63 protein-coding genes (1 of these 63 only partly in view) are annotated in these 53,733 nt (G+C 66.8%); 41 read left to right on the plus strand and 22 right to left on the minus strand.

What is annotated here, in order from left to right:
* A partial coding sequence (locus J0J01_RS29770) for a CPBP family intramembrane glutamic endopeptidase (RefSeq protein WP_296387259.1) occupies positions 1-676 on the minus strand: 676 nt, incomplete at its 3' end.
* Positions 673-1,311 (minus strand): type II CAAX endopeptidase family protein, encoded by a 639-nt coding sequence (locus J0J01_RS29775; RefSeq protein WP_296387260.1) that lies wholly within the window; start codon positions 1,309-1,311, stop codon positions 673-675. The genes J0J01_RS29775 and J0J01_RS29770, both read right to left, overlap by 4 nt.
* Before the next feature lie 173 nt (positions 1,312-1,484).
* Here J0J01_RS29775 and ffh point away from each other — a divergent pair, with 173 nt between their 5' ends.
* The 12 genes from ffh to leuB all read left to right on the plus strand — a co-directional run bounded on the left by ffh (position 1,485) and on the right by leuB (position 10,376).
* Complete coding sequence (gene ffh / locus J0J01_RS29780; protein ID WP_296387261.1) at positions 1,485-2,894, plus strand: signal recognition particle protein; 1,410 nt, start codon at positions 1,485-1,487, stop codon at positions 2,892-2,894.
* Between the two features lie 29 nt (positions 2,895-2,923).
* Positions 2,924-3,289 carry a 30S ribosomal protein S16 gene (gene rpsP / locus J0J01_RS29785; protein WP_296387262.1) on the plus strand — a complete coding sequence of 122 codons (366 nt, stop codon included), beginning with the start codon at positions 2,924-2,926 and terminating at the stop codon, positions 3,287-3,289.
* Positions 3,289-3,813, plus strand: a complete 525-nt coding sequence (gene rimM, locus J0J01_RS29790; RefSeq protein ID WP_296387263.1) for a ribosome maturation factor RimM — start codon at positions 3,289-3,291, stop codon at positions 3,811-3,813. The genes rpsP and rimM overlap by 1 nt, the downstream gene beginning before the upstream one ends.
* A gap of 1 nt (position 3,814) precedes the next feature.
* Positions 3,815-4,531: a tRNA (guanosine(37)-N1)-methyltransferase TrmD gene (trmD, locus tag J0J01_RS29795; protein ID WP_296387264.1), complete on the plus strand. Its 717-nt coding sequence runs from the start codon at positions 3,815-3,817 to the stop codon at positions 4,529-4,531.
* A 16-nt stretch (positions 4,532-4,547) separates the two neighbouring features.
* Entirely contained in the window at positions 4,548-5,015 is a 468-nt protein-coding gene (rplS, locus tag J0J01_RS29800) for a 50S ribosomal protein L19 (RefSeq protein ID WP_296387265.1), read from the plus strand.
* Between the two features lie 7 nt (positions 5,016-5,022).
* Positions 5,023-6,468 carry a 3-isopropylmalate dehydratase large subunit gene (gene leuC, locus J0J01_RS29805; protein ID WP_296387266.1) on the plus strand — a complete coding sequence of 482 codons (1,446 nt, stop codon included), beginning with the start codon at positions 5,023-5,025 and terminating at the stop codon, positions 6,466-6,468.
* Positions 6,469-6,560: 92 nt separating this feature from the next.
* A complete protein-coding gene (locus J0J01_RS29810) occupies positions 6,561-7,142 on the plus strand; it encodes an RDD family protein (RefSeq protein ID WP_296387267.1) in 582 nt (193 codons plus the stop codon).
* Positions 7,143-7,153: 11 nt separating this feature from the next.
* On the plus strand, positions 7,154-7,636 hold the full coding sequence (locus tag J0J01_RS29815; protein WP_296387268.1) for an RDD family protein: 483 nt from the start codon (positions 7,154-7,156) through the stop codon (positions 7,634-7,636).
* A gap of 7 nt (positions 7,637-7,643) precedes the next feature.
* Positions 7,644-7,973, plus strand: a complete 330-nt coding sequence (locus tag J0J01_RS29820) for a TM2 domain-containing protein (RefSeq protein WP_296387269.1) — start codon at positions 7,644-7,646, stop codon at positions 7,971-7,973.
* 80 nt (positions 7,974-8,053) lie between these two features.
* A complete protein-coding gene (locus J0J01_RS29825; RefSeq protein ID WP_296387270.1) occupies positions 8,054-8,386 on the plus strand; it encodes a GYD domain-containing protein in 333 nt (110 codons plus the stop codon).
* A gap of 123 nt (positions 8,387-8,509) precedes the next feature.
* Entirely contained in the window at positions 8,510-9,124 is a 615-nt protein-coding gene (gene leuD, locus J0J01_RS29830; RefSeq protein WP_296387271.1) for a 3-isopropylmalate dehydratase small subunit, read from the plus strand.
* Positions 9,125-9,254: 130 nt separating this feature from the next.
* Positions 9,255-10,376 (plus strand): 3-isopropylmalate dehydrogenase, encoded by a 1,122-nt coding sequence (leuB, locus tag J0J01_RS29835; protein WP_296387272.1) that lies wholly within the window; start codon positions 9,255-9,257, stop codon positions 10,374-10,376.
* Positions 10,377-10,385: 9 nt separating this feature from the next.
* On the opposite strand, the gene J0J01_RS29840 is transcribed toward leuB, so the two are convergent.
* On the minus strand, positions 10,386-11,144 hold the full coding sequence (locus J0J01_RS29840) for an anti-sigma factor (RefSeq protein WP_296387273.1): 759 nt from the start codon (positions 11,142-11,144) through the stop codon (positions 10,386-10,388).
* On the minus strand, positions 11,125-11,682 hold the full coding sequence (locus J0J01_RS29845; RefSeq protein ID WP_296387274.1) for a sigma-70 family RNA polymerase sigma factor: 558 nt from the start codon (positions 11,680-11,682) through the stop codon (positions 11,125-11,127). The genes J0J01_RS29840 and J0J01_RS29845 overlap by 20 nt, the downstream gene beginning before the upstream one ends.
* Before the next feature lie 94 nt (positions 11,683-11,776).
* Between J0J01_RS29845 and J0J01_RS29850 the strand changes: the two genes are divergently transcribed.
* On the plus strand, positions 11,777-12,649 hold the full coding sequence (locus J0J01_RS29850; RefSeq protein ID WP_296387275.1) for a metallophosphoesterase: 873 nt from the start codon (positions 11,777-11,779) through the stop codon (positions 12,647-12,649).
* Between the two features lie 2 nt (positions 12,650-12,651).
* Positions 12,652-13,008, plus strand: a complete 357-nt coding sequence (locus tag J0J01_RS29855) for a cupredoxin domain-containing protein (RefSeq protein ID WP_296387276.1) — start codon at positions 12,652-12,654, stop codon at positions 13,006-13,008.
* Positions 13,009-13,101: 93 nt separating this feature from the next.
* On the opposite strand, the gene J0J01_RS29860 is transcribed toward J0J01_RS29855, so the two are convergent.
* Positions 13,102-14,760, minus strand: coding sequence for a helicase HerA-like domain-containing protein (locus tag J0J01_RS29860; protein ID WP_296387277.1), 1,659 nt, complete (start codon positions 14,758-14,760; stop codon positions 13,102-13,104).
* Between the two features lie 29 nt (positions 14,761-14,789).
* On the opposite strand from J0J01_RS29860, the gene J0J01_RS29865 reads away from it, so the two are divergent.
* Positions 14,790-15,665: a TIM barrel protein gene (locus J0J01_RS29865; protein WP_296387278.1), complete on the plus strand. Its 876-nt coding sequence runs from the start codon at positions 14,790-14,792 to the stop codon at positions 15,663-15,665.
* Positions 15,666-15,674: 9 nt separating this feature from the next.
* On the plus strand, positions 15,675-16,547 hold the full coding sequence (locus J0J01_RS29870) for a PhzF family phenazine biosynthesis protein (RefSeq protein ID WP_296387279.1): 873 nt from the start codon (positions 15,675-15,677) through the stop codon (positions 16,545-16,547).
* Here the strand turns inward: J0J01_RS29870 and J0J01_RS29875 are convergent.
* The 3 genes from J0J01_RS29875 to J0J01_RS29885 are packed head-to-tail and all read right to left on the minus strand — an operon-like array spanning position 16,544 to position 19,102.
* Entirely contained in the window at positions 16,544-17,467 is a 924-nt protein-coding gene (locus J0J01_RS29875; protein WP_296387280.1) for a glutathione S-transferase family protein, read from the minus strand. The genes J0J01_RS29870 and J0J01_RS29875 overlap by 4 nt on opposite strands.
* Before the next feature lie 55 nt (positions 17,468-17,522).
* Positions 17,523-18,185: a ribulose-phosphate 3-epimerase gene (gene rpe / locus J0J01_RS29880; RefSeq protein ID WP_296387281.1), complete on the minus strand. Its 663-nt coding sequence runs from the start codon at positions 18,183-18,185 to the stop codon at positions 17,523-17,525.
* A gap of 11 nt (positions 18,186-18,196) precedes the next feature.
* Positions 18,197-19,102 (minus strand): prephenate dehydratase, encoded by a 906-nt coding sequence (locus J0J01_RS29885; RefSeq protein ID WP_296387282.1) that lies wholly within the window; start codon positions 19,100-19,102, stop codon positions 18,197-18,199.
* Between the two features lie 168 nt (positions 19,103-19,270).
* Between J0J01_RS29885 and J0J01_RS29890 the strand changes: the two genes are divergently transcribed.
* The 3 genes from J0J01_RS29890 to J0J01_RS29900 all read left to right on the plus strand — a co-directional run bounded on the left by J0J01_RS29890 (position 19,271) and on the right by J0J01_RS29900 (position 21,693).
* Positions 19,271-19,804, plus strand: coding sequence for a cytochrome c family protein (locus tag J0J01_RS29890; RefSeq protein ID WP_296387283.1), 534 nt, complete (start codon positions 19,271-19,273; stop codon positions 19,802-19,804).
* Between the two features lie 90 nt (positions 19,805-19,894).
* Positions 19,895-20,665, plus strand: coding sequence for a histidinol-phosphatase (gene hisN, locus J0J01_RS29895; protein ID WP_296387284.1), 771 nt, complete (start codon positions 19,895-19,897; stop codon positions 20,663-20,665).
* Between the two features lie 272 nt (positions 20,666-20,937).
* A complete protein-coding gene (locus J0J01_RS29900; RefSeq protein WP_296387285.1) occupies positions 20,938-21,693 on the plus strand; it encodes a hypothetical protein in 756 nt (251 codons plus the stop codon).
* A gap of 81 nt (positions 21,694-21,774) precedes the next feature.
* On the opposite strand, the gene J0J01_RS29905 is transcribed toward J0J01_RS29900, so the two are convergent.
* The 7 genes from J0J01_RS29905 to J0J01_RS29935 all read right to left on the minus strand — a co-directional run bounded on the left by J0J01_RS29905 (position 21,775) and on the right by J0J01_RS29935 (position 27,901).
* On the minus strand, positions 21,775-22,632 hold the full coding sequence (locus tag J0J01_RS29905; RefSeq protein WP_296387286.1) for a DUF3883 domain-containing protein: 858 nt from the start codon (positions 22,630-22,632) through the stop codon (positions 21,775-21,777).
* A gap of 2 nt (positions 22,633-22,634) precedes the next feature.
* Positions 22,635-24,455, minus strand: a complete 1,821-nt coding sequence (locus tag J0J01_RS29910) for a DEAD/DEAH box helicase (RefSeq protein ID WP_296387287.1) — start codon at positions 24,453-24,455, stop codon at positions 22,635-22,637.
* Complete coding sequence (locus J0J01_RS29915; protein WP_296387288.1) at positions 24,442-25,539, minus strand: hypothetical protein; 1,098 nt, start codon at positions 25,537-25,539, stop codon at positions 24,442-24,444. Before J0J01_RS29915 ends, J0J01_RS29910 begins: the two co-directional genes overlap by 14 nt.
* Positions 25,540-25,780: 241 nt before the next feature.
* A complete protein-coding gene (locus J0J01_RS29920; protein WP_296387289.1) occupies positions 25,781-26,236 on the minus strand; it encodes a BglII/BstYI family type II restriction endonuclease in 456 nt (151 codons plus the stop codon).
* Complete coding sequence (locus J0J01_RS29925; RefSeq protein ID WP_296387290.1) at positions 26,233-27,174, minus strand: site-specific DNA-methyltransferase; 942 nt, start codon at positions 27,172-27,174, stop codon at positions 26,233-26,235. Before J0J01_RS29925 ends, J0J01_RS29920 begins: the two co-directional genes overlap by 4 nt.
* A gap of 179 nt (positions 27,175-27,353) precedes the next feature.
* Positions 27,354-27,707 (minus strand): GNAT family N-acetyltransferase, encoded by a 354-nt coding sequence (locus J0J01_RS29930; RefSeq protein ID WP_296387326.1) that lies wholly within the window; start codon positions 27,705-27,707, stop codon positions 27,354-27,356.
* Positions 27,704-27,901 carry a hypothetical protein gene (locus tag J0J01_RS29935; RefSeq protein WP_296387291.1) on the minus strand — a complete coding sequence of 66 codons (198 nt, stop codon included), beginning with the start codon at positions 27,899-27,901 and terminating at the stop codon, positions 27,704-27,706. The genes J0J01_RS29930 and J0J01_RS29935 overlap by 4 nt, the downstream gene beginning before the upstream one ends.
* Before the next feature lie 156 nt (positions 27,902-28,057).
* On the opposite strand from J0J01_RS29935, the gene J0J01_RS29940 reads away from it, so the two are divergent.
* The 21 genes from J0J01_RS29940 (at position 28,058) to phnN (ending at position 45,155) form a co-directional block, all read left to right on the plus strand.
* Positions 28,058-29,071 carry a hypothetical protein gene (locus tag J0J01_RS29940; protein WP_296387292.1) on the plus strand — a complete coding sequence of 338 codons (1,014 nt, stop codon included), beginning with the start codon at positions 28,058-28,060 and terminating at the stop codon, positions 29,069-29,071.
* A gap of 157 nt (positions 29,072-29,228) precedes the next feature.
* Positions 29,229-29,636, plus strand: a complete 408-nt coding sequence (locus tag J0J01_RS29945) for a hypothetical protein (protein WP_296387293.1) — start codon at positions 29,229-29,231, stop codon at positions 29,634-29,636.
* Positions 29,637-29,724: 88 nt separating this feature from the next.
* Positions 29,725-30,198: a periplasmic heavy metal sensor gene (locus tag J0J01_RS29950; RefSeq protein WP_296387294.1), complete on the plus strand. Its 474-nt coding sequence runs from the start codon at positions 29,725-29,727 to the stop codon at positions 30,196-30,198.
* Between the two features lie 97 nt (positions 30,199-30,295).
* Entirely contained in the window at positions 30,296-30,985 is a 690-nt protein-coding gene (locus J0J01_RS29955) for a response regulator (protein ID WP_296387295.1), read from the plus strand.
* Between the two features lie 15 nt (positions 30,986-31,000).
* Positions 31,001-32,260, plus strand: a complete 1,260-nt coding sequence (locus J0J01_RS29960) for a HAMP domain-containing sensor histidine kinase (RefSeq protein ID WP_296387296.1) — start codon at positions 31,001-31,003, stop codon at positions 32,258-32,260.
* Complete coding sequence (locus tag J0J01_RS29965; RefSeq protein ID WP_296387297.1) at positions 32,260-32,589, plus strand: low molecular weight protein tyrosine phosphatase family protein; 330 nt, start codon at positions 32,260-32,262, stop codon at positions 32,587-32,589. Before J0J01_RS29960 ends, J0J01_RS29965 begins: the two co-directional genes overlap by 1 nt.
* A 49-nt stretch (positions 32,590-32,638) precedes the next feature.
* The gene (locus J0J01_RS29970; protein WP_296387298.1) at positions 32,639-33,916 is read left to right on the plus strand and encodes an acyl-CoA dehydrogenase family protein; all 1,278 of its coding nucleotides are present in this window, start codon (positions 32,639-32,641) and stop codon (positions 33,914-33,916) included.
* A gap of 217 nt (positions 33,917-34,133) precedes the next feature.
* A complete protein-coding gene (locus tag J0J01_RS29975; protein WP_296387299.1) occupies positions 34,134-35,033 on the plus strand; it encodes a DMT family transporter in 900 nt (299 codons plus the stop codon).
* Between the two features lie 102 nt (positions 35,034-35,135).
* Complete coding sequence (hisB, locus tag J0J01_RS29980) at positions 35,136-35,699, plus strand: imidazoleglycerol-phosphate dehydratase HisB (RefSeq protein ID WP_296387327.1); 564 nt, start codon at positions 35,136-35,138, stop codon at positions 35,697-35,699.
* A gap of 5 nt (positions 35,700-35,704) precedes the next feature.
* Positions 35,705-36,346: an imidazole glycerol phosphate synthase subunit HisH gene (gene hisH / locus J0J01_RS29985; protein WP_296387300.1), complete on the plus strand. Its 642-nt coding sequence runs from the start codon at positions 35,705-35,707 to the stop codon at positions 36,344-36,346.
* Between the two features lie 18 nt (positions 36,347-36,364).
* Complete coding sequence (locus J0J01_RS29990) at positions 36,365-37,174, plus strand: glycoside hydrolase family 25 protein (protein WP_296387301.1); 810 nt, start codon at positions 36,365-36,367, stop codon at positions 37,172-37,174.
* Positions 37,174-38,307, plus strand: coding sequence for an aromatic ring-hydroxylating dioxygenase subunit alpha (locus J0J01_RS29995; protein ID WP_296387302.1), 1,134 nt, complete (start codon positions 37,174-37,176; stop codon positions 38,305-38,307). Before J0J01_RS29990 ends, J0J01_RS29995 begins: the two co-directional genes overlap by 1 nt.
* A gap of 35 nt (positions 38,308-38,342) precedes the next feature.
* Positions 38,343-38,774, plus strand: a complete 432-nt coding sequence (locus J0J01_RS30000) for a DUF1772 domain-containing protein (RefSeq protein WP_296387303.1) — start codon at positions 38,343-38,345, stop codon at positions 38,772-38,774.
* A gap of 69 nt (positions 38,775-38,843) precedes the next feature.
* The gene (gene phnG, locus J0J01_RS30005) at positions 38,844-39,311 is read left to right on the plus strand and encodes a phosphonate C-P lyase system protein PhnG (protein ID WP_296387304.1); all 468 of its coding nucleotides are present in this window, start codon (positions 38,844-38,846) and stop codon (positions 39,309-39,311) included.
* Positions 39,308-39,892 carry a phosphonate C-P lyase system protein PhnH gene (gene phnH / locus J0J01_RS30010; RefSeq protein WP_296387305.1) on the plus strand — a complete coding sequence of 195 codons (585 nt, stop codon included), beginning with the start codon at positions 39,308-39,310 and terminating at the stop codon, positions 39,890-39,892. The genes phnG and phnH overlap by 4 nt, the downstream gene beginning before the upstream one ends.
* A gap of 3 nt (positions 39,893-39,895) precedes the next feature.
* On the plus strand, positions 39,896-40,984 hold the full coding sequence (locus tag J0J01_RS30015) for a carbon-phosphorus lyase complex subunit PhnI (RefSeq protein WP_296387306.1): 1,089 nt from the start codon (positions 39,896-39,898) through the stop codon (positions 40,982-40,984).
* A 3-nt stretch (positions 40,985-40,987) separates the two neighbouring features.
* Positions 40,988-41,818 carry an alpha-D-ribose 1-methylphosphonate 5-phosphate C-P-lyase PhnJ gene (locus J0J01_RS30020; protein WP_296387307.1) on the plus strand — a complete coding sequence of 277 codons (831 nt, stop codon included), beginning with the start codon at positions 40,988-40,990 and terminating at the stop codon, positions 41,816-41,818.
* A complete protein-coding gene (gene phnK / locus J0J01_RS30025) occupies positions 41,815-42,588 on the plus strand; it encodes a phosphonate C-P lyase system protein PhnK (protein ID WP_296387308.1) in 774 nt (257 codons plus the stop codon). The genes J0J01_RS30020 and phnK overlap by 4 nt, the downstream gene beginning before the upstream one ends.
* A gap of 2 nt (positions 42,589-42,590) precedes the next feature.
* Entirely contained in the window at positions 42,591-43,313 is a 723-nt protein-coding gene (gene phnL, locus J0J01_RS30030; protein WP_296387309.1) for a phosphonate C-P lyase system protein PhnL, read from the plus strand.
* Positions 43,310-44,449: an alpha-D-ribose 1-methylphosphonate 5-triphosphate diphosphatase gene (locus tag J0J01_RS30035; protein ID WP_296387310.1), complete on the plus strand. Its 1,140-nt coding sequence runs from the start codon at positions 43,310-43,312 to the stop codon at positions 44,447-44,449. Before phnL ends, J0J01_RS30035 begins: the two co-directional genes overlap by 4 nt.
* Positions 44,450-44,564: 115 nt before the next feature.
* Positions 44,565-45,155, plus strand: coding sequence for a phosphonate metabolism protein/1,5-bisphosphokinase (PRPP-forming) PhnN (gene phnN / locus J0J01_RS30040; RefSeq protein ID WP_296387311.1), 591 nt, complete (start codon positions 44,565-44,567; stop codon positions 45,153-45,155).
* Here phnN and J0J01_RS30045 read toward each other — a convergent pair.
* From J0J01_RS30045 to phnC, 5 genes are read right to left on the minus strand one after another with little or no spacing between them, the layout of a single operon-like run.
* Positions 45,085-45,819, minus strand: a complete 735-nt coding sequence (locus tag J0J01_RS30045) for a DUF1045 domain-containing protein (protein ID WP_296387312.1) — start codon at positions 45,817-45,819, stop codon at positions 45,085-45,087. The two genes, phnN and J0J01_RS30045, sit on opposite strands and share 71 nt — an antisense overlap.
* Entirely contained in the window at positions 45,816-46,673 is an 858-nt protein-coding gene (gene phnE / locus J0J01_RS30050) for a phosphonate ABC transporter, permease protein PhnE (RefSeq protein WP_296387313.1), read from the minus strand. The genes J0J01_RS30045 and phnE (J0J01_RS30050) overlap by 4 nt, the downstream gene beginning before the upstream one ends.
* Positions 46,673-47,557, minus strand: a complete 885-nt coding sequence (phnE, locus tag J0J01_RS30055; RefSeq protein WP_296387314.1) for a phosphonate ABC transporter, permease protein PhnE — start codon at positions 47,555-47,557, stop codon at positions 46,673-46,675. Before phnE (J0J01_RS30055) ends, phnE (J0J01_RS30050) begins: the two co-directional genes overlap by 1 nt.
* Positions 47,558-47,593: 36 nt before the next feature.
* The gene (phnD, locus tag J0J01_RS30060; protein WP_296387315.1) at positions 47,594-48,508 is read right to left on the minus strand and encodes a phosphonate ABC transporter substrate-binding protein; all 915 of its coding nucleotides are present in this window, start codon (positions 48,506-48,508) and stop codon (positions 47,594-47,596) included.
* A gap of 25 nt (positions 48,509-48,533) precedes the next feature.
* Positions 48,534-49,337 carry a phosphonate ABC transporter ATP-binding protein gene (gene phnC / locus J0J01_RS30065; protein WP_296387316.1) on the minus strand — a complete coding sequence of 268 codons (804 nt, stop codon included), beginning with the start codon at positions 49,335-49,337 and terminating at the stop codon, positions 48,534-48,536.
* Between the two features lie 228 nt (positions 49,338-49,565).
* On the opposite strand from phnC, the gene J0J01_RS30070 reads away from it, so the two are divergent.
* Positions 49,566-50,543, plus strand: a complete 978-nt coding sequence (locus J0J01_RS30070; protein WP_296387317.1) for a tripartite tricarboxylate transporter substrate binding protein — start codon at positions 49,566-49,568, stop codon at positions 50,541-50,543.
* Between the two features lie 48 nt (positions 50,544-50,591).
* Here the strand turns inward: J0J01_RS30070 and J0J01_RS30075 are convergent, their stop codons facing one another.
* Entirely contained in the window at positions 50,592-50,894 is a 303-nt protein-coding gene (locus tag J0J01_RS30075) for a GIY-YIG nuclease family protein (protein ID WP_296387318.1), read from the minus strand.
* A 59-nt stretch (positions 50,895-50,953) separates the two neighbouring features.
* Positions 50,954-53,733: the 3' portion of a DNA translocase FtsK gene (locus tag J0J01_RS30080; protein ID WP_296387319.1), read on the minus strand. 46 nt of this gene lie beyond the right edge of the window; the window shows 2,780 of its 2,826 coding nt (coding positions 47-2,826); the start codon falls outside the window, past its right edge; it ends in the stop codon at positions 50,954-50,956.

A 53,733-nucleotide genomic window follows, 5' to 3' on the forward strand; every position in this document is an offset into this window, starting at 1 on the left:
GCGATTGCCCTCCGCACCGCCATCCCGCGGCCAACGGCGCACGGCCAAAACCAGCTTCCGACAGACGCCTTCGGCACGCCTGCTCAACCTCCGCATACCGCTCTCGCGCCGCCTGCCAATCTACCTCTCGGTGAGAAATGCAGGCTAGCGGGAAGGCGACAGCGATATAGGCCAGCTCCTGATGGGCTAACGCGAACAGGATGCTGGTGCCGATCATGGCGACGCGCGGCCCCCAGCGGCCTTCGAACCAGGCATAGAGCAGACCGCGGAACACCACTTCCTCGGCCAGCGGAGAGAGAACGCCGATCACCACGAGGCTCGCGGCGGCCTGGTGCGGCTCTCGGACCATCTCGGTCACGTCCTTCAGCAAGGCGGACTCCTGCACCAGCAAGCCCAAGGAAAAACCCAGCGCCAAGGTGCCCGCCACCCCGGCCAGCACGAAGCGCAGGCTCGTCGGTCGGAAGCCCAGCCGTCCGAAGACGTCCTCATGTGAGGCCATTGCCAACGCGACCGCGACCAGCATGGCGACGTAGAAGGCGGCCGAGTTCTCCGACGACGTGGTAGGAGGCACGAGGTACGCAATCCCCCAGTAAACCGGGATCACGGCCACTACGAAGATCGCGAGCGACCACCAGCGCACCGGCGGGCTCGGGTCTGCTCCCTCGGCGCCGCTCATAGGCCGGGCAGGTAGACCGCCGCCAGCAGGGCGAAGCCGTTGTTCAGGATGTGCGCGAACAGCGACGGCAGCAGCGAATCGGTGCGGCGCCGCAGCCAGCCGAACAGCAGGCCGAGCGGCAGCACCAGGATGACGTGCGCCGGCTCGACGTGGGCGGCGGCGAAGACGAGCGAGCTGATCAGCCACGCGGCCAAGCTGTTCCAGCGGCCGGCGATCCAGCCGTAGAGCAGGCCACGGAACACCAGCTCCTCGACCAGCGGCGCCAGCACGGCCAACAGCAGCAGGCTGATCGCGAGCTGCTTGGGCTCGCGCACGATCTCGATCACCTGCTTCATGCCCTGCGGCTCGAGGCCGAACTGGCTGACCCCGATCGACAGAGCGAGCGTGCCCAGCACACCGAACACCGGGTACTTCCAGTTGGCCGGCCGCAGGCCCAGCGCGGGAATCGCCGCCCAGCCGAGCGGCGCCACCGCCACGATCACGGCCAAGAAGCCGATCACGAAGAAGGCGCCAAGGACGGTCATCATCTCCCGATCGGGCAGGAAGGGGACCACGCCGAAGCCGATCGCCGGCAAAGCCGCCAGGAAAATGGCCAGGGACCACCACGGCACCGGCCGGTAGTCTTTGTAAATCAATGGGTTAACGTCCGTCGGCAAGCCTTTTGACTCCTCGGCCGGCAGGCCTTATACCCCGGCCGCTCAATCGGTCGTGCCGATTTATAAGTTCCCCCCTGTGGGGAGCTCCGTTGATCCGCGAAGGTTCGCGCATCGGCGCGATATCTGTTTGGGCGGAGTTTAGTGGCGGAACGATGTTCGAAGGTCTGAGCAAACGTCTCGGCGATGTGTTCGACCGGCTGCGGGGGCGCGGAGCGCTGACCGAGGCCGACGTCGACGCGGCCCTGCGCGAGGTGCGCACCGCGCTGCTCGAAGCCGACGTCGCCCTGCCTGTCGTCCGCCAGTTCGTCGACGAGGTCCGTCCCAAGGCGATCGGCGCCGACGTCATCCGCTCGGTCACGCCGGGCCAGATGGTGGTCAAGATCGTCAACGATCACCTGGTCGAGATGCTGGGCGGCACCGTCGCCGACCTCGACCTCAACGCCATCCCGCCGGTCGTGATCCTGATGGTCGGCCTTCAGGGCTCGGGCAAGACCACGACCTCGGCCAAGATCGGCTATCGCCTCGCCCAGGGCCCGCAGGGCATGGCCGCCGAGATGTTCGGCACCGAGGGCACCTTCGCGGGCAGGCGCAAGGTCATGATGGCCTCGCTCGATACCCGCCGCCCGGCCGCGCAGCAGCAGCTCAAGGTGCTGGGCGAGCAGACCGGCGTGCCGACCCTTCCCATCGTGCCGCTCGAGATGCCGCTCGCCATCACCCGGCGGGCGATGGAGACGGCGCGGCGCGAGGGCTTCGACGTCCTCATCCTCGACACCGCGGGCCGTCTGTCGATCGACGAAGAGCTGATGACGGAGGTCAGGCAGATCTCCGACCTGGCCAAGCCCAAGGAAACCCTGCTCGTCGCCGACGCCATGACCGGCCAGGACGCGGTCAACACGGCCAAGGCGTTCAACGAGCGCCTCGCGGTCACCGGCATCGTGCTGACCCGAGTCGACGGCGACTCTCGCGGCGGCGCCGCGCTGTCGATGCGCGCCGTCACCGGCCGCCCGGTCAAGCTGATCGGCGTCGGCGAGAAGTTCGATGCGCTGGAACCGTTCCATCCCGACCGCATCGCGTCGCGCATCCTCGGCATGGGCGACATCGTCTCGCTGGTCGAGCGCGCCGCCGAGACGATCGAGAAGGAAGACGCCGAGAAGCTCGCGGCCAAGGTCCGCAAGGGCCAGTTCGACATGGACGACCTGCTGAGCCAGCTCCGGCAGCTCAAGAAGATGGGCGGCATGCAGGGCCTGCTCGGCATGCTGCCGGGCGCCATGCAGGCCAAGGCCGCGATGTCCAAGGCCAAGATCGACGAGAAGCAGCTCAAGCGTCAGGAGGCGGTGATCCTCGCCATGACGCCCAGGGAGCGGCGCAACCCCGACATCATCCACGCCTCGCGCAAGAAGCGCATCGCGGCCGGGTCGGGCGTCGCCGTGCAGGACGTCAACAAGCTGCTCAAGCAGCACGCCGACATGCTCAAGATGATGAAGCGAGTGAACAAGCTCGGAGAGAAAGGATTCATGCGCAGCCTCGGAGGCATGCAGCCCCCGCCCGGTTTCCCGCGCTGAAGTTTGCTGAAGATATCGAAGGAGACAGAATGCTAGCCATCCGCATGAGCCGTCACGGGACGAAGAAGCGCCCGTTCTTCCACATCGTGGTCGCCGATTCGCGCAGCCCGCGCGACGGCCGCTTCATCGAGAAGCTCGGCACCTACAACCCGCTGCTGCCGCGCGAGCACGAGAAGCGCATCACCATGGACAAGGAGCGCATCGCGCACTGGCTCAAGGTCGGCGCCCAGCCGTCGGATCGCGTCGCCAAGTTCTTCGCCCAGGCCGAGCTGATGAAGCCGCGCGAGCGGCGCGAGCAGACCAAGAAGAGCCAGCCCAAGGCCAAGGCGCAGGAGCGCATGAAGGCGGCGGCAGCCGCCGCCGAGAAGCCGGCCGAGGAGGCCGCGGCGAGCTGATGGGGTCGGACCGCGTCCTGCTCGGCGTCGTCGCGGCGCCGCACGGAGTGCGCGGTCTGGTGCGCATCAAGAGCTTCACCGAGGAGCCGATGGCGGTCGCCGCATATGGCCCGCTGTCGGACGAGACGGGGAAGAAGGAGTACCGGGTCGAGGCCCTCAGCGCCGCACGCGGCGCGGTTCTGGCCCGGATCGAGGGCGTAGCCGATCGCACGGCGGCCGAGGCATTGCGCGGTTTGCGGCTCTACGTGGAGCGCAAGCGATTGCCGGAGGCGGGCGAGCGGCAGTGGTACGAGGCCGACCTGATCGGCCTCGAGGCGGTCGGCACGGACGGCCGGGATTGGGGGAAGGTCACGGCCTTCCACGATTTCGGCGCCGGGTCGGTGATGGAGGTGTCGGGTGGCGTGATGCTGCCTTTCACCGACGAGGCAGTGCCCGAGATCGACGTCGAGGGCGGCAAGGTTGTGGTCTCACCGCCGGCGGGCTTGCTCGCCGGGGGCGCGGCCGAGAAGGAGGACGAGAGCTGACGTGTGGCGCGTGACGGCGCTGACGCTCTTCCCGGAGATGTTTCCGGGCCCGCTGGGCGAGAGCCTGGCCGGCAAGGCATTGAAGGAAGGCGTATGGGCGCTGGAGGCGGTCGATATCCGGCGGTTCGCCAAGGATCGCCATGGCACGGTGGACGATGCTCCCTTCGGGGGCGGCGCCGGCATGGTGATGAAGCCCGACATCCTGTCGGACGCGATCGCCGCGGTGGCGCTGCCAGAAGTGCCCAAGCTGTTGATGTCGCCGCGCGGCAAGCCGTTCAGTCAGGCTTACGCGCGCGAGTTGGCCAGGGGACCGGGGGTGATCCTGGTCTGCGGCCGGTTCGAGGGCATCGACGAGCGGGTGATCGAGGCGCAGGCGTTGGAAGAGGTTTCGGTCGGCGATTTCGTGCTCTCGGGCGGCGAGATCGCGGCCATGGCGGTGATGGACAGTTGCGTACGGCTGCTGCCCGGCGTGATGGGCGCGGCCCGGTCGGGCGACGAGGAGAGTTTCGAGGACGGATTGCTGGAGTACCCGCACTACACGCGGCCGGCGTCGTGGACCGGACCGGACGGGATCGAGCGGCGCGTGCCGGAGATCCTGGTCTCGGGCCACCACGGCAAGGTCGCCGAATGGCGGACGAAACAGCGGCAAGAGATCACGCGGGCGCGGCGGCCGGATTTGTGGGCACGCCGAACCGCGAAGAGAGACGAAGAGAAGTGACGAAAGGACAAGGGCGATGAACATTCTCGACACGCTGGGCCAGGCCCAGATGGACAAGGTCACGGCCGAACGGCCGGTGCCGCGTTTCGAACCGGGCGACACGCTGCGCGTGCACGTCAAGGTGCAGGAAGGCAACCGCGAGCGCATCCAGGTCTATGAAGGCCAGTGCATCGCGCGCAAGAACGCCGGCGTGAACTCCTCGTTCACCGTGCGCAAGATCTCGTTCGACGAGGGCGTCGAGCGCGTGTTCCCGCTCTACAGCCCGAACATCTGGGAGATCGAGGTCGTCCGTAAGGGCATCGTGCGCCGCGCCAAGCTCTATTACCTGCGCGACCTGCGCGGCAAGGCGAGCCGCATCGCCGAGGACGTCGAGGCCCAGCGCGAGCTGATCGCCGAGCAGACGCCGCGCCGCGAGAAGCTCAAGAAGGAAAAGCCCAAGGAAGAGAAGAATGTGCGGGCCGCCAAGGGCGGCGGAAAGAAGTAGGCGCACCATGGCGTTCCGCAAGAAGTCGGCCACGCCGCCGCCCCCGCCACCTCCGCCGCGGACCCTGTTCGAGAAGATCTGGGACAACCACGTCGTCCATCGCCAGGACGACGGCACCTGCGTCCTCTACATCGACCGTCACCTCGTCCACGAGGTGACCAGCCCGCAGGCCTTCGAGGGCCTGCGGATGGCCAACCGTCCGGTGCGTCGCACCGACGCCACCATCGCCGTCGCCGACCACAACACGCCGACCACGCCGATCGAGCAGGGCGGCATGGACGAGGAATCGCGCATCCAGGTCGAGACGCTCGAGAAGAACGTCGCCGACTTCCACGTGCCGTACTTCGACATGAACGATGCCCGCCGCGGCATCGTGCACGTGATCGGCCCCGAGCAGGGCCTGACCTTACCGGGCATGACCATCGTGTGCGGCGACAGCCACACCTCGACGCACGGCGCGATGGGCGCGCTGGCCTTCGGCATCGGCACCTCGGAGGTCGAGCACGTGCTCGCCACCCAGACGCTGATCCAGAAGCCGGCGAAGAACATGCGCGTGTCGGTCGACGGCAGCCTGCCGCTCGGCATCACCGGCAAGGACGTGATCCTCGCCATCATCGCCAAGCTCGGCACCGCCGGCGGCACCGGCTACGTGATCGAGTATGCCGGCCGGGCGATCCGCGAGCTGACGATGGAAGGCCGCATGACGGTCTGCAACATGTCGATCGAGGCGGGCGCCCGCGCCGGCCTGATCGCGCCGGACGAGACGACCTTCAAGTATCTCTACGGCCGTCCCTACGCCCCCAAGGGCGGCGCCTGGGACCTGGCGCTCGCGCAGTGGCGTCGCCTGCCGTCCGACAAGGGCGCGACCTTCGACACCCAGATCGACCTCAACGCTTCGGACATCCCGCCGATGGTGACCTGGGGCACCAGCCCGCAGGACGCGCTGCCGATCACCGACGTCATTCCCGATCCGGCCAATGCGCCTGACGAGAACAAGCGCGAGGCGTGGACCCGGTCGCTGGCCTATATGGGCCTGACGCCGGGCACCAAGCTCGTCGACGTGCCGATCGACCGGGTGTTCATCGGCTCGTGCACCAACGGCCGCATCGAGGACCTGCGCGCTGCCGCCGAGATCGCCCGGGGCCGCAAGGTCGCCGCCGGCGTGTCGGCGATGGTCGTACCGGGCTCGGGCCTGGTGAAGGCCGAGGCCGAGAAGGAGGGTCTCGACAAGATCTTCCTCGAGGCCGGCTTCGAATGGCGCATCCAGGGCTGCTCGATGTGCCTCGCCATGAACGCCGACCGGCTGGAGCCGGGCCAGCGCTGCGCCTCGACCTCGAACCGCAACTTCGAAGGCCGGCAGGGCCGCGGTGGGCGCACCCACCTGCTCAGCCCGGCGATGGCGGCGGCGGCCGCGATCAAGGGCACCCTGGCGGATGTTCGCGATTATCAATAGGCGCGACTACCGATAGCCGGGGCACAACGGACAGTGGTAATCTTCGCGGGCGGTGCAGCAATGCACCGCCCGCTTTCTTTCGGGAGGACGCCATGCCCTCGGTGCCCAATTCGGGCCCTGCCGCACCGCCGCCGCCGGTCTGGGACGCGACGCCGAGCGGCACGGTCCCGGCGCGATATGCCGGCTTCTGGCTGCGCGCGGTGGCAGCGCTCATCGACGGCATCGCCTTGATCATCGTCTGGGAGATCCTGTCGTTCTTCATTCCGAGGCCGACCGACCTGACGCCGCCCGCGCCGGACAGCGGCCTGGAGGTCCAGCTCGCCTACTTCCGGGCGCTCCTGGACAGTCCGGCGCCGACTCTGTCCGCGCTCGTCACCGCCGTCGTCTCCTGGGCGTACTTCGCGTTCCAGGAGACCTCGAAGGCCCAGGCGACGCTCGGCAAGCGCGTGCTCGGCATCCGGGTGTCCACTCAGGACGGCGGCCGGCTCAGCCTGGGGGCGGCCACGCTGCGCACCTGGCCGATGTATCTCCACAACATCGCCTGGCTCGTGTCCGGGTGGCTGAACTTCGTCGTCCTGTTCCTGGCTTTCATCGCCTGCATCGCCGTCGCCTTCTCCAGCCGCAAGCAGGGGCTGCACGACAAGATGGCAGGCGCCCTTCTCACCCGGAATTAATCGAGGAGCCCATGGCCGCCGTACTCCCTTCCCCGTCCCGTCCTGCTCCGCCGCCACCGCCGGTCTGGCACGCAGACCGCGCCCCGGCGACCGGCTACGGCGGCCTCGCGATCCGGGCCGTTGCCGGGATGATCGACGGCATCGCGGTCGGCGCCGTCGCGGCCGCCGCGATCGTGCTGCTCGGCTCGAAACTGGCGATCCCCTTCCGGTTCGGGCCCGAATTCGCGCTCGCGAGCGTGCTCGTCGGCTGGCTCTACTTCGGCCTGCTGGAAAGCTCCGACTACGGGGCGACGCTCGGCAAGTGGATCCTGGGCCTCCGGGTGGTCGACGACCAGGGCGGCCGCATCTCCTTCCTGCGGGCGAGCGGGCGGTTCTTCGCGAAGTTCATTTCCGCCCTCATCCTGACGATCGGCTTCATCATGGTGGCGCTCACCGACCGCAAGCGGGCCCTGCACGACATCCTCGCCGGCACCCTGGTCGTCACGGTCCGCTGAGCCGACCATGACGCTACCAACCAACGCGCCGCCGCCGCCGATGTCGGATGCCGCACGCCTGATGCAGTACGATGCCGCCAAGAAGTCGACCGGCATCGCCTATCTCCTGTGGTTCTTCCTGGGCGGCCTCGGCGTGCACCGGTTCTATCTCGGCCAGACCGGGACCGGCGTGGCGATGGCCATCATCTTCGTGATCTCCTGGATCACCGTCTTCATCGGCATCGGCTTCATCGGGCTTGCCGCCATCGGGATCTGGCTGATCGTCGATGCCTTCCTGATCCCCGGCATCACGGCGCGCGCGAACATGGAGCTGGCGACCCGGCTGGGCAGGCCCTGATGGTCAAGCCGCGCCAAGCGGCATAGCCTGCCCCTGGGCCAGCCGAGTGCGTGCTGGCTGGCCGACCCAGGGGGTCGAACATGCCGATCTACATGTATCAAGCGGCGTACACCGCCGAGTCATGGGCGGCGCAACTCAAGAATCCTCAGAATCGCGTCGAGGCCGTGGGCCGGACGCTGTGCGAGGCGGCAGGCGGTAAACTGCTTGGCGCCTGGTACTGCTTCGGCGACTACGACCTCGTCATCGTCGCCGACGTACCCGACAACGCCAGCATGTCGGCCGTTGCCCTGGCGGTCGCTGCCGGCGGCGCCATCAAGTCCGCCAAGACGACGGTCCTGATGCCCGGGACGGAGATCGTCTCCGCCCTGCAGAAGGCCGGCACGGTCGCCAAGGGCTACAAGGCGGCCCGCTAGACCTCGTCCATTGGGGACGCCGGTCCGTCCGGCGCCCCCCATGGCGACCCCATGGCACCCCCGTCGCACCGGCTTGACGGGCCGGCTGAAAGCCCGTTTATTCCGGCGTCCACGAGGGAAAACATGGAAAAATTCACGACGCTGCGCGGCGTCGCCGCACCGATGCCGATGGTCAATATCGACACCGATATGATCATCCCGAAGAACTTCCTGAAGACCATCAAGCGCACCGGGCTGAAGGACGGCCTGTTCTACGAGATGCGCTGGACGCCCGATGGCCAGAAGAAGGACTTCATCCTCGACCAGCCGGCCTACCAGAACGCCAAGATCATCGTCGCCGGCCCGAATTTCGGCTGCGGCTCGAGCCGCGAGCACGCGCCGTGGGCGTTGCTCGACTTCGGCATCCGCTGCGTGATCTCGGAGAACTTCGCCGACATCTTCTACAACAACTGCTTCAAGAACGGCATCCTGCCGATCAAGGTGCCGAAGGAAGTGATCGACAAGCTGATGGACGATGCGAGCCGCGGCTCCAACGCCGTCATCGAGGTCGACCTCGAGAAGCAGGAGATCAAGGGCCCGGACGGCGGCACCGTCCATTTCGACATCGATCCGTTCCGCAAGCGCTGCCTGCTGGAAGGGCTCGACGACATCGGGCTCACGATGGAGAAGTCGTCCGAGATCGACGACTTCGAGAAGAAGCAGAAAGAATCGCAGCCCTGGCTGCACGCCGCGGAGTAACGCTCCGCTCCTCCGACGCACCGTGTCATCCCGAGCGAAGCGCGGGATCTATACTGATCGGCATAGATCCCTCGCTTCGCTCGGGATGACACCGTCCCCTGCCCTAAGCACCATACCCGAGAGATTCCAAATGGCTTCTTCCAATCGCAATCTGCTGGTGCTGCCTGGCGACGGCATCGGCCCCGAAGTCATGAACGAGGTGCGCAAGATCATCGCCTGGATGGGCAACAGGCGCGCGGTCGGATTCGACATCAAGGAAGACCTGGTCGGCGGCGCCGCCCTCGACAAGCACGGCGTGCCGCTCGCCGACGACACCATGATGCTGGCGCTCGAGGCCGACGCGGTGCTGTTCGGCTCGGTCGGTGGGCCGAAGTGGGACACCGCCGACTTCAGCAAGAAGCCCGAGCGCGGGCTGCTGCGGCTGCGCAAGGAGATGGACCTGTTCGCCAACCTGCGCCCGGCCAAGGTGTTCGACGCGCTGGTCGATGCGAGCTCGCTCAAGCCCGAGATCGTCAAGGGTCTCGACATCATGATCATCCGCGAGCTGACCAGCGGCGTGTATTTCGGCGAGCCGCGCGGCCGGCAGACCAACGCCAAGGGCGAGGTCGAGGCGTTCGACACCCAGCGCTACACGGTCGGCGAGATCCGCCGCGTCTGCGCCGTCGCCTTCGAGCTGGCGCGCAAGCGCCAGAACAAGGTTCTGTCGGCCGAGAAGGCGAATGTCATGCACACCGGCGTGCTGTGGCGCGAGGAGGCGACCAAGCTGCACAAGGAGAAGTACGCCGACGTGAAGCTCGAGCACATGTATGCCGACGCTTTGGCCATGCAGCTCCTGAGACAGCCCAACCAGTTCGACGTGATCGTCACCGACAACCTGTTCGGCGACATCCTGTCGGACGAGGCGTCGATGCTGACCGGCTCGCTCGGCCTGCTGCCGTCGGCCTCGCTCGGCGCGCCCGACGCGACCGGCCGGCGCAAGGCGCTGTACGAGCCGATCCACGGCAGCGCGCCCGACATCGCGGGCAAGGGCCTGGCGAATCCGATCGCCGAGACGCTCAGCTACGCGATGATGCTCCGCTACTCCTTCGACCTCGGCAAGGAAGCCGACCTGGTCGAGACGGCGGTCGAGAACGTGCTCAAGGCGGGCTACCGCACCGGCGACCTGCTGGTCGGCAAGACCGACGGCACCAAGAAGGTCGGCACCCAGGAAATGGGCGACGCCATCGTCAAGGAACTCGACCGGCTGGCTTAGTCTCTTCTCTTAACGATCCGAATCGACGGCGCGGTCGAGCGCCGTCGCGAAGGCCGTCATCTCCGACGGCGAGACATCCGACACGGCGCGCCAGTCGAAGCCGCGGTGGCGCCATTCGCCGACCGTGAACCCGTCGCGCTGGCTGACGCGCGCCGGCGCGTCGGCGCCCGTGGCCGGCCACAGGCTGACCGCCAGCTTGTGCTGGTTGCGGCGATAGACCAGCACCGCGACCTTGCGGCCATCGATCACGTCCAGCCGCCCGCCCAGCAGCGGGAAGCCGTTCGCCGTCAGGTCGTACACTGCCGGTGCGTAGTCGATCCGCCCGGCGTACCACGGCTTCACCGTGTGCCGGTCGGACGAAGCGACATCGACAGTGTGCTCGGCCATCGCCATCCGCAGATAGCTCGCGACAATCGCGTCCGAGTCGCCACTGCCCCGCCCCGTCAGCGTGCCGCCCGCCCAGCCGATACCAACCGCGGCAATCAGGCTGGCTGCGTAAGCCATCCAGCGCATGCGCTCGCCCCGCCTGGCGCCCGAGTGCCGTCCGGCGATGCCGCGCAGCTCGCGCTCCACGCGCGCGCGCAAAAGATCGGGCGCGGGCTCGGCCGGCAAATCGCGCAGCAGGCCGCCGATCGCGCGCGCCGAGTCCAGCCGCTTGCGGCACTCCGGGCAGACGGCGATCGAGCGCTCGAAGTCGGCGCTCTCGGTCGCGGTCAGCTCGCCATCGACGTAGGCGTCGACCATCGCCTCACAGGTCGGGCAGTCCATGCTCTCTCCTTCCGAGGCGGCCGCGCAGGTCGGCCGCCATGCGCCCGCGCGCCCGCGCGAGTCGCGACATCACCGTGCCGACCGGCAGATCGAGGACGGCCGCGATCTGCTTGTAGGGAAGATCCTGGATCTCGCGCAGGACCAGGATCTCCCGCATCTCCGCCGGCAGCGCCGCCAGCGCCTTCGCCACCTGCCGCCGCCGGTCGCCGGCCTGGGCGCTCTGCTCCGGGTCCGGACCCTCCGACGGCTGGTTCTCGACCACCTCCAGCGGCTGCTCGCCGCCGTGCTTGGCGCGCTGATCGATCCAGGTGTTGCGCACGATGCGCAGCAGCCACGGCTTGGCCTCCTCGCCGCGGAAGGCGTGGAAGTAGCGCAGCGCGCGCAGCATTGCTTCCTGCGCCAGGTCCTGCGCCGTCACGGGATCGCGCGTCAGCCAGCGCGCGAAGCCATAGGCCGCATCGAGATGCGGCAGCATCAGCGCGCGAAAACGCTCCACGGTTCCGGGATCGGGCTTCGGCGCCTCGGACATGCGGGCCATAGGACAGCAATACCGGCGCCCCGTCGATTTTATTCCCGACGGAATTTCGGTGCCTGCATCCCGGTAGGGACTGGCGATTGCCGAGGAGCACATCATGCAACAGACCGATCGCCGCCAATTTCTCAAGCTCGCCGGACTCGCAGGAGTCACATTCACTGCAGGCCTGTTCCCGCGCGGGCCGGCCGACGCCCAGTCGGGCGACTTCCACTTCGTGCAGTTCTCCGACACCCACTGGGGCTACAAGGGTGCCGCCAATCCCGATGCGGAGCACACGCTGGAGAGGGCCGTCGCGACGGTGAACGGCCTCGCCACCAAGCCCGACTTCATCGTCTTCACCGGCGACCTCACCCACACCACCGACGACGGCAAGCTGCGCCGTGAGCGCATGCAGCGCTTCAAGGAGATCGTCTCGGCGCTCAGCGTCAAGGACGTGCGCTTCATGCCTGGCGAGCACGACGCCTCGCTCGACAAGGGCGAGGCCTTCAAGGAGTTCTTCGGCGCCACCCACTGGACTTTCGACCACAAGGGCGTGCACTTCATCGCGCTCGACAACGTCTCCGACCCGGGCGCGAAGCTGGGCGACGAGCAGCTCGCCTGGCTGGCGGCCGACCTCAAGCAGCGCAAGACCGACGACCGCATCGTGGTCTTCACCCATCGACCGCTGTTCGATCTGGTGCCCAACTGGGACTGGGCCACCGCCGACGGCGCCAAGGCGGTCGCGCTGCTGATGCCCTACCAGAACGTCGTGGTGTTCTACGGCCACATCCATCAGGAGCATCACCACATGACGGGCCACATCGCCCATCATGCGGCCAAGTCGCTGATCTTCCCGCAGGCCGCGCCCGGCACCGCGCCGAAGCGTCCGCCGCCGCCGCCGTTCGACGCCTCGCTGGCGCCGCTCGGCACGCGCGACGTGGCGATGGCCAAGGCCGTCACCATCACCGAGCTGCCGGTCGTCAAGGCCTGATCATGAACCGCCGCCTGTTCGCCGCGCTGCTGATCGGCGGCGCGGCCAGCGGAGCTGCGCGCCTGCTCGCCGCCACCGAGCCCGGCATCGAGGTCAGCGTCGCGGCCAGCCGCTTCGAGTACACGCCCGACAAGGTCAAGGGGAAGGTCGGCGTGCCGCTCACCTTCGTGCTGACGTCGCTGGATCGCATCCATGGCTTCAAGATGCCGGAGTTCGGCATCCGCACCGACATCGTGCCCGACAAGGAGACACGGGTGACGATCACACCGACCAAGCCCGGCACCTTCACCTTCTTCTGCGACATCTTCTGCGGCGACGGCCACGAGGACATGGCCGGCACGCTGGTCGTGGAGGGCTAGGGCAAGAATTTCCTCCCCCATTTTGGGGAGGGTCGGCGCCATTTACGCCGACGGAGGGGTCATGATCGTCACGTCCCCCACTCATGACCCTTCCTATTTTTGCAGGCCGCCCAGCACGCCGCGCACCAGGTTGCCCAGGATGCCGGCGTTGCGGCCGCTGCCGAAGATCGCCTTCGAGGCCTCGCGCACCGCAATGTTGGTCGCGGTGCGGGCCGCCGACTTCACGATGGTCGTGGTGATGGTGTCGGCGCGGCTGGCCGGCGTCTTGGGCACCGGCGACGACTTGGGCTGCGCCTCGCGCAGGCGCGGCTCGGGCTTCGGCCTCGGCGCTTCCTCGGCCGGCGGCGGCGCGCTCGGGCTGCCCCCAGGACGACCCCAGGGTCCGCTCGGCGCCGCCGGCGGCGCCGAATCGTACTGGCCGCGGCGGCGCGGCGCCGGGGGCGAAGTCTCCTCATGCTGCACCTGGCCCGAACCGGCGCGCCCCATCAGCACCTCGTAGGCCGATTCGCGGTCGACCTCCTGGTCGTACTTGCCGGCGAGCGGGCTTGCCTTGATGACGGCTTCGCGCTCGGCGTCGGTCGCGGGGCCGATGCGGCCGCGCGGCGGGGCGACGAAGCAGCGCTCGACCGGCGTCGGCACGCCCTTGGGATCGAGGAAGGAGACCAGCGCCTCGCCGACGCCCAGCTCGACGATCGCCTCCGAGGCGGAGAACTTCTTGTTCGGCCGGAAGGTGTCGGCCGCGGTCTTCACCGCTTTCTGGTCCTTCGGCGTAAAGGCGCGCAGCGCGTGCTGCACGCGGTTGCTGAGCTGGCCCAGCACCGATTCAGGCACGTCGAGCGGGCTCTGGCTGATGAAATAGACGCCGACGCCCTTGGAGCGGATCAGCCGCACCACCTGCTCGATCTTGTCGAGCAGCGCCTTGGGCGCGTCGTCGAACAGCAGATGCGCCTCGTCGAAGAAGAACACGAACTTCGGCTTGTCGACGTCGCCCACCTCGGGCATCACCTGGAACAGCTCCGACAGCAGCCACAGCAGGAAGGTGCTGTAGAGCTTGGGGCTCTCCATCAGCTTGTCGGCGGCCAGCACGTTGATGCAGCCCAGTCCCGAGGGATCGGTGCGGATCATGTCCTTGAGGTCGAGCGCCGGCTCGCCGAAGAAGCGCGCGCCACCCTGCTGCTCGAGCGTCAGCAGCGCGCGCTGGATGATGCCGATCGACTGCTTGGAGACGTTGCCGTACTTGGTGGTGAGGTCGGCGGCGTTCTCGGCGGTCCATTGCAGCACCGCCTGCAGGTCCTTGAAGTCGAGCACCAGCAGGCCCTGCTCGTCGGCGACCTTGAAGACGATGTTGAGCACGCCCTCCTGCGTCGCGTTGAGCTGCAGCAGGCGGGCCATCAGCACGGGGCCGATCTCGCTCACCGTCGTGCGCACCGGATGGCCCTTGGCGCCGAACAGGTCCCAGAAGATCGTCGGGAAGGCGCGGCCGGCGTAGCCGTCGATCTTGAGCTGCCTGGCGCGCTCGACCGCGCGCGGATTGTTGGCGCCGGGAAGGGAGATGCCCGACAGGTCGCCCTTCACGTCGGCCATGAACACCGGCACGCCGTAGGCCGAGAAGCCTTCGGCCAGGGTCTGCAGGCTGACCGTCTTGCCGGTGCCGGTCGCGCCGGCGATCAGGCCGTGGCGGTTGCCGTATTTCAGCAGCAGGTACTGGTCGCTGTCGCCTGCGCCGACAAAGATCGAGGTATCGTCTGCCATGGCTACAGACTACCGGCTATGATCGCCGCATGAAACCGCGCCTTGCCCTGGCCGTGATCGGCGACGAGATCGGCCCGTCTTTGTCAGAAATGCTGACCTTTTGCGCCGAAAACGACGTGCGGCGCCTCGACATGCGCACCGTCGACGGCCGCAACCTGCTCGGCATGGAGCTCGACGAGGTCGATGCCATCGGCAAGCAGCTCAAGGCGGCCGGCATCGCCGTGCCGACCTTCGTCTCGCCGGTGCTGAAATGGGTGGCCCCCGGCAAGGCGCCGGCCGGCAGCAAGGTCGACTTCGCCTTCGATCCCGCGACCTGCCCGCGCGACGATGCGCTGGCGCATGCCTTCGACGTCGCGGTCGTGCTGGGCGCCACCCGGATCCGCGTGTTCAGCTTCCTGCGCTATCCCGGCTTCGCGCCGCACGATCTCGACGCGGAGATGGGCCGGCTGATCGATCTCGCCGGACGCAGCGAGGTCACCGTCGAGGTCGAGAACGAGCCGGTCTGCAACCTCGGCTCGGTCCCCGAGCTCGCCGCCTACTTCGCCAAGCAGATGGAGGAGGCGTTGGGCGAAGAGCCCTTCCGCCTGTTCCGGCCGCTGGTCGATATCAGCAACAGCTGGTCGATGGGCCAGCCGCCCTCCGACGCCGACATCGCGACCCTGGGGCCGCTGGTCGACCTGATCCACATCAAGGACCGCGACCTCGAGGCCCGGCGCACGGTGCCGGTGGGCGACGGCCAGGTGCCGTGGGCCCAGGAGCTCACGCGCCTGCTGAGCCACGTCGAGGCGCCTGAGGTGATCGCCAGCCTGGAGACGCACTGCCCGCAGGACGGCCGCAATGCCACAGCCAAATCGGTGGCGGCCCTGAGAAGAATTGCCGGCGAGATCGACGTGGAGATCGTCTAGAAGCGGCGCATGGCCGCCTACTCCTTCGTCACCGTCGACGTCTTCACCGACCGCCGCTTCGGCGGCAACCCGCTGGCCGTCTTCCCCGACGCCCGCGGTATCGGCGACGCCGACATGCAGGCGCTGGCCGCCGAGTTCAACCTCAGCGAGACGACCTTCGTGCTGCCGCCGGCCGACACAGCGAACACGGCACGGGTGCGCATCTTCAACCGCCGCCACGAGATGCCGTTCGCCGGTCATCCCAATGTCGGTACCGGCTGGGTGCTCGCCCGCCAGGGCCGCGCCAGGAACGGCATCCTCCGCTTCGAGGAGCTTGCCGGCCTGGTCGAGATCGAGGCCGGCGACAACGTCGTCACCATCGCCGCGCCGCAGCCGCTGTCGCTCGGACCGGAAATGCCGGCCGCGCTGGTCGCGAGCTGCGTCGGCATCGCGCCGAGCGACGTGATCGCGAAAGCGCATCGGCCGGTCAGCGCATCGGTCGGCAACTCCTTCGTGATCGCCGAGGTCACCGGCGAGGCGCTGACGCGCGCCACACCGGATATCGGCCGGTTCCGCGAGGCCCAGAAGACCTTTACGGCGATGGGCCCCAACCGCTTGCCGATCTATCTCTATGCTCATGACGGCAACCGCATCCGGACCCGCATGTTCTCGCCGCTGTCGGGCACCATCGAGGATCCGGCGACGGGCAGCGCGGCGACTCCTCTGGTGGCGCTGCTGCTGTCGCTCACGAAGGACAGCGAGCGGAAATTCGAGTTGGTGCAGGGCGTCGAGATGGGCCGGCCGAGCCGGCTGCTCTGCTCGGCCCATCGCGCCGCCGACGGCATCCGGGCCAAGGTCGGCGGCGGCTGCGTGCCGGTGCTGGAAGGCACGGTCGAGCTCTAGGCCGGCTGCACCAGGAAACCCGCGCGCGGGAAGTGGACGACGATGTCGCCCACCCGCTCGTCGCTGCGGATGATCGAGATGCGCTCGTTCGAGAGGCCGACCAGCGTGCCCGTTACCGGTACCTTGCCGGTGTCGTCGGGGGTGACGGTGATCTTCTGGCCGGCCTTGAGGCCGCTCGGGTCCTTGTCGTCGATCTTGGCCGACTCGGGCGTGGCGGCCTTGGCGACGTCGAGCGCTTCGGCGCCGGTCATCTCGGCGGGCTTGCCGCTGCCGATCGCCTTCATGCGGTGCGACCATTCGACGATCTTGGGGCAACGGTCGAGCGGCGACGGCGTGTCGCCAGCGCCCATACGGACCTGCAGGAACCACACCGGATTCCACAGCGCGCAGTCGGCGAGGCTCGGCACGGCGCCGAGCAGGAACGGCCGGCCGTCACGCAGCATCTGCTCGGCCAGCACGAGCTGGGCGTGGGTCTGCTCGCGCGCGAAGGGCTGCATCGCCTTCAGCCGGTCGGCGTCGAACGAGCGGCCGGAGAAGTCGCTGCGGTCCTTCTTGAAGGCCTCGGGGAGCTGGCCGCCGATCGCGCCCATCACCACGCCGACCGCCGACCAGAAGATGGTGCGGTCGATCCACATCGCGAGCGCCCGCGCCTCGCCCTCCTGCCCGACCGGCAGCAGCGGCGGCTTGGGATAGCGGCGCTCGATCTCGAGCATGATCAGCTGGGTGTCGCAGTAGATGTCGGCGCCGACCTGCAGGACCGGCGTCTTGCGATAGCCGCCGGTCAACGGCATCAGGTCGGGCTTGGGCATGATGTTGGGGATCACGACCGACTTCCAGGCGAGCTGCTTGAGGCCGAACGCCACCCGCACCTTCTCGGAGAACGGCGAGCTCGGATAGTGATGCAGGATCAGGTCGGCCATTTCGACACTCCCCAACTCAATGAATCGTCGCCAGCGCGACCAGAAGGGCGATCGCTCATCCGCGCAGCGCCTCGATGTTGGCGGCGTACTTCGCCCGCCCGCCGGAGAACACCGCGGTACCGGCGACCAGCGCATCGGCGCCGGCCTTCAGGCACTGCCGCGCGGTCTGCGGATTGACGCCGCCATCGACCTCGAGATCGATCGGCTTGCCCAGCGCATCGATCGCCTTGCGCAGCGCCGCGATCTTGGCGAGCTGCGAGTCGATGAAGACCTGGCCGCCGAAGCCCGGATTGACGCTCATCACCAGCACCAGGTCGACGTCGCCCAGCACCCATTCGATGGCGGCAAGCGGCGTCGCCGGATTGAGCACCAGGCCCGCGCGCTTGCCGTGGTGCTTGATGAGCTGGAGGGTGCGATGGACGTGCGGGCCCGCCTCGGGATGGAACGACAGGGTGTCGGCGCCGGCCTCGACGAAGGCCGGGATCAGCGGATCGACCGGCGTCACCATCAGATGCACGTCGAACGGCTTCCTGCTGTGCTTGCGCAGCGCCTTCACCACCACCGGCCCGATCGTCAGGTTGGGCACGAAGTGGTTGTCCATCACGTCGACATGGATCCAGTCGGCGCCGGCGGCGTCGATCGCCTCGACCTCCGCGCCCAGGGCGGAGAAGTCGGCGCTCAGGATCGACGGCGCGATGCGGACGGGCTTCTGCGGCATGGTTCCCTCGCTCAGGTCCCCGGTCGGGTCGGCGCGTCCCAGCCCTTGCGGCGGAAGGGATGCGCGGGGAAGGTGCCCAGCATCTTCAGCTCCTCGGAGAAGAAACGCAGCTCCTCCAGCGCCAGCTGCAGGCCGCGCTGGTCGGGATGGCCCTCGACCTCGGCATAGAACTGCGCCTGCTCGAAATGCGCACCGCTCAGGTAGCTCTCGAGCTTGACGATGTTGACGCCGTTGGTCGCGAAGCCGCCCAGCGCCTTGTAGAGCGCGGCCGGCACGCTCTTCACCCGGAACAGGAACGCCGTCATGCAGCGCACCGCGCGCCAGTCGGGCTTGGCCTCGTCGCGCGAGAACACCAGCATGCGGGTGGTGTTGTGGTCGGCGTCCTCGATGTTCTTCGCCAGCACCTTCAGGCCATAGATGCGCGCGGCGAGCGAGGAGGCGATGGCGCCGACCGCCTTGTCGCCCTCCTCGGCGATCTCGCGCGCCGCGCCCGCGGTGTCGGCATGGACCAGCGGCGCAATGCCGTGCTTCTTCAGGAAGTTCCGGCACTGCGACAGCGCCTGGACGTGGCTCTTGGCGGTCTTGATGCTGCCGAGGGAGGCGCCCGGCAGGACGACCAGGCAATGCTCGACCCGCTGGAAATGCTCGGCCACGATCTTGAGCCTGGTGTGCGGCAGCAGGCTGTGCAGGTCGGCGACGCGGCCGGCCACCGAGTTCTCGACCGGGATGATGGCGAGCTCGGCCTTGCCGCCCTGGACCGCGCCCATGGCTGAATCGAAGGTCGGGCACGGCAGCGTCGTCATGTCGGGGAACGCGGCATGGCAGGCCATGTCCGAGTTGGCGCCCGGCTCGCCCTGGTAGGCGATGGTGTTGCCGGCTTTCGACCCCGCGCGCGCCGCTGCCCGTCTCTTGGCCATCGATGAATGCTCCCCCTCGAATCTGCCGGAAAAGCCCGAAAAACCGTGCAAATTCCGGGGCTTGCGACGTTCCGCCGCGCGAATGCCGCGGCTCCGATGGAATACTACTGACCGGCCGGCCGTGCTACAGCAACGGCCGAAAAAAGACACCCGGGGCGAGATCGGACGATGGCTAGTTTCAACACGATGGCGGGCTGCTTCCTGGCTTCGGCGCTGTTCGCGATGGTGGTCGGCAAGGTCAGCAACGCGCTGGTGAGCGTGCATCCGCTGGAGAAGCCCGCGATCGCCGTCTCCGAGGCCGCACCCGAGGCGGCCGCCGGCGCCGAGAAGGCGCCCGAGCTGCCGGCGATCGGCCCCAAGCTCAAGGACGCCAACGTCGACCGCGGCAAGCAGCTCTTCCAGCAGCAGTGCTTCACCTGCCACACCATCGACAAGGGCGGCGTCAACAAGGTCGGCCCCAACCAGTGGGACATCGTCGGCCGCAAGAAGGCGAGCCACGAGGGCTTCAGCTACTCCTCGGTGCTGCAGAAGCTGGGCGGCGAGTGGAGCTACGAAGACATCAACCACATGATCTTCAAGCCGCAGGGTTTTGCGCGCGGGACCAAGATGGCGTTCGCCGGCCTGCCCAAGGAGCAGGATCGCGCCGACATCATCGCCTACCTGCGCAGCATGCACGACCAGCCGCTGCCGCCGCTGCCGTAGGCGCACCGGTGTTTGTGGCTTTCCCCCTCCGGCCTTCGGCCACCTCCCCCGTCTGACGGGGGAGGCCGGGAGGGGGTAAGCAACCCGGACATGACCGTCCCCGCCGACTTCGTCGCCCTCGCCAACCGCCTCGCCGATGCGGCGCGGCCGATCTCCTCGCGCTATTTCCGCACGCCCGTCTCCGTCGACGACAAGAGCGACGCCAGCCCGGTCACCGTCGCAGACCGCGAGGCCGAGGCGGCGATGCGGGCGATCCTCGCCCGGGAGGTGCCGCAGCACGGCGTCTACGGCGAGGAGCACGGCGTGGAGCGGGCCGATGCCGACTATGTCTGGGTGCTCGACCCGATCGACGGCACGCGCGCCTTCATCACCGGCCTGCCGATCTGGGGCACGCTGATCGCGCTGCTGCACAAGGGGAAACCCGTCCTGGGCGTGATCGACCAGCCGATCCTCAAGGAGCGCTGGCTGGGCGTCGAGGGCCTGCCGTCCACGTTCAACGGCCAGCCGATCCAGGTGCGCGCCTGCCCGACCCTCGACAAGGCCTATATGTATTCGACGACGCCGATCATGTTCTCCGGCGACGTCGCGAAGAAGCACGCGGCGCTCGCCGACGCGGTGAAGCTCTTCCGCTGGGGCGGCGACTGCTACGCCTACGGCCTGCTGGCCTCGGGCCATGTCGACCTGGTGGTCGAGAACGACCTCAAGCTCTACGACTTCGCGGCCCTCGCGCCGGTGATCAAGGGCGCCGGCGGGCTGATCACCGACTGGCGCGGCCAGGCGCTCGACATGACCAGCGACGGCTCGGTGCTGGCCGCCGGCGACGCCCAGGTGCACAAGGCGGCGACGCGCATCCTCGCCTAGGCCGCTCTGGACCGTTTCCACCGTTTTCGCGGTTTTTGTCAGCTCCACCGTTTTCAGCGAAGGCGCTTCGCAACGCGGGCCGGTGCCGCGCGGCGTCGAGCGGGAGAGGGGCTGAGAGCTCAGCATGTCCGCATTTTACCGCGCCTCGCGCCGCGGACCTATTATGGGCAATGGAACCGCGAAATTCGCCGGAAAATCAGGTCGAAAAACCCGTTCCATTGCCCAGAATGAGTCTCGCGAATCGGGCGAATCGATCGAAGGAGCGAACGACAATGCGCGACTACCTGGCCTGGCGACTGGCCTTCGGCGTGACGACGCCGTCGACCAACACGGTCGTCCAGCCCGAATACGACGACATGCGGCCGGCGGGCGTGACCAACCATCTCGCCCGAATGGCGATCGCCGACGATCCGGTGACCTCCGACGCCGACTTCGAGCGGCAGCTCGCGGCGATCGACAAGGCGCTGGAGCCCGCGGTCGCCCGGGTGATGGACGCCAAGCCCAACGCCTTCATCCTCGGCATCTCGGCGCTGTCGGTGTGGGGCGGCTCGATCGAATGGGGCGAGGAGCTGAAGCGGCGCGTCAGGAAGGTGGCGGGCTGGGACATCCCGATCGCGATCGCCTCGGACGCCGTCGCCGCCGGGCTGAAGGCGCACGGCATCAAGAAGAAGATCGCGATCATGGAGCCGTACTATCCCTGCATCGAGCCGCGGCTGAACGCGGTGCTGGGCCACTACGGCTACGAGATCGTCCGCTTCTGCCACATGCGCGGCAAGAGCCCGACCTCCTACTCGGTGCTGACGGCCCAGGACATGATCAAGGCCATCCGCTCGATCGACGGCCCGGACGTCGAGGCGATCGTCGCCTTCGGCGCCAACCTGCCCTTCGCCAAGCTGGCCGACGAGGCCGAGCGCTGGCTCGACAAGCCGGTGCTGCAGATCAACGCGACGACGTACTGGCACGCGCTGCGGACGAACGGGATTACGGACAAGGTGTGGGGGTATGGGTCGTTGTTGGCGCGGTTTTGACGGGTCAGGCCACCCAGCATCCCATGCATCTCTACGAAGAAATGCGTTTCCTCTACCGTCGCATGTCAAGAAGCAAAGTTTCTACTCCAACTGCGAAAATAGGTCGTCAAACGAATCAAACGGAATTTCCACCTCCAACCATTCGCCGTCCCCGGTATCCTTCGGAACGTGTTTCTCAATCTCTTCCGTCAGAACAACGGCAAAGCGGGTCCTTTCGTTCGAGGGCAAGTGCCAGAGATGGAACAGGTGCAAATCGCGTTCTTGCGCTGTCTCCCACTCATTCCGTGTAAGGTGGAAGGTTGGGCCGCCCTTCATAGTCGAGGCCTTTACTTCGATCGAGAGCGTTCTGCTGTCCTTTTGATCCACTATCGATAGCACGTCATAGCCGTCAGCATTGCTCTCGATAGCAGCCCACCTTGGCCGCCGCCCAGTTCGCTTCTCTTCATGCTCCAGCGTTAATCGTTCGCCCCTTCGGCCAATATCAGTCAGCCTCGTATCACGCCGTCCACGCGCTCGAGCTGCGAGTTCGTCCCAAAAAGACACAACGTGATCAGCGGTACTTGCGACCAAGTCTGCTTCAACGAGAATTTGGCCAACCGCATTGCCTGCAAACTGGACAACCCGAGCACGGCCAAAGGTTGCATTCTGCGCCCAAGGAGGCTGAACTACTTCCACAAAATCTAGGAGCGCCTGTCGCAGCCTCAACTCATAGGCCTTTTGCTGCATCAGCCGGCGGCCGTTGTCAGTTAGTTTGGCAATTCCAGCTTCATCTGCATTGAGCCAATTCAACGCCTGACAAGTCTCGACAACTATCGAGGCATCAACGTTCCCAATGTCTCTGAAGGACCGCACCACCTCCAGAAATGATAGCGGTTGCCGAGAAGTTATGCCCAGAAGGTCGATACAGCCTTGGACCACACCCGGCGAGAGAGCAAGCATACTTACTCTCCACTCAGGTCTCGCAGGAGAGCTCTAACATCTGCTTCCTGAAGGCCGGTACTGTATTCTTCGTAATCTTCAATATCCACCGGATCCAAGATGACTGGATCGGCATGTAAGGATGGATCATCCAGTGCCTGCGCCATCTGTCCGACTTTGAAGTCAAGGCGATACCGAACTGTTTCATCTACGCTCCCTTCGCATTCTACAATCTCGATGTACGTAGGTTGCTCAGGAGGAAGACCGAGTCGATGAATGCGATCCTGTGACTGGAGATAGTGAGCGGCATTGAAGGTGCGGTCGAGATAGAGAGCGTGGTGGCAAATTCTATGAAGGCTAACGCCTTCACTGGCTGCCGCCGGATTCGCGACCATAACCTTCACATTCGGGTCGTCATGAAAAAGCCGAATCTTTCCCTCTCTCGAATCATCATCCTCTTCATCCCCGGCATCGACTCCACCATGGATATAGAGTGCCCCGAGATCCGACAAGCGTTCGGCGATGTACTCCACATTGCGCACGAAAGAGCTCCAAATCAGCACCTTATGGCCTTGCTTAGTGAGCGATCTCGCTCTTTTGAGGACGTATTTTAGTTTTGGTCCATCTCCCTCAGCCAGAACAGCAGCCAAGAAATCTGGATGCGCGGATGCAAGTCCAGAAGAAATAAGTGCTGGATTTGAAACCAACTGAAGCAAGCGCGCAACAGAGCGCCCCAGCGCGCGAAATCGCTGCCTACCGGTTGTCGTCAATGCAGTCGCCGCTTCCCTCGCCACTTCCGAACGCATTAACTTATAGAGCTCGTGCTGCATCGGTGCCATCCGAAGCGGGACCGTCGACACAGTAATTGGCGGCAAATCGAGCTGCTTCTTCGTGGTGCGAACAAATACAGGCTTCAGCAATGCGACGACGTTATCTTCGTTCGCTGGCACTTCTGGATACAGGAACGCAAACTGCGGAATTAGATCTTCCCGCGACTGCGGCATAGGTGTCCCGGACATGATTAACTTACCGACAGTCAGATGCGATAAACCCAGAACCGCCCTGGCCGTCTGTTTAGTTGTTCCGCTCTTGATCCTGTGACTCTCATCTAGAAATATGTGTACGCGATGTTTCGCGCAAAAACCGGCGATCAACTTCGGAACCCGAGCAAGCTGCTGATAGGTGATGAGCATAAACGAGGGCGCAGTCTCCAATAGTTCCGATATTCGGTCACGGCCACCACGCAGTCGTGTGAAGCTGACTTCGTCGTTCTTCAGGCATTCTTGAAGTTGTTCATCCCAGGCAGCGAACGCATTCTTCGGCGCCACCACAAGCAACCTATCCTCCACATTGGCCCGCAAGAAGTAGGTTGCTAGCGCTTCCGACGTCTTTCCGGCGCCAGGAACAGAGAATGTCGCGCCAGCTGGCAAGCCTCCAAGTTTACCTACATTTCTCAGCTGATTCTCGGTAAGAGTCCGGCGAAAGCCTTTTTCTTCCAAACGTTTCGTTAACTCTGTTGGCTCAATGGTTGGTATTGCAGTTGCAGTATTGTAGCCAATGCTTGCACGAGCAGACTGCTGAAGAAGCTTTACCGCCTCTTCGCTGACAGCAAGGCCGTTTGGTGGGGAAAGGCCGTAGGCCTTGCAAATCTGACTAAACTCCGATCGCACCGCAACGAAGTTCCACCACGGCAGTGATAGGCTATAAGCTGTTTCCTGCGTCGCATCATCGGTAGAGTCAATCGCGAGCCGGCGCACGACGTCGACCCACTGCCCTGACTCATCTTCAGGCTGCCAGCCGATAACGGCCCGACCGTCGTCAGCTCGATAGCTAATTGTTAGCATGTTGGGCTACAAATGCCCTAATCTTGTCTAGGTGCTTTTGGATCTCATCCACCTGCTTTGTTACGCCTTCCACCTTCGCTTCAGGATGTAGCCCATCTTTGACTGCGGCTGCCAAGGTCGCTTGCGCTCGAGCGCAGCTATCCAGCAGATAGTTCGCACTCTTCGCTTCTTTCTTTAGCTGCTTTTGTATCTCTAGGACTTCGACAATTACCTTTCGTGGCTTGGCCGTTTCGCTGATTTCTTGAAGTTTTTTGGCCACTTGAAGGGCGACGGGATCGTCTTGTGCCGGAGTCGTAGATGTCCCGAATATGTCATCCACAGGATCGAACGAAATTGGCTTTGCGTCGACCTTGAGATCGTCGACGAGCTTTTTCTTTACCTCGTCAATATGCTCCTGGAGGGCGGGAATAGCGTCGTAAAGGCGCCCTCCGGCCTCTTTGGGATTATCGATTAAAACGAAAGCCCCTTCCTTGAAGAGCTCTTGTTTACCAAGCCCCTTGACCTTCGGGCGTGACTTAACAATTGCACGGAAAGCGAGCTCATCTCCAGCGACACGAGACCAATGGTTAGTCTTACCTCGGGATTTAAGATATTCATCTGCGTAGGCTCTCATGTCGAATAGCTCAAGTATCTTCTCTTTGGGCATATCATATAGATCTGCGAGCTCTTCGGTTGTGAAACCATCCTTCTTCTGCTTGGCCAGCATCATGTTAGCTTGAGCATCCCAAGAATAATCAGCTCGAATATCTTTGGTTATTTGTAGACGAGCTTCTAGGCGATCAAGCTCCTTCTCGTCCCCGTGCGGAAGTACAGCGATATCGATGTGCTGAAAGTGTGAATACTTAGCCTTTTCCTTATGCAGAAGCTCTCGCCAGGTTGCGAGACGCCGATTTCCGTTCACCACAAAGCCATTTTCGTCGAGCAAGATCGGGTTGATTTGACGATTGGCCGTGTCTTCAAAGAATTCCTGCAGGCCGCCTTGCTTCGCCACCTCAAGCAGCAATTTATGTTGGGCTTCTTGAGCTTCCCAAAGCTCTGGATCACCGGAAAAGAGAGTTGCAGGTGCGCTCGCATTCTTAGCCAAGTATTCAGCCTGAAGAGATGCCGTGCGTCCATTTGATAGCCTATACTTTGGCAACTCAATTGGGACCGTGACAATGGGAATGTCTATAGTCTTGCTTTGAAAGACAACTCGCTCCGTGGGCGAATTTTGCTTTTTTTTCCACTCCGTTACGCACTTGGTAAATTCATCAATGCGCCTAGGTTTCGGCCAGCCAAATCTGGACGCGGTTGGGGTAAGTGGTAGATCAGTTCCTGACATCTGTTTACTCCAATGCGTACACCAGAGTTGGCACATGATAAGCCTTGGTGAAGATTTTGAGTTCTCTTTCCAAGCGATTCGCCTCGGCAACGTTACTGCCTAGCTTCACAGCCATAGGCCGAGAAGGAACTACAAATATTGCAGAAGTGATCGCACCGTCGAGGTACAGCGTTTGCAGCTTTATCAAGTCAGCATACATTCGAGCCATATTGCCTGTTTGCAAACATAGGCCGACCTGCCCCTTTAGCGACGTTATGGTCATGTCAGATGCGACAGAAACTTGAAATTCACCTGACCATCCATGCGCTTTTAGCGAAGAGAGGAATGCGTCTCGAACCTTCGAGGCAGCTCCAGCTCTCGGTTTGACGGAAATACTTGAGATTACCGCTGCAATTTCGGCTTTCACCTCGACCGGAATTGCTTTGTCTCCGTGACAATGCGGAACGGTATAGTAGTTCATGACAGTAGGGTCTTATAGCCAGCTGGCGCGTGCGATAGCTTGCTCTGAGTGTGATCATAAAGAGGTTGATCGTGGGGCCGGTATTTCAACGTGCCGTCAAGTGCGTTATTAAGTCTCTTGCGACCGATTTCGGCATAGCGCTTGACGATCTCGCACCCCCAAAAGCGGCGCTTATGAAGAGCGGCTGCAACACCAGCAGACGCCGCCCCTGCGAAAGGATCAAAAACCAAATCACCTGGATTTGTAAGGCCAAGCACAAGCCGTTCGATGAGGCCCACGGGAAATTGGCATGGATGATCTGTCTTTTCGACATGATTGCTCTTGACGTTGGGAATGCTCCAAACGTCTTCCGGATTCTTTCCCAGGGGATTGCCCGACAACTGACCCGCCTTAGGGCCCTTGAAGTGTCTCTTTCCGGGATACTTTGAGGGTACTCGGATTGCATCTAGATTGAACGTATACGAATCGTTTTTCTGATCCGTCTTTGTATACCAAGCGACTACTTCATAGCGACCAGAGAAGCGCCTCTGCGAATGAAGGCCGTGACCGAATTGCCAAACAATCCGATTTCGCATCCGTAATCCCAACTTTTTGAATATCGGTGCAAATTCAATGTCGAGTGGGAATATTTCATTGTTGTCAACGTAGTTGCCTACCTGCCAGCACAAGCTTCCACCTGGGCGAAGCCGCGAAACAATCGCCTCCAATATCGGCTCGGCCCACGCAAGATACTCGTCTAACGCGCGCCTAGTCTCGTACTCTTTCCCTATATTATATGGAGGCGAGCTTACAACGAGATCAAAGAGATGCTCGTCAGGAAGCGCTTTTAGCATGTCCTCAACGGGTCCATGCCAAATGGCATAATCGGCACCCAACAGGACGTTGATGCTATGAACGCTGTTTAGAAGTTGCGCTTTCCGATTCACGACATGCCGCATCGATCATTTTCCTGTTGAGTGGCCAAATCTAAGATCGGTCCGGCATTCTCAGCAGATCGAACAAAGAGAGCACCAGTTCAACAATATCATAATGGGCTTGACCACTTCAGTGCGCAACGTAGAAGCGAGCATTGACGCGGCTCAATATGCCAATGGCATGATGGAAACTGTGGAAACTGTCATCCTGCCATACAACCCAGCCAGCTCTCCCGCTCGATCTCCAACCACACCGCCTCGATCCCCTTGTACGCGACGTTCTTCCGATACATCATCCCGAGCCGCGTCATCACCGCCTGCGAGGGCCGGTTGTCGGGCCACGTGATGGCGAAGATCCGCTCCAGCCCTAACGCGCTGAAGCCTGACTCGAGCGCGGCGCGCGCGGTCTCGGTGGCGTAGCCGCAGCCCCAGGCGTCGGGGTGCAGGGCCCACAGCACCTCGGTCTCGCCGAACTCGGGCACCCAGTTCAGGCCGCCATGGCCGATCAGCCGGCCGTCGCGGAAGATTCCCCACGGCGCGTAGCGGTGCTCGGTCAGGCCTGCTCGAAGCGCGCGATCGCAGCCCCCGCCGCCTCGATCTGGCCGCTGGTTACAGCGGCCCCAGCGACGCCGGCCGCGGCGGGCGGCAGCCAGCGGGCGACCTCGGGGTGGAAGCGCAGGCCGGCATAGGGCTCGGCGTCGGCGGCGATCATCGGGCGCAGCGTCAGGCGGTCGGTGTGGATGACGGTCATGTTCTTGCTGCGGCCTTTGACCCCTCCGCCCCGCTGTGAGCGGGGCACCTCCCCGCGCTCAGCGCAGGGAGGAATTTGGGAGGGTGGCACAAATTCTTCCACAAATCGCGGGCCCGGCGACTAGGGCTATACTCCGCCCGTCAGGGAGGGCCAGGCGTGGACGAACAGCGGGACGGGTCGACCAGCGGTGCGCGGCACGGGCTGCAGTTCTATGCTCGCTGCGCCCGGGAGGCGTGGCGCCGGTCCTGGGATGCCGCGAACGCCTGGCCGCCGATCGCGGGCCTGCTGGGCCTCTATGGCGGCGCGCGGCTCGGCGGCCTCGACCTGACCGTTCCCGGCGACAGCGAGTACGGCGCGCTGATCGGCACGGGCCTGTTCATCCTGATCGCCTGGCTGGCGGTCTTCCTCGTCCAGTTCGTGGCGGCGCCGCCCCGGCAGTACGCCCGCCTCGAGGCCGAGCGGCGGGTTGCGCCGCGGCCGGCGCCGCCGCTCGCACGGGCAATCGCTCCCCTGCCCGCGCCCGCACCACCAATCCTGCTGCCTTTGACCCCTCCGTCGCGGATTACCGCGCCACCTCCCCCGATGACGGGGGAGGGTTCGCTGATGGCGCCGTGTCCCGCGCTGCCGCCGATCGCGGTGCGCCAGCACGACACGCTACAGGTGCGCCTGCACGACCAGGTCTACGAGACGACCGCCATCGACACGACCGGCGAGCGGCTGCCGCCGTCCCGCGCCTACGTGGCGCGCGTCACCAATCGAGGCGATGCCCGCATCCGCCGCTGCCAACTCTTCTTCGGCAGCGCGACGCACATCCAGGTCGTGAGCGGCCCGTTCGACCTTGGGCCCGGCGCGCATCGCGACCTGCCGGTGCTGCGCGTCATCGACGAATCGGACGAGCCGCACGCGCTGCTCTACTTCCTCGACGGCGAGACCTGGGCGGTGGCGCAGGGCCAGGCGGCGTGGCTGCCCGAGCCCGGCCGCTTCAAGGTCAAGGTCCTGTCGGCCGATGCGCCCACCGCGGCGCTCGACGTCACGCTCGCCTGCAGCGCCGGCACGCCGCTCGCCTGGACGCTCCTCGAAGCTGACCCGGAGACGGCACCGAAAGCTCCGCGCAAGCGGCGGGCCTGGGCCGCGTCGGACGCGGTCGTGGAGCCGGGCACCGGCGACTGACGCCGACGACCACGATCCTGCCGGGTCCATGGACCGAACCGCGGCGCCTGCCCCCGAACGATCACGGCCCCGACTGCAACCGGACACTGTTGTCATTGGACTCCCACAACCGAATCTGCCGTGATCGCAGAGCGCAGAATGCGCTTTGGGGACGACCATGATCACGCTGATCGAGCTCAACCATACCTTGACCAAGGTGGGCACCGAGGCGCTCGCCCTGACCAGCCGCACCTGCCCGTCGCGGTCGCGAAGCCTGTGCGAGGTGCTGAGAGGCGCCGTCTGGATGCTCGCTGGGGACGTCCAGGACGCCGACACGCCCCTCCAGCGGGAAGCGCGTCGGCAACTGCACCTCGAGACCATCGCGCTGCTGGCGGAAATCGAGCTGGCCTTGCGCCATCCCACGGCCGCGAACCACTACGGCGTCAGGCATCGGGCGAGGGCGTGGAACGAGCTGCTGGAGCATGTCCGGCCGGCGCTCGGGATCGGCCTCGGGAGGCCGGAGCTGCACGGTCCCCTTGGCGTCCGGCCGGTGGGCGCGTCGCGCGCCGGCGGCTTCTTTACATAACTTTACATCGGGGACGCCGGCGGGAAACCGCCCTGCTCCACATAGGGGCGACGGGGAACCTCACCCTCCCTCTTTGATGGAGACAGCAATGACGACCCTCAAGACCATGATGATGGCGCTGCTGGCCGGCAGCCTGGCGGCGACCGCCGGCGGCGTGGCGTTCGCGCGCAGCGACGACGGCAAGGCGTTCGACCCGGCGCGCTTCCAGCAGCGCATCGAGAAGCGCGTCGACCGGGCGCTGTCGGGCACCGACGCGACCGCCGAGCAGAAGAAGAAGGTTTCCGACATCGTCGGCCAGGCCTTCACGGACATGCGCGGCTTCCACGACCAGCGCCTGGCCAACCGCAAGGCGATGCAGGAGGCGCTGCAGGCGCCGACCATCGACCCGGCCAAGATCGAGGCGATCCGCGCCGAGCAGATGAAGATCGCCGACGCCAGCTCCAAGCGCTTCACCACGGCGCTGACCGACGCCGGCAAGGAGCTGAACCAGACCCAGCGCCAGGCCTTCTTCAAGGCGTGGACGGCGCGCGGCGAGCACGGTCCTCACCACAAGCGTGGCTGAGGCCTGCCCCCTCCGGCCCTTCGGGCCACCTCCCCCGTCTGACGGGGGAGGCCGGGAGGGGGAGAGCAGCGATCGGGGTCCTCGGTATACTGGGCGTATGGCCGAGCGCATCCTGATGATCGACGACGATGCCCGTCTCGCCGCGATGGTCTCGGACTATCTCGGCGGGGCGGGTTTTCGTTTGACGATCGCCGGCACCGCGCGCGACGGCGAGGCGCTGCTGAAGCGCGAGAGCTTCGACGCGGTGATCCTCGACCTGATGCTGCCCGATGCCGACGGGCTCGACCTCTGCCGCCGGCTGCGCGGGGCCACCGACGTGCCGATCCTGATGCTGACCGCGCGCGGCGAGCCGATGGACCGCGTGGTCGGGCTGGAGATCGGCGCCGACGACTATCTCGCCAAGCCGTTCGAGCCGCGCGAGCTGCAGGCCCGGCTGCGCGCCATCCTGCGCCGCAAGGGCACGCCGCAGAGACCCGAGGTGCTGCGCTTCGGCCGGCTCGAGATCGACAAGGGCGCGCGCGCCGTGCGGCTCGACGGCGAGGACCGGCCGCTGACCGGCTACCAGTTCACCCTGCTGCTGACGCTCGCCGAGCGCGCCGGCCGGGTGCTGACCCGCGATGCGCTGATGGACCTGATGAAGGGCGAGAAGCTCGAGGCCTTCGACCGCTCGGTCGATGTCCACATCTCCCGCATCCGCGCCGCGATCGAGGACGATCCCAGGAAGCCCAGGCGCATCCTGACGGTGCGCGGCACGGGCTACGTGTTCGCGAAGGACCAGGACCGATGAGCTCCCAGCGCTGACATGCAGCGTCTCTACCTCCAGATCTACGTCACCGTCCTGCTGGTGCTGGCGGTGTTCGTCGGCGCGGCGGCGCTCGCCTGGAAGCTGACCGAGGACGAGACGCCGCAATTCCTCGACATCGCCGCCGAGCTGACCGGCGCGCTGCTGCCCGAGGCGTCTGCGCCGCCGGCCGAGCAGCAGAAGGCGCTCGACGCGCTGAACCGCAAGCTGAAGTTCGATCTCACGCTCTATCAGCGCAACGGCGCGATGATCGCCATGGTCGGCAAGCCGCCGCCGCGCTTCGATCCGCGCCGCGCCCGCACCGGCTGGCACCGCGGCCCCGGCGGCCCGACCTTCAGCCTGCAACTGCCCGACGGCCGCTGGCTGGTCGCCCGCCAGGTGCGCGAGCGGCCGAGCCCGATCTTGTGGATCGTGGGCGGCCTCGCCGTGCTGGCGATCGCCATCGCGGTCGGTGCCTATCCGGTGGTGCGCCGCCTCGGCCGCCGGCTCGAGCGGCTGAAGGAAGGCGTCGAGCAGCTCGGCGCCGGCGATCTCGGCGCGCGCGTGGCGGTCGAGGGCCGCGACGAGGTCGCCGCGCTGGCCGCGAGCTTCAACCGCTCGGCCCAGCGCATCGAGGAGCTGATCGCCGCCCACCGCCTGCTGCTCGCCAACTGCAGCCACGAGCTGCGCACGCCGATCGCGCGCATCTCCCTTGCCGCCGCGCTGCTGGGCGATTCGGCCGATCCCCGGACGCGCGAGGAGCTGAAGCGCGACATCGCCGAGCTCGACCACCTGATCGAGGAGATCCTGCTGGCGAGCCGCCTCGAAGCCGTGCCCGGCCTCGAGCGCCGCGAGCCGGTCGACCTGCTGGCGATCGCGGCCGAGGAAGGCGCGCACTACGACGTCGAGGCGAGCGGCGAGCCGGTCACCGTCGAGGGCGACCGCCTGCTGCTGCGCCGGCTGGTGCGGAACCTGCTGGAGAATGCACGCCGCTATGCCGGCGACGGGCCGATCGAGGTCAGCGTCGAGCCGGTCATGGACAAAGAGGGCGCGCGCGCCGTGCTCGACGTGCGCGACCACGGCCCGGGCGTCGCGCCCGAGGAGCGCGAGCGCATCTTCGAGCCGTTCTATCGCCCGATCGCGACGCGCGAGACCGGCCGCGGCAGCGGGCTCGGCCTCGCCCTGGTGCGCGACATCGCCGGCCGCCACGGCGGCAGCGTGGTCTGCCTTGCGGCAGAGGGCGGCGGCAGCCGCTTCCGGGTCGACCTTCCGGCCGCCTGATGAAGCGCCTGCTTTTCGTCTGCTCCCAGAACCGCCTGCGCAGCCCAACCGCCGAACAGGTCTTCTCCCGGCGCGATGGCGTGGAGTGCGCGTCCGCTGGCCTCTACGATTCGGCCGACGAGCCGCTGAGCGGCGAGCTGCTCGATTGGGCAGACATCGTCTTCGTCATGGAGCACGCTCACAAGACCCGGATGGCGGCGCGGTTCCGTGCCCATCTCAAGGGCAAGCACATCGTCTGCCTCGACATCCCCGACAAGTACACGTTCATGGACCCTGCGCTGGTCCGCCTTCTCGAAGCGAAAGTCGGCCCTTACCTACGGCGACCGTGATCGCTAATAATGCGCGGTAAACGGACGTTTACCTCGGAGGAGCGACCCCATGGATTTCGAAATTCCCGCGGAGATCGCGGCCTATTTGCGCGAGCTGGACCAGTTCATCGAGCGCGAGATCCGGCCGCTGGAGCGCGAGAACGACAACATTCGTTTCTTCGACCATCGCCGCGAGCACGCCCGCACCGACTGGGACAATGACGGCCAGCCGCGGCACGAATGGGAGGAGCTGCTGGCCGAGATGAAGCGCCGCGCCGACAAGGCGGGCTATCTGCGCTTCGGCCTGCCGAAGGAACTGGGCGGCAAGGACGGCTCCAATTTGGCCATGGCGATCATCCGCGAGCACCTGGCGCACAAGGGGCTCGGCCTGCACAACGACCTGCAGAACGAGAGCTCGATCGTCGGCAACTTCCCGGTCGTGCTGCTGCTGCACCGCTTCGGCACCCAGGAGCAGAAGGACCGCTACATCGAAGGCATGTTCCAGGGGACCGAGCGCATCGGCTTCGGCCTGACCGAGCCGCTGCACGGCTCCGACGCGACCTTCATGGAGACCGCGGCGGTCAGGCAGGGCAGCGACTGGATCATCAACGGCATGAAACGGTTCAACACCGGCATGCACACCGCGACCGCCGATCTCGTCTTCGCCCGCACCTCGGGCAAGCCGGGCGATGCCCGCGGCATCTCGGCCTTCATCACGCCGGTCAAGACGCCGGGCTTCAAGATCGAGCACATGTGGTGGACCTTCAACATGCCCTCCGACCATGCCGAGGTGTCGCTGACCAACGTGAAGGTGCCGCACGCCTCGATGCTGGGCGAGGAAGGCCGCGGCTTGGACGTGGCGCAGACCTTCGTGCACGAGAACCGCATCCGCCAGGCCGCCTCGAGCCTCGGCGCGGCGCAGTACTGCATCGACATGTCGGTCGCCTACGCCAAGAACCGCAAGGTGTTCGGCAAGGCGCTGGCGACCAACCAGGCGATCCAGTTCCCGCTCGCCGAGCTGCACACCGAGGCCGAGATGACGCGCGGCCTGGTGCGCAAGACCGCGTGGCACCTCGACCGCGAGCACCACATGAACGTCAGCGAATGGGTGGCGATGTCGAACTACCGCGCCAACCGGCTGGTGTGCGACGCCGCGGACCGCGCCATCCAGGTGCATGGCGGCATCGGCTATTCGCGCCACACGCCGTTCGAGCACATCTACCGCCATCACCGCCGCTACCGCATCACCGAGGGCTCGGAGGAGATCCAGATCCGCCGCGTCGCCGGCGCGCTGTTCGGCTTCTGGGGCGCGCAGAAGGCGTCGACTGCACCGAAAGCCGGCGACTAAGGACAATCCGCCTCGAGCCACCTCTCCGCCGCGTGAGCGCCTTCACAGGCGCGGAAGCGGGAGAGAGGAAGGGGCCCATCGCGAAGCGATGGGAAGGTGAGGTGGTGCCTGAACCAGAAACGACGTGCGACTTGAAGCGAAGACCCACCTCACCTCCCCCGCGCTGCGCGCGGGTCCCCGTCCTCTCCCTCCGCGATGACGCGAGCGGAGAGGACTCATGAGCCGCCGCTGGGCGGGCGAGCTGGTGATGTCGGTGACCATCCTGCTGATGGGATCGAGCTACCCCTTCGCCAAGCAGGTGCTCGCCACCATGAGCCCGCTGCTCTACAGCGGCTCGCGCTACATCGTCGCCGGCCTGTTCCTGCTCGCCGTGCTGGTCGTCACCCGCCAGCCGCTGGCGCTGCAGCGGCGCGACTGGCTGCCGATGCTGGTGCTGTCGATCGTGGGCGTCGGCGTCTTCCAGGCGACCTGGGGCTGGGGCATGGCGCGCACGCCGCCCAGCATCGGCTCGATCGTGATGACCACCACGACCGCCTTCTCCGCCATCCTCGCCTGGATCGGCGGGCGGCGGCTGCCGGCGCTGGGCTGGCTCGGCATCGTGGTCGCCTTCGCGGGCGTGGTGATCGTGGTGAACAACAGCCTCGGCGGCGTCACGCTGCAGCTCGGCAACCTCTCCGGCGCGCTGTTCTGGATGCTGTCGGCCTTCGCCTGGGCGCTCTATGTCGATCGCTGCATGCCCTACAATGCACGGCTCGGGAATCTGCGGGTGATCGCCTGGACGACCCTGATCGGCGGCCTGCTGCTGACCCTGCTGTCGCTGGGCTTCGATTCCCTCACCGAGTTCGGCCGGCTCAGCACCGCCCAGTGGGGCTACTGGCTCTACACGGCTATTTTCCCGGTGGGTGTGGCGTTCCTGGGCCTCAGCTTCGGCTTCGAGCGGCTGGGGGTCAGCCACACCATGGTCTACATGTACTTCATGCCGGTGGCCGCGGTGGCCCTGTCGGCGGTGTTTTTCGGCGATCCGCTGACCCCGGCGCGAGTCCTGGGCGGCCTGACCGTGCTTTTGGGCGTCATCCTGACCCGGGTGGCGCTCGACCGTGCGGCCCGCCTTCGGTAGAAAAGCGCCGTGAAGACCGCAGTCAAAAAGGGCTCGCTCAAGCCCGCGACACAGGAGCTGACGACCCCCGGAACGGGCGGTCGGCGGGCCTTCGTCGCGCGCATGACCAAGGAGACCCGCATCGCCGCCGCGATCAATCTCGACGGCACCGGCCAGTACGACATCAAGACCGGCATCGGCTTCCTCGACCATATGCTGGAGCAGCTCTCCCGCCACAGCCTGATCGACATCACGCTGCGCGCCGAGGGCGACCTGCACATCGACTATCACCACACGACCGAGGATTCGGGCATCGTGCTGGGCGAGTGCCTCTCAAAGGCACTGGCCGGCCGCGCCGGCATCCGCCGCTACGGCAGCGCCCTCATCCCGATGGACGAGACGCTGACCGAGGTCGCGCTCGACGCGTCGAACCGGCCGTACCTGATCTGGAAGGTAAACTTCTCCAAGCCCAAGCTCGGCACCATGGACACCGAGCTGTTCAAGGAATGGTTCCAGGCCTTCGCCCAGCTCGGCGGGCTGACGCTGCACGTGTGGAACCACTACGGCGAGAACAACCACCATATCGTCGAGAGCTGCTTCAAGGGCCTCGCGCGCGCCCTGCGCGTCGCCTGCGAAGTCGATCCGCGCCAGGCGACGGCGGTCCCGAGCACCAAGGGCGTCCTCTAGCTCCCATGACCGTCGCCATCGTCGATTACGGATCGGGCAACCTCCGATCCGCCGCCAAGGCTTTCGAGCGGGCCGCGCGCGAGGCCGGCACCAACGAGCGCGTGCTGGTGACCGCGAACCCGCGCGAGGTCGAGCAGGCCGATCGCATCGTGCTGCCGGGCGTCGGCGCCTTCGCCGACTGCCGCGCCGGACTCTATGGCGTGCCGGGCATGGTCGACGTCCTGCAGCGCGAGGTGATCGATAGAGGCAAGCCGTTCCTCGGCATCTGCGTCGGCATGCAGCTGATGGCCACGCGCGGCGTCGAGTACGGCATCCATGCCGGTTTGGACTGGATCGCCGGCGACGTGGTGCGCCTCTCGCCGGCCGGCGAGCATCTCAAGATCCCGCACATGGGCTGGAACGAGCTGACCGACCTCAAGCCGCACCCGCTGCTCGAAGGCATCGCCACGCGCGACCACGCCTACTTCGTGCATTCCTTCCAGCTCAAGGCGAGCGAGCCCGCGACCCTGCTGGCGACCACCGAGTACGGCGGCACGGTCACGGCCGTCGTCGGCCGCGACAATCTCGCGGGCACGCAATTCCACCCGGAGAAAAGCCAGGCCACCGGCCTGCGCCTGATCGCCAATTTCCTGCGCTGGAAGCCGTAGAGCGTCCTACAATCGGGCATGATCTCTCGCAGGAACGTTCTCTCCGGACTGGCTGCGTCGGTTACTGCAGGATGCGCCGCGCGCCGGACGCCACCCCCTCTTCCCGGTCAGTATCCCATCGCGCCGCCGCCGCCCGATCGCGCGACGCTGGGGCTGGACGCGGTGATCGACATCAGCCACGGCGTGACCGTCACCGACTTCCGCCAGGTTCGCCAGAGCAACATCCTGGGCGTCATCCATAAGGCGAGCGAAGGCGGCGACTACGCCGACGGGGCGTGTGCCGCACGACGCCCGCAGGCCGAGGCGGCGGGATTGCTGTGGGGCACCTATCATTACGGCACCGGGCAGTTCTCGGGCGCAGACCAGGCGGCGTTCTTCCTGGCGGCGTCACGGCCCGGCCCCCGGACCCTCCTCGCCCTCGACCTCGAGGCCAACGACAACAATCCGTCGAACTCCATGACGCTCGACCAGGCCGAAGACTTCGTGCGCACGGTGGCCCGGGCGACCGGCCGGCTGCCGGTCGTCTACACCCATCCGATCTGGGCCAACGGCGATCCACTGCCGGGATCCGGCCTCACCTTCGGCGCCCGCGTCACGCCCGCGTCCATTCTCGCGCGCTGCGGCCTGTGGGTTTCCGACTACCACGATTCGCCGGAAGTGCCGTTCGGCTGGGCCGCGAGCGGCTGGAAGCTCTGGCAGTATGCCGGCGACGAGAGCGCCGGCCGCCCCGCCTACAACCAGACCACCATCGTGCAGGGCGTCAGCCACTGCGATCGCAACCTGTTCAACGGCGACGCGACGGCTCTCCGTCAGTTCTGGGGTACTTGATGAGTAGGCTTCTCAATGACGTCGACCTGATCGACCGCATCCTGGCGCATGTCGACGGCCAGTCGACCGACAAGGGCACGGCGGTATGGCGCGAGCCGGTCGCGAACTACACCTCGCCGGAGCGCTTTGCCGCCGAGCTCGAGGTGATGCGCCGCGTGCCGATGGCGTTCTGCCCGTCGGCTGCCCTGCCGGAGGCGGGCTCGTACATCGCACGCACGACGGTCGGCACGCCGCTGCTGGTGGTGCGCGGCACGGACGGCATCGTTCGCGGCTTCCGCAACGCCTGCCGCCATCGCGGCATGAAGCTCGCGGACGGCGAAGGCTGCACGCGCGCCTTCGCCTGCCCCTATCACGCCTGGACCTACGGTCTCGACGGCACGCTGCGCCATATCCCCGGCGAAGAAGGCTTTCCGGGCCTGAGCAAGGACGAGCACGGCCTGGTGCCGGTGACGGTGCAGGAGAAGGGCGGCCTGGTCTTCGTGACGCAGGACGCGCCTTTGTCCGACGGTGCGCTGTCGGATGTGCCCGACCTGCTGCCCGCCGACTACGTCCTGTTCAACAGGATCGAATTCGACGACCAGGCCAACTGGAAACTGATCGGCGAGACCTCGATGGAGGGCTATCACATCAAGCCCCTCCACAATCGGTCCTTCTATCCCTACGGCTACGACAACCTGAACGTCGTCGAGCTGCACGGCCACAATTCGCGCATCGTCTTCCCGTTCCGCCGCATCGAGAAGCTGCGCCAGGTGCCGCGCGCGGAATGGCGCCTCCAGGGTCGCGTCACCGACGTGCATCAGCTGTTCCCCAACAGCCATGTCAGCTTCCTGTCCAGCCACGCGATGCTGATCATCCTGGAGCCGGTGACGCCCACGCAAACGCATTGGGTCGTCTACCAGCTCGCCCCGAGGATCAAGAACGGCCAGCCGCTCGACATCGAGGACGCCCGGCGCGACGCCAATTTCGTGCAGGATGCCGGCCTGACCGAAGACCGGCAGGCGGCCTGCGCCATCCAGGCCGGGCTGGCGGCAGGTGCCAACAGCCATTTCACCTTCGGCCACTACGAGCAGGCGATCGGCCACTTCCACCGTCATCTGACGGAGCACGTGCAAATGCTCGGAGCCCTGCCCTGAGCCAGGCGCGGTCGACCGCCCTGTTCGTCGCCATCATGGCGACGGCGCTCGCGCTTGGCCCGGCGCTCGCCCACCTGCTCGAGCTGCCGAACAAGATCGGCCTGCCGAAGGACACCTACTTCACGGTGCAGCAGATCTACCGGGGCTGGAACCTGCTGGGCATGGTGCTGATGCTGCAGTTGCTGTCGATCGTCGCCGTCATTCTGATGGCACGCGACGACCGCCGGCTGCGGATCCTCGCCACGATCGCCCTGCTCTGTCTCGCCGGTGCGCGGGTGTTGTTCTGGATCTTCACCTTCCCCGCCAACACCGCGACCGTGAACTGGACGACTCAGCCGGACAATTGGGAGACGCTGCGGCAGCACTGGGAATACTCCCATGCCGCCGGCGCGCTGCTGCAGCTCACGGGCATGGTGTGTCTGGTGCTCGGTTCGCTCGGGGATAACCGGCCGCGGCTGTCACAGTAAGTTCACGCGACTCGAAAAGAGTCGTAACGCGACCTTCTCATGGTGCGCCCGTCTCGAGGCGTACCCCCAATGTTCAAGACATCTCCCGACGCAGCGCAGGAACGGCGCCAGCGATGGCTTTCTGTCCTCGCAAAGGCATCCGAAGACCGCCTGGAATCCCTGTGGAAGGAGCTGGGCCCCGCGCCCGCCTACAACGTGTTGCGCCGTCCCGAGATCGGGCTGGTCATGGTGCAGGGCCGCATCTCGGGCTCCGGCGCGCCGTTCGCCGCCGGCGAGATGACCGTGACTCGCGCCGCCGTTCGCCTCGACGGCGGGCAGCTCGGCATCGGCTATGTCGGCGGCCGCAAGCCGCGGCAGGCCGAGCTGGTCGCCGCCCTCGACGCGATGGGCCAGACGCCGGAGTGGCAGCAGAAGATCGAGGCCGAGGTCGTGGCGCCGCTCGTCGCCGAGGCCGAGGCCCGCCGCCGCCAGCGCGCCTCCCAAGCCGCCGCCACCAAGGTCGATTTCTTCACCGTGGCCCGCGAGGCCGGCACATGACCGATTTGGCTCGCGGCCTGGCCGATCCCGCGCACGATGCGCAGCGCCTGTTCCGCGCCGTGCTCGACGGCTTCTCCCATCCCGGCCGCATCGTCGCGCTGCCGCAAGCGCCGGCCGGCGTCGGGCCGCTCAGCGCCGCGGCGACGGCGTTCGTGCTGACGCTGGTCGATCGCGACACGCCGCTGTGGCTGGCGCCCGCCTTCGACCGCGACGCGGTGCGCGATTTCGTGCGCTTCCACACCGGCGCCCCGATCGTGGCGCGCGAGGCCGAGGCGCTGTTCGCCCTGCTGACGCCCGATCGTGCGGCGACGCTCGACGGCTTTGCGATCGGCAGCGATCCCTATCCCGACCGCTCGGCGACGCTGATCGTCGAGGTGCCGTCGCTGTCGACCGGGCCGGAACGCTTCCTGCGCGGCCCCGGCATCCAGAGCCGCACGACCGCCCGCGTCGATGGCCTGCCCGACTCGTTCTGGAGCGAATGGAAGGCCAACAACGCCCTCTTCCCCTGCGGTGTCGACGTCGTCCTCACCGCCTGCTCCGAGCTGCTGGCGCTGCCGCGCGGCATCGTCGTGGAGGCCTGACCGATGTACGTCGCCGTCAAGGGTGGTGAGACCGCGATCGCCCATTCGATCGACCTGCTGGCCGACCGCCGCCGCGGCGATCGGACCGTGCCCGAAGTCACCCTGCAGCAGATCGACCAGCAGCTCTCGCTCGCGGTCGACCGCGTGATGACCGAAGGCTCCTGCTACGACCGCGAGCTCGCGGCGCTGGCGATCAAGCAGGCGCGCGGCGACCTGGTCGAGGCGATCTTCCTGCTGCGCGCCTATCGCACGACCTTGCCGCGCTTCGGCGACACCCTGCCGATCGACACCAGCCGCATGGTCGCCGAGCGGCGCATCTCCTCGACCTTCAAGGACGTGCCGGGCGGCCAGGTGCTGGGCCCGACCTTCGACTACACCCATCGCCTGCTCGACTTCGCGCTGATGGCCAACGGCGAGACCGCGGCCGCGCCGACGGCGCCGGTCGACGCGTCGCGCGATCTCCCGCGCGTCGGCGACATCCTGGAGCGCGAGGGCATGCTCGAGCCGCCGCCCGCCGGCGACGGCGCGCCGGCGCAGGACATCACGCGCCAGCCGCTCACCCTGCCGGCGGCGCGGCCGGTGCGATTGCAGAACCTGACGCGCGGCGACGAGGGTTTCCTGCTGGCGCTCGCCTATTCGACCCAGCGCGGCTACGGCAACAACCATCCCTTTGTCGGCGAAATCCGCTTCGGCGCGGTGCCGGTGTCGTTCGTGCCCGAGGAGCTGGGCTTCGACATCGAGATCGCCGAGATCGAACTCACCGAATGCGACATGGTCAACCAGTTCGCCGGCAGCCACGACATCCCGCCGCAATTCACCCGCGGCTACGGTCTCGCCTTCGGCCACGCCGAGCGCAAGGCGATGTCGATGGCGCTGGTCGACCGCGCCCTGCGTGCCCAGGAGCTCAGCGAGCGCGCCAACTCGCCGGCCCAGGACGAGGAGTTCGTGCTGGCGCATTCCGACAGCGTCGAGGCCTCGGGCTTCGTGCAGCACCTCAAGCTGCCGCATTACGTCGACTTCCAGTCCGAGCTGGTGGTGGTGCGCGCGCTCCGCGCCGAGGTCGAGGCAAGAGTGCAGCAGGCGGCGGAGTGACCCATGCCGGACGGCGCCTACAACTACGCCTATCTCGACGAGCAGACCAAGCGGATGATCCGCCGCGCCATCCTGAAGGCGGTGGCGGTGCCGGGCTACCAGGTGCCGTTCGGCGGCCGCGAGATGCCGCTGCCCTACGGCTGGGGCACCGGCGGCATCCAGGTGACGGCGGCCATCATCGGCCAGGACGATACGCTGAAGGTGATCGACCAGGGCGCCGACGACACGACCAACGCCGTGTCGATCCGCCGTTTCTTCGCCCGTGTCGCCGATGTCGACACCACGACGAGGACCGAAGAGGCGACGATCATCCAGACGCGCCATCGCGTGCCGGAAACACCGCTACAGGAGGGCCAGATCCTGGTCTTCCAGGTGCCGATCCCCGAGCCCTTGCGCATGCTCGAGCCGCGCGAGACCGAGACACGCACCCTGCATGCGCTCTCCGAGTACGGTGTGATGCAGGTCAGCCTGTACGAGAGCATCGCGCGGCACGGCCGCATCGCCAAGACCTACAACTACCCGGTGCTGGTGAACGGGCGCTACATGATGAGCCCCTCGCCGATCCCGAAGTTCGACAACCCCAAGCTCGACCGCAATCCGGCGCTGCAGCTCTACGGCGCCGGCCGCGAGAAGCGCATCTACGCCGTGCCGCCCTACACGCCGGTCAAGAGCCTCGACTTCGACGATCACCCGTTCGAGATCGAGACGTGGGAGCAGTGCTGCGCGCTGTGCGGCTCCAAGGCGTCGTTCCTCGATGAAATGATCGTCGATGACGAGGGCCAGCGGCTGTTCGTCTGCTCCGACACCGACTATTGCGAGGAGAGACGGAAGTGAACAGCCCGCTTCTCTCCGCGCGCGGCGTCACCAAGCGCTTCGGCAGCCGGCTCGCCTGCTGCAACGTCAGCTTCGACCTGTGGCCCGGCGAGGTGCTGGGCGTGGTGGGCGAATCGGGCTCGGGCAAGACCACGCTACTGAATTGCCTCGCCGGCCGGCTCGCGCCGGAGGCGGGCAGCGTCGCCTACGAGACCGCGTCGGCCGGCACCGTGGACGTGCATTGCCTCAGCGAAGCCCGCCGCCGCCTGCTCGCGAGAACCGAATGGGGCTTCGTGAACCAGGACGCCCGCGAGGGTCTGCGCATGGGCGTCAGCGCCGGCGCCAATATCGGCGAGCGGCTGATGGCGATCGGCGCGCGCCATTACGGCAACATCCGGCAGACGGCGTCCGACTGGCTCGACCGCGTCGAGATCGAGGCGGATCGCCTCGACGACCGGCCGACCACCTATTCCGGCGGCATGCGCCAGCGCCTGCAGATCGCCCGCAACCTGGTGAGCGAGCCGCGGCTGGTGTTCATGGACGAGCCGACCGGCGGCCTCGACGTCTCGGTGCAGGCGCGCATCCTCGACCTGCTGCGCGGGCTAGTCGACCGCTTCCATCTGTCGGCGGTTCTGGTGACGCACGACTTGGGCGTGGCGCGGCTGCTGACCCACCGCCTGATGGTCATGCAGGGCGGCGTGGTGGTCGAGGAGGGCCTGACCGACCAGGTGCTCGACGATCCGCAGCACGCCTACACCCAGATGCTCGTCGCTTCGATCCTGCCGGTGTGACCATGCTTCCGATGCTCCGTGTCTCCGGCCTCCAGAAATCCTTCGTGATGCATGCACGAGGAACGGTAGGGGACGACCTCGCGCTGCCGGTGCTGAAGCATGTCGGCCTCGACGTCCGGCCGGGTGAATGCCTGGCGCTGGTCGGGCCGTCGGGCGCCGGCAAGAGCACGCTGCTGCGTTCGCTCTACGGCAACTACCGCCCGCAGGCGGGCTCGATCCAGGTGCGCCATCGCGACGACTGGGTGGAGTTGGTCGATGCCGAGCCGCGCGTCATCCTCGACGTGCGCCGCCACACCATGGGCTTCGTCAGCCAGTTCCTGCGCGTGATCCCGCGGGTCGGCGCGGTCGATGTCGTAGCCGAGCCGATGGTACGGCTGGGCGCCGACCTCACGGAGGCGCTGCGCAAGGCGGAGTTCCTGCTCGGCCTGCTCGGCATCCCCGAGCGGCTGTGGGCGCTGCCGCCCGCGACCTTCTCCGGCGGCGAGCAGCAGCGGGTCAACATCGCGCGCTCGCTGATCGCCGACTATCCGATCCTGCTGCTCGACGAGCCGACCGCGTCGCTCGACCAGGCCAACCGCGACGGCGTGATCGACCTGATCCGCCAGCGGCGCGAGGCGGGCACGGCGATCGTCGGCATCTTCCACGACGTGGCGGCGCGCGAAGCGATCGCTACCCGCCTTCACAACGTGGCCCTGCCCACGTCCCAAACAGGGGTCGCCGCATGACCGAGACCATCTTCACCAATGGCCGCATCGTCACGGCCGATGCCGAGTTCGACGGCACCGTGGTGGTCCGCGGCGGCCATATCGCCGACGTCCAGCGCGGCCGCTGTCAGGCGACCAGCGCGCTCGATCTCGAGGGCGACGTGCTGATCCCCGGCCTGATCGAGCTGCATACCGACAATATGGAGAAGCACTTCTCGCCCAGGCCCGGCGTGAAGTGGCCGGCGGTGCCGGCGGTGATGGCGCATGACACCCAGATCGCCGCCGGCGGCATCACCACGGTGTTCGATTCGCTGTCGCTGGGCGACGTGCGCGGCGACACCGACCGGGTGAAGAACCGCACCCGCATGGTCGAGGCGATCTGCGAGGTGAGCGAGCGCCGCATGACCCGCGCCGAGCACCGCCTGCATCTGCGTTGCGAGGTCACACCCGACGACGCGGTCGAGGCGGTCGACACGTGGATCGACCTGCCGCTGGTCGGCCTGCTGTCGATCAACGACCACACGCCGGGGCAGCGCCAGTTCCTCGATCCGGACAAGCTCAAGGAATACTACATGGGCAAGTACCTGATGACCGAGCAGCAGTTCGGGGAATTCCACATCCGCTCGCTCGACCTGCACCAGCGCAACGCGGCGCGCCATCGCCAGGCCATCGTGTCGCGCGCCCAGGCCCGCGCCCTGCCGCTTGCCAGCCACGACGATGCCACCGCCGAGCATGTGTTCGAAGCCGTGCGCAACGGCATGACCATCGCCGAGTTCCCGACCACCTGGGAAGCGGCACGCGCCTCGCGCGACGCCGGCCTCGCGGTGCTGGTCGGCGCGCCCAACCTGGTGCTGGGCGGCTCGCACTCCGGCAACATCGCAGCGATCGACCTGATCCGCGCCGGCCAGGCCGACATCCTGTCGTCCGACTACGTGCCGGCCAGTTTGGTCGAGGGCGTGTTCAAGCTGCCGCGCGAGGCCCAGATCGACCTGGCGCAGGCGGTACGCCTCGCCTCGCTCAACCCGGCCCGCGCGGTCGGCCTCGCCGACCGCGGCGAGATCGCTGCGGACAAGCGCGCCGACCTCGTCCGCGTGCGCCAACTCGGCGACGCCCCGATGGTCCGCGCGGTGTGGCGCGAAGGCGAGCGCGTGGTGTGATGCCGCCTGTCGTCCTGAGCGCAGCGAAGGACCTGATTGCGGTCGTGACGCGAAGAACGGCGGCGTACGGGACGAAGCGCCATGAGGTCCTTCGCTTCGCTCAGGACGACAGATAGTGGGTCCCCTCGTCTACGTCATGGGCCCGTCGGGCGCGGGCAAGGATTCGGTGATGAATCGCGCCCGCGCGCTGCTGACGCCCGAGGCTTCGGTGTTCTTCGCCCATCGCTACATCACCCGGCCGGCCGATTCAGGCGGCGAGAACCATGTCGCGCTGACCCCGGCGGAGTTCGCGCTGCGCCGCGAGCGCGGGCTGTTCGCCTTCGACTGGCAGGCGCACGGCAATCGCTATGGCATCGGCTGCGAAATCGACATCTGGCGCGGATCGGGGCTGACCGTCGTGGTCTCGGGCTCGCGCGAGCATTTCCTCGCCGCCGACGGCCTCGACCAGGACACTCATCCGGTGCTGATCACGGCGCCGCCGCAGCGGCTGGCCGAGCGGCTCGCGGCGCGCGGACGCGAGGACAGCGGCGCCGCGACCCTGCGGCTGGGCCGAGGTGCCGCCTACGAGATCGCCGATCCGCGGCTGGTCACGATCGTCAACGACGGCGCGCTGGAGGCGGCCGCGCAGGCCTTCGTCAGCTTGCTCGCCAGACTTCGCCATGCACCAGCCGCCCGCCGCCGAGCCGGTAGCGCGCCAGCATCGTGAAGGCCCGGTCGGGCGCCGACTGACGAAACACGCAGAGATCGCGCACCGGCAAGGGCCGGTCGACCAGGTTGGCGAAGCGCGGCCGCAGGATGTTCATCACCGCCGTGCGCTCGCCCTCGTCGGTCAGGCGGCCGGTCAGGGTGAGGTGGAAGCGCCATTCCTCGAGCACGTAGGGATAGCCCCAGCGCAGCAGCAGCTCGTCCTGGCGCGGCGACAGGCCGTTCAGGCGGCGGCGCGCCAGCTCCTCGTCGCCCGCCGGCCGGCGGAACTCGTCGAACTCCACGACGCAGCGATCGGCGAGATCCTGCAGCTCGGGCGAGCGCTGGGTCGGCACCAGGGCGAGGAAGTCCGACAGCGCGGTCAGCATCAGCGACGGCGCGGTGACGGTGCGCTGGGTCGCGGCGAAGCGGCCGACGGCGGCGAGGAAATCGGCCTCGGTGACGTCGTCGATCAACGCCATCGGCGGCTTCAGCGTGCCGTGGAAGCCGTAGCGCCGCGGCTCGGCGGTGATCGCCACCAGGCGCTCGGGGTCGATGCCGGACGAGGCCGGCAGGGCGCGCCCGCGGCTGCCGTTGGGGCTCCAGCCGAGCCACTGGTTGGCGGCGACGGAGAGGGCTTCCTCCGGACGCGGCGCGTAGTACAGGGCGTAGCGCGGCAGGGTCACGCGAGCCGAGCCCGGCGGCCGATCAGGGCGAAGCGAAGCTGGTTCGACACGACATCGATCGCCGCCACCGCCACCAGGATCAGCAGGATGATGAACGAGACCTGCTGCAGCTCCAGGGTGCGGATCGCCTCGGCGAGATGCAGGCCGATGCCGCCCGCGCCGACGATGCCGATGATGGTCGCCGAGCGGGTGTTGGATTCGAAGAAGTACAGGACCTGGCTCGCGAGAACGGGAAAGACCTCGGGCAGGATGCCGAAACGGATGCCGAGGACGGCGCCGCCGCCCGAGGCGACGATGCCCTCGCGCGGCTTGCGGTCGACCGCTTCGATCGCCTCGGAGAACAACTTGCCGAAATTGCCGATGTCGGAAGTCATGATTGCCAGCACGCCCGCGAACGGCCCGAGCCCGACCACGTTGATCCAGATCAGCGCCCAGATCAGGATATCGACGCTGCGGATGATGTCGAGCGAGCGCCGGGTGAAGAAGCGCAGCACGCGCTGCACCGTCACGTTGCGCGCCGCCAGCAAGGCGATCGGCAGCGCGATGACCGCCGCCAGGAGAGTGCCGAGGAAGGAGATGGCGATCGTCTCCATCAGAGACAACAGGTAGAGCCGGACATGCGCCCAGTCGCCGGGACTGGGCGGCATCATCAGGACGGCGATGTCGCCGAGCTTGTCGATGCCGCCGATGAGCTTCGCGCCGAAGAAGCCGAGCTCGGCCATGGCGGCGACCAGCAGAATGACCGCCGCGGCGCCGGCCAGCATCAGGACCTGGCGGTCGCGCGCCGGCGGGCCGAAATAGTGCGGATGGCGGCTGCGGATCGCGGCCGTGTCGACCTTCATGCGCCCGGCCATCAGTGGCGCTCCTCCATGCCGATCAGCCGGTGCCGCGCCATCGAGGTCAGCGTGTCGATCACCGCGACGGTGACCACGATCATCAGCAGGATGGCGGAGACGTCGGAGTAGTAGAACTTGCGGATCGCCTCGATCAGGTCCATGCCGATGCCGCCGGCGCCGACGAAGCCCATCACCGCCGCCTCGCGCACGTTGATCTCGAAGCGCAGCAGGCTGTAGCTCACGAAGTTGGACAGGGTCTGCGGCAGCGCGCCGTAGCGCATCGCTGCCGTCCAGTGCGCGCCGGTGGCCGACACGCCCTCGACCGGCTTCATGTCGATGTTCTCGACCACCTCGGCGAACAGCTTGCCGAGCGCCCCCAGCGTGTGGATCGCCATGGCCAGCACGCCGGCCAGCGGCCCCAGCCCGAAGGCGATCACGAACATCAGGGCGAAGACGAGCTGCGGCACGGTGCGGCAGAGCTCGCAGAAGCGGCGCACGAGCAGGCGCAGCCAGGGTCGCGGTGCCACGTTGGCCGCGGCCAGGAACGCCAGGAAGAAGGCGCCGATCGCGCCCAGCGCCGTGCCGACATAGGCCATCAGCAGGGTCTCGCCGAGCAGCCGGAGCCAGCGGGCCGCGCCCCAGTACCATTCGACCGGATCGGCCCAGACCCAGGCGCCATTGTCGAGATGGAACAGCCGCCAGATGTAGCTGGTGAAGTTGCCCAGGTTGCCGAAGAACTTCGCGAGGTCGACCTCGGCCGACACCGACGACAGCCCGATCGCCGCGACGATGCAGGCCATGACCAGCAGCGAATGGAAGCGCCGGCTGCGGACTGCGGCGTCGTACGACGCCAGCAGCGGCCGCAGCTGGGCTTCCGGCAGATGAACGACCGGCGACGCCACCTTAGTTTGCCTGATCTTGGCGTTATCCGAGGTCGATCAACTCTTCTGCTTGCGAAGTGAGTCGATGAACTTGATCAGCTCGACGACGCCTTCGTAGTACTTGGCGTCGGCCGGGATGAACTCGCGGTCCTTGCCGTCCGAGAGCCTGTCGAAGGCCGCCTTGTTCCTGGTCGGCGCCTCCTGGAAGGCCTTCCAGATCGCCGCCTTCAGGTCGGCCGGCATGTCGGCCAGGTAGGCGTAGGGCGAGTTCGGGATCAGCTCGGATTTGGAGATGATCCGGAAGTCCTCCTTCTTGGCCAGGCCCTTGGCGACCATGCGGGTGAGGTTCGAATCATCCTCGGCGTTCCACCAGTTGGCGGCGATGTCGACCGTCTTTTGCTGCAGCGCGATGACCGCGTTCTCGTGGCTGCCGGTGTAGGTGACGTGCGCGAAGAACTGCTCCGGCGCAATCTTCAGCTTGTTGAGCACGAAGCGCGGCACGTTGTTGCCCGAAGTCGAGTTCGGATCGACGAGGCCGAGGTTCTTGCCCTTGAGATCCTCGATCGTCTTGTACGGGCTGTCGGCGCGCACGTAGAACACCGAGTAGTAGCCGACCGTGCCGTCGTTGTTCTTGGTGGTGCAGAACGGCTCGACCTTGACGCCGGTGACGACGGCGCGGCTGTAGGAGGCCGGGCCGTAGCCTGCGAGATGGATCGAGCCGTTGCGCTGGCCCTCGATCACCGCGGCGTAGTCGTTGGCGACGCGCAGCGTCACCTTGGTGCCGAGCTCCTTGGAGAGATACTCGACGAACGGCGCATAGCGCTCGGTCACACCCGAGGCGTTCTCGGCCGGCACCACCGCCAGCACCAGCTCGGGATACTTCGACTTCCAGGCCTGGGCGCGGGCGGCGCCGGCCACGACGGTCGTGCCGACGGCGAGCGCCGTGCCGAGCATCTGTCGACGGTTCATCATTGCGAATTCTCCTTGTGCTGACGGGTCAGTTGGCGATGGCGAGGCCCGGCGCCGGCACGAGGTCGGGCCGGCTTTCGGGGCCGAGCACCTCGCCCGATTCGAGGCCATAGAGGTCGCGCGCCACGCTGTCTGTGAGCGCGGCCGGCACGTCGTCGAACACCAGCCGGCCGGCGGCGAGGCCGACCAGGCGGTCGCAGTACTTGCGCGCGAGATCGAGGCTATGGAGGTTGCACATCACGGTGATGCCGAAGTGCCTGTTGATGTGCTGCAGCGCGTCCATCACCACCTGAGTGTTGCGCGGGTCGAGCGAGGCGATCGGCTCGTCGGCGAGGATGATCTCGGGCTCCTGGATCAGCGCTCTCGCGATCGCCACGCGCTGCTGCTGGCCGCCCGACAGGGTGTCGGCGCGCTGGCCGGAGAGGCGGGCCATGTCGAGGCCCTCGAGCGCCGAGAGGCCCATCGCCTTCTCGTCATGGGTCCAGAGCTTGAGCAGGGCGCGCCACAGCGGCGCATGGAAGGCGCGGCCCATCATGACGTTGGTCAGCACGTCCAGCCGGCCAGCCAGATTGAACTGCTGGAAGATCATGGCGCAGCGGGCGCGCCATTGGCGCAGCTCGCGGCCCGTGAGCCGGGTGACGTCGGCGCCTTCGAAGAAGATGCGCCCTTCGCTGGGGTCGTTCAGCCGGTTGATCATGCGCAGCAGGGTCGACTTGCCCGAGCCCGACTGGCCGATCACGCCGACCATCTGGCCCTTCGGCACCACCAGCGAGATGCCGTCGACGGCGCGCTTGTCGCCGAACTTCTTCACAACGCCGTCCAGCCGCAGCATGCCAACACCCCGGGAAACGCGCCCCCTGCGCTGCCTACCGGCTGCACGCTGCAGCGAGGCGACGGTTCGGTTACAGAAATGAGTCGCAGTGGATAGAAGTGGATAGGCGCGTCCGCCCCGCGGCCCGCCAAAATTGCATATTGCAGCGCGGTTATCTTCCGGGGTCGATGCGACGCCGAGCAGCCTCTGGCATTCTCGCTGCTCGAGAGGGGCTCCGAGGACCTGCCGATGACGCGACCATTTTCCCGCCGCGCGCTGATGACCGCGGCCGCAGCACTTGCCCTGCCCGGCGGCGCGGCGGCCCAGGCCTGGCCCAACAAGCCGGTCCGGCTGGTCGTGCCCTTCTCGGCCGGCGCCGGCATCTCCGACATCCTGGCGCGGCTGATCGGCCAGCACCTCAGCACCGCGCTCGGCCAGCAGATGGTGATCGACAACCGGCCGGGCGCCGGCGGCAATCTCGGCGCCGACATCGTCGCCAAGGCCGCCCCCGACGGCTACACGGTGCTGCTGGGCAGCTCGTTCCTGGCGGTCAACGCTTACCTCTATGCCCAGACGCCGTTCGATGCGCTGGCCGACTTCGCGCCGGTGAGCAGCGTCGCCATCAACCCGCTGCTGCTGGTCGTCCATCCCTCGGTGCCGGCGAGGTCGGTCGCCGAGCTGGTGGCGCTAGCCAAGGCCAAGCCCGGCCAGCTCAACTACGGCTCGGGCGGCATCGGCAGCACGCCGTTCCTCGCCACCGAGCAGTTCAAGGCCCGGGCCGGGATCGACATCACCCACGTGCCCTACAAGGGCGGCGCGCCAGCGCTCGCCGACCTCGCGGCCGGCCAGCTCTCGATGATGATCGAGAACATGCCGGGTACGATGCCGTTCGTGCGCTCGGGCAGGATGCGCGCGCTCGCCATCACCAGCCGCCAGCGCTCCAGCCTCGAGCCCGAGCTGCCGACCATGATCGAGGCCGGCGTGCCCGACTACGAGATGATCGGCTGGAACGGCTTCTTCTTCCCCAAGGGGACGCCGGCCGAGATCGTCACCCGCCTGCAGGCCGCGCTGGTGGGCGTGTTGGCCAAGCCCGAGGTGAAGGAGCAGCTCGTCGCGATCGGCGCCGAGGGCGTCGGCGACAGCCCGCAATCCTTCGCCGCCTTCTTCAAGAACGAGACGACCCGCTGGGGCAGGCTGATCAAGGACCTCGGCATCAAGCCGGAGTAGATCTGCCGGAAGCAGGAACAACTGTCGTCCTGAGCGAAGCGAAGGACCTCATGGCGCGTGATCCATTGTAGGCATGAGCTCCTTCCATTCCGGGTTCGCCGCACGGACCAGCTCGTTCTTACGAATCCGCTTCCAACCTTTGAGCTGCTTCTCTCGCGCGGTTGCTTCTTCGATCTGCTCGAATTCTTCGGCATAGACGAGCTTCGTGACCCTGTACTGCTTCACGAACTCGCTGCCTTTGCCCAGGCGATGCTCTGTAACTCGTCGACCGAGATCGTTCGTCACACCGATGTACATCGCGCTCAGCGAGCTGCTGGTCATGATGTAGACCCAGTATCGATGCTCCTTCATGCGCGGTATTCCGATTGACGCGGCATGAGGTCCTTCGCTTCGCTCAGGACGACAGAGGGTTATCGGGTCCGGTCGTCGATGTCGCGGGCGAGGACCTCGCGCTTGCCGACGTGGTTGGCGGCGGTGACCACGCCCTCCTTCTCCATGCGCTCGACGATGCGGGCGGCGCGGTTGTAGCCGATCTGCAGGTAGCGCTGGATGAAGCTGGTCGAGCACTTGCGCTCGCGCGCCACCAGGGCGATCGCCTGGTCGTAGAGCTGGTCGCTCTCGCCCTCCTCGCCGCCGCCCTCGCCCGGGACGCCGCCTTCCTCGCCCTCGGGATCGTCGGTGACCGATTCGATGTAGGCCGGCGCGCCCTGCGCCCGCAGGTGCCGCACGACCTCCTCGACCTCGCTGTCCGACACGAAGGGCCCGTGCACGCGCGCGATCTTGCCGCCGCCGGCCATGTAGAGCATGTCGCCCTGGCCCAGGAGCTGCTCGCCGCCCTGTTCCCCTAAGATGGTGCGGCTGTCGATCTTCGACGTGACCTGGAAGGAGATGCGGGTCGGGAAGTTGGCCTTGATGGTGCCGGTGATGACGTCGACCGACGGCCGCTGCGTCGCCATCACGACATGGATGCCGGCGGCGCGCGCCATCTGCGCCAGGCGCTGCACGGCCGCCTCGATCTCCTTGCCGGCGACCAGCATCAGGTCGGCCATCTCGTCGATGATCACCACGATGAAGGGCAGCGGGTCGAGATCGATCTCCTCGTCCTCGAAAGTCGGCCGGCGGGTCTCGGGATCGATGCCGGTCTGCACCTTGCGGATCAGCGGCACGCCCTTCTTGCGTGCCTCGCCGAGCTTGTCGTTGTAGCCCGCGATGTTGCGCACGCCCTGGGCGCTCATGGCGCGATAGCGGTCCTCCATCTCGCGCACCACCCACTTCAAGGCGACGATCGCCTTGCGCGGCTCGGTGACGACGGGCGTGAGGAGATGCGGGATGTCCTGGTAGACGCTGAGCTCCAGCATCTTGGGATCGATCATGATGAAGCGGCACTTGTCCGGCGGCAGCCGGTAGAGCAGCGACAGGATCATGGTGTTGACCGCCACCGACTTGCCCGAGCCGGTGGTGCCGCCGATCAGGAGATGCGGCATGCGCGCGAGGTCGGCGATCACCGGATCGCCGCCGATATCCTTGCCCAGCGCCAGCGGCAGGCCGAGCCGGTTGTCCTCGTAGTTCTTGGTCGACAAGAGTTCGCGCAGGAACACCGTCTCGCGCTTGGCGTTGGGCAGCTCGATGCCGATCACGTTGCGGCCGGGCACGGTCGCCACGCGCGCCGACACGGCGCTCATCGAGCGGGCGATGTCGTCGGCGAGGCCGATGACGCGGCTCGCCTTGGTGCCGGGCGCGGGCTCGAGCTCGTAGAGCGTGACCACCGGGCCGGGCCGCACCTTCACGATCTGGCCCTTGACGCCGAAATCCTCGAGCACGGTCTCGAGCAGGCGCGCATTCTGCTCCAGCGCGCTCTCGTCGATCTTGGGCTCGCTCTTGACCCGCGACGGCAGCGACAGCAGGTCGAGCGGCGGCAACTGATAATCGTTGCCGCCGAGATTGAGCTCGCGCTGGCCGCCCTTGGCGGCGCGCTTGCCCTGCGCCGCGCTGTTCTTGCGCGGCACGATCTTGACTCCGGGCGCCGGTGCGGCGGCCGCCGGCTGGTCGGCGAGCAACGCGTCGGGCGTGAAGGGATTCTCGTCGCCCTCCTCGGCCTCGACGAAGGCCTCGACCTCGGGCTCCTCGATCGGCGCCAGCGGCGGCGATGCGGTCCGGACCACCTCCTCCGGCAGTTGAGCGGCGGGCGGCGGTGCCGACGGGCGCAGGCGGCCGAGGATCGGCTCGATGCGCATGCCGCCGGCGAGGCGATCGAACAGGGTGCGCTCGGCCACCGGATCGGCCGCCCGATCGACCGCCAGATCGGCCCTCCAATCGGCAGGCGGCGGCCCGGCCGGATGCAAGGGCGCGGGCGCCGGCGGGATGTCGGGCGTCGGCCGCTCGATCGGCGCGTTGGGCGCGTCGACCATCAGCGAATCGCGCGGCGGCAACGGCGCGCCTTCGATCGGGATCTGCTCGAAGCGGGTGGTCTCGAAACGCGCGGGATCGTACTGGCTGGCGTCGATCTCGCCCGGAATCTCGGCATAGCCGAACTCCGGCGCCGGCGGCTCGCTTTCGTCGAACGGCTGCGGCCGGCCGCGCCACAGGCCGACGCCGGCGCGGAACAGCCAGCCGCTCCAGACGAACGGTGCGCGCAGGATGCGGAAGATCAGCGGCAGGTCGGTCCGGTTCATGCCCAGCGCCGGCGCCATGGCGATGAAGGCGAGCGCGGCGCACACCGGCTCGATCAGCGCCAGGCTGCCGCCGCTGGAATGGGTCAGCACGATCTCGCGGAAGCGGCCGACCAGCGCCAGGCCCACGAGACCGCCCGGGCCGGTATGGGTCGCCGCACCGCCGACGTCGCCCAGGCCGACGCAGGCGACGCTCATCATCAAGAGCGCGGTCAGCAGCAGCGAGAGCCGCAGCCCGAAGAAGCCGAGATGATGGGTACGCAGCATGCGCACGCCCCAGGTGATCAGCGCCACCGGCACCAGCACGATGGCGAGGCCGAAGGTCTGCAGCAGCACGTCGGAAACGTACGCGCCCGGCAGGCCGAGCAGGTTGTTGGGCGCATTGCCGGTGGCGTGGTTGAGCGAAGGATCGGCGGTGCTGAAGGTGAAGATCGCCATCAGCATCATCATGCCGACCGCCGAGATCGCCACGCCGACCAGCTCCATCAGGCGGCGGCGCAGGAAGTCGCGCCCGCCTTCCG

The organism is Reyranella sp. (assembly GCF_017305915.1).
Taxonomy (GTDB): Bacteria; Pseudomonadota; Alphaproteobacteria; order Reyranellales; family Reyranellaceae; genus Reyranella.

Excerpts from the sequence above, each read along its gene's own strand:
- J0J01_RS30075 (WP_296387318.1), bottom strand. The coding sequence starts at position 50,894 with ATGAAGGAGCATCGATACTGGGTCTACATCATGACCAGCAGCTCGCTG.
- phnE (WP_296387313.1), bottom strand. The coding sequence starts at position 46,673 with ATGGCCGGGCGCATGAAGGTCGACACGGCCGCGATCCGCAGCCGCCAT.
- J0J01_RS29840 (WP_296387273.1), bottom strand. The coding sequence starts at position 11,144 with ATGGACTGCCCGACCTGTGAGGCGATGGTCGACGCCTACGTCGATGGC.
- J0J01_RS30015 (WP_296387306.1), top strand. The coding sequence starts at position 39,896 with ATGTACGTCGCCGTCAAGGGTGGTGAGACCGCGATCGCCCATTCGATC.
- leuD (WP_296387271.1), top strand. The coding sequence starts at position 8,510 with ATGGAAAAATTCACGACGCTGCGCGGCGTCGCCGCACCGATGCCGATG.
- J0J01_RS29860 (WP_296387277.1), bottom strand. The coding sequence starts at position 14,760 with ATGGCAGACGATACCTCGATCTTTGTCGGCGCAGGCGACAGCGACCAG.
- J0J01_RS30035 (WP_296387310.1), top strand. The coding sequence starts at position 43,310 with ATGACCGAGACCATCTTCACCAATGGCCGCATCGTCACGGCCGATGCC.
- J0J01_RS29890 (WP_296387283.1), top strand. The coding sequence starts at position 19,271 with ATGGCTAGTTTCAACACGATGGCGGGCTGCTTCCTGGCTTCGGCGCTG.
- J0J01_RS29945 (WP_296387293.1), top strand. The coding sequence starts at position 29,229 with ATGATCACGCTGATCGAGCTCAACCATACCTTGACCAAGGTGGGCACC.
- phnC (WP_296387316.1), bottom strand. The coding sequence starts at position 49,337 with ATGCTGCGGCTGGACGGCGTTGTGAAGAAGTTCGGCGACAAGCGCGCC.
- J0J01_RS29975 (WP_296387299.1), top strand. The coding sequence starts at position 34,134 with ATGAGCCGCCGCTGGGCGGGCGAGCTGGTGATGTCGGTGACCATCCTG.
- rpe (WP_296387281.1), bottom strand. The coding sequence starts at position 18,185 with ATGCCGCAGAAGCCCGTCCGCATCGCGCCGTCGATCCTGAGCGCCGAC.
- phnG (WP_296387304.1), top strand. The coding sequence starts at position 38,844 with ATGTTCAAGACATCTCCCGACGCAGCGCAGGAACGGCGCCAGCGATGG.
- J0J01_RS29965 (WP_296387297.1), top strand. The coding sequence starts at position 32,260 with ATGAAGCGCCTGCTTTTCGTCTGCTCCCAGAACCGCCTGCGCAGCCCA.
- J0J01_RS30020 (WP_296387307.1), top strand. The coding sequence starts at position 40,988 with ATGCCGGACGGCGCCTACAACTACGCCTATCTCGACGAGCAGACCAAG.
- J0J01_RS30070 (WP_296387317.1), top strand. The coding sequence starts at position 49,566 with ATGACGCGACCATTTTCCCGCCGCGCGCTGATGACCGCGGCCGCAGCA.
- J0J01_RS29995 (WP_296387302.1), top strand. The coding sequence starts at position 37,174 with ATGAGTAGGCTTCTCAATGACGTCGACCTGATCGACCGCATCCTGGCG.
- rpsP (WP_296387262.1), top strand. The coding sequence starts at position 2,924 with ATGCTAGCCATCCGCATGAGCCGTCACGGGACGAAGAAGCGCCCGTTC.
- J0J01_RS29855 (WP_296387276.1), top strand. The coding sequence starts at position 12,652 with ATGAACCGCCGCCTGTTCGCCGCGCTGCTGATCGGCGGCGCGGCCAGC.
- J0J01_RS29845 (WP_296387274.1), bottom strand. The coding sequence starts at position 11,682 with ATGGCCCGCATGTCCGAGGCGCCGAAGCCCGATCCCGGAACCGTGGAG.
- hisB (WP_296387327.1), top strand. The coding sequence starts at position 35,136 with ATGACCAAGGAGACCCGCATCGCCGCCGCGATCAATCTCGACGGCACC.
- J0J01_RS29955 (WP_296387295.1), top strand. The coding sequence starts at position 30,296 with ATGGCCGAGCGCATCCTGATGATCGACGACGATGCCCGTCTCGCCGCG.
- phnD (WP_296387315.1), bottom strand. The coding sequence starts at position 48,508 with ATGATGAACCGTCGACAGATGCTCGGCACGGCGCTCGCCGTCGGCACG.
- J0J01_RS29950 (WP_296387294.1), top strand. The coding sequence starts at position 29,725 with ATGACGACCCTCAAGACCATGATGATGGCGCTGCTGGCCGGCAGCCTG.
- J0J01_RS29910 (WP_296387287.1), bottom strand. The coding sequence starts at position 24,455 with ATGCTAACAATTAGCTATCGAGCTGACGACGGTCGGGCCGTTATCGGC.
- leuC (WP_296387266.1), top strand. The coding sequence starts at position 5,023 with ATGGCGTTCCGCAAGAAGTCGGCCACGCCGCCGCCCCCGCCACCTCCG.
- J0J01_RS29925 (WP_296387290.1), bottom strand. The coding sequence starts at position 27,174 with ATGCGGCATGTCGTGAATCGGAAAGCGCAACTTCTAAACAGCGTTCAT.
- hisN (WP_296387284.1), top strand. The coding sequence starts at position 19,895 with ATGACCGTCCCCGCCGACTTCGTCGCCCTCGCCAACCGCCTCGCCGAT.
- J0J01_RS29820 (WP_296387269.1), top strand. The coding sequence starts at position 7,644 with ATGACGCTACCAACCAACGCGCCGCCGCCGCCGATGTCGGATGCCGCA.
- J0J01_RS29970 (WP_296387298.1), top strand. The coding sequence starts at position 32,639 with ATGGATTTCGAAATTCCCGCGGAGATCGCGGCCTATTTGCGCGAGCTG.
- J0J01_RS29875 (WP_296387280.1), bottom strand. The coding sequence starts at position 17,467 with ATGGCCGACCTGATCCTGCATCACTATCCGAGCTCGCCGTTCTCCGAG.
- hisH (WP_296387300.1), top strand. The coding sequence starts at position 35,705 with ATGACCGTCGCCATCGTCGATTACGGATCGGGCAACCTCCGATCCGCC.
- J0J01_RS29850 (WP_296387275.1), top strand. The coding sequence starts at position 11,777 with ATGCAACAGACCGATCGCCGCCAATTTCTCAAGCTCGCCGGACTCGCA.
- J0J01_RS29815 (WP_296387268.1), top strand. The coding sequence starts at position 7,154 with ATGGCCGCCGTACTCCCTTCCCCGTCCCGTCCTGCTCCGCCGCCACCG.
- J0J01_RS29870 (WP_296387279.1), top strand. The coding sequence starts at position 15,675 with ATGGCCGCCTACTCCTTCGTCACCGTCGACGTCTTCACCGACCGCCGC.
- rimM (WP_296387263.1), top strand. The coding sequence starts at position 3,289 with ATGGGGTCGGACCGCGTCCTGCTCGGCGTCGTCGCGGCGCCGCACGGA.
- J0J01_RS29900 (WP_296387285.1), top strand. The coding sequence starts at position 20,938 with ATGCGCGACTACCTGGCCTGGCGACTGGCCTTCGGCGTGACGACGCCG.
- J0J01_RS29990 (WP_296387301.1), top strand. The coding sequence starts at position 36,365 with ATGATCTCTCGCAGGAACGTTCTCTCCGGACTGGCTGCGTCGGTTACT.
- J0J01_RS30000 (WP_296387303.1), top strand. The coding sequence starts at position 38,343 with ATGGCGACGGCGCTCGCGCTTGGCCCGGCGCTCGCCCACCTGCTCGAG.
- phnH (WP_296387305.1), top strand. The coding sequence starts at position 39,308 with ATGACCGATTTGGCTCGCGGCCTGGCCGATCCCGCGCACGATGCGCAG.
- J0J01_RS29885 (WP_296387282.1), bottom strand. The coding sequence starts at position 19,102 with ATGGCCAAGAGACGGGCAGCGGCGCGCGCGGGGTCGAAAGCCGGCAAC.
- J0J01_RS29865 (WP_296387278.1), top strand. The coding sequence starts at position 14,790 with ATGAAACCGCGCCTTGCCCTGGCCGTGATCGGCGACGAGATCGGCCCG.
- J0J01_RS29920 (WP_296387289.1), bottom strand. The coding sequence starts at position 26,236 with ATGAACTACTATACCGTTCCGCATTGTCACGGAGACAAAGCAATTCCG.
- J0J01_RS29935 (WP_296387291.1), bottom strand. The coding sequence starts at position 27,901 with ATGACCGTCATCCACACCGACCGCCTGACGCTGCGCCCGATGATCGCC.
- J0J01_RS29960 (WP_296387296.1), top strand. The coding sequence starts at position 31,001 with ATGCAGCGTCTCTACCTCCAGATCTACGTCACCGTCCTGCTGGTGCTG.
- ffh (WP_296387261.1), top strand. The coding sequence starts at position 1,485 with ATGTTCGAAGGTCTGAGCAAACGTCTCGGCGATGTGTTCGACCGGCTG.
- J0J01_RS29825 (WP_296387270.1), top strand. The coding sequence starts at position 8,054 with ATGCCGATCTACATGTATCAAGCGGCGTACACCGCCGAGTCATGGGCG.
- phnL (WP_296387309.1), top strand. The coding sequence starts at position 42,591 with ATGCTTCCGATGCTCCGTGTCTCCGGCCTCCAGAAATCCTTCGTGATG.
- J0J01_RS29810 (WP_296387267.1), top strand. The coding sequence starts at position 6,561 with ATGCCCTCGGTGCCCAATTCGGGCCCTGCCGCACCGCCGCCGCCGGTC.
- J0J01_RS29905 (WP_296387286.1), bottom strand. The coding sequence starts at position 22,632 with ATGCTTGCTCTCTCGCCGGGTGTGGTCCAAGGCTGTATCGACCTTCTG.
- rplS (WP_296387265.1), top strand. The coding sequence starts at position 4,548 with ATGAACATTCTCGACACGCTGGGCCAGGCCCAGATGGACAAGGTCACG.
- leuB (WP_296387272.1), top strand. The coding sequence starts at position 9,255 with ATGGCTTCTTCCAATCGCAATCTGCTGGTGCTGCCTGGCGACGGCATC.